Source organism: Micrococcales bacterium (assembly GCA_009784895.1).
In the GTDB taxonomy this organism is placed as follows: Bacteria; Actinomycetota; Actinomycetes; order Actinomycetales; family WQXJ01; genus WQXJ01.
In genome coordinates this window covers 1-57,671 of sequence record WQXJ01000002.1, presented here as the reverse complement: position 1 = coordinate 57,671, position 57,671 = coordinate 1, and the positions used below count along the sequence as shown (strand labels likewise).

The following is a 57,671-nucleotide window of genomic DNA, read 5'->3' as shown; positions in this document are numbered from 1 at the left end:
TTTGTGGCGGGAGAGTTTGCCCTGGTGGCAATCGACGAGGCGACGCTCGATGCCGGCGCTTCAGGCGGCGGGGAGCGGGCCTTTCGCAAGGCCTTGGGGCGGACCTCGCTCTATCTGTCCGCCGCCCAGGTTGGTATCACGTTGACAACAATCGGTTTGGGTTACCTGACCCAGCCGGCCCTGGCCAGATTGCTCCACGACTGGTGGCGGGATTCAGGCTGGGCTTCGGGGGCCTCGGCCGCGGCTTTGGCTGCGGCTTTGGCTTTGGTGCTGGTCAACGTCATGTCGATGGTGTTCGGGGAACTGGTGCCCAAGAACCTGGCTCTGGCAAAACCGCATATCACCGGGCGGCGATCGGCCCCGTTCTTGGTGGCTTTCACAGTGGTGTTCAAGCCGGTTATTTTCGTCTTACACGGCACCTCGACGGCCCTATTACGGCTGATGCGGGTGACCCCGGCTGACCAAATTGACGCCGCCCGTTCGCGGCGTGAACTCGACTTTTTGGTGCGGCATTCGGCCGATGCCGGCACCCTTGAGCCCGATCTAGCGGACCGGCTATCGCGCACCTTGGCGCTGGATGACTTACAGGCCGTTGACGCCATGACCGACCGGACCCAGTTAGTGGTTGTGCCGCGGGAGGCCACAGCCGCCCAGGTCATCGACACTTCGACCGAATCGGGCCACTCCCGCCTGCCGGTAATCGACGGTTCGAGGGACAACATTGTTGGCGTAGTGGCTCTGCGCCAGGCGGTGGCGGTGCCACCCGAGCGCCGTTCCCGGGCGGTTGTGACCGGTCTAATGAGCCCAATCGAGCAGGTCCCTGAGACGGCCTCCTTGGGGGATGTGCTAGTTGGCTTGCGCGCGGTTGGCGCCCAGATGGCGGTGGTGCTTGACGAATACGGCGGCACCGCCGGCGTCATCACCCTAGAAGACGTGGTTGAGGAGCTGGTTGGCGAGGTTCGGGACGAACATGACCCCTCCCGCAGCCCCTTCCGCCGCCTGGCGGATGGCTCGTGGCGTTTGCCCGGACAAACCCGACCTGACGAGCTCGAGGCCATGGCCGGCATCGGACTACCGGAAGACGCCGCCTACCAGACCATTGGCGGCCTGGTGATGGCGCGCCTAGGGACTGTGCCGGCGCCGCGCGACCAAGTCACTGTTGGTGGCGTCATTATCCGGGTCGAAGCCATGGACGGGCGAAGGGTGGCCTGGCTGCGCGTTTGGCCACCTGCCGAAGGGGAGACGCCATGATCTGGGTGGCTCTGCTGGCGCTGGCAGCCAACGCCTTCTTCGTTGGGGCCGAGTTCGCTTTGATGTCGGTGCGTCGCTCCCAAATGGCGCCCCTGGCCGAGGCCGGCTCGCGGCCAGCCCGGATGGTGATCTACGCCTTGGGGCATATGCCGTCGATGCTGGCCTGTTTGCAGCTTGGTGTGACAGTGGCTTCGACCGGTCTGGGCGCGGTGGCCGAGGCAACTATTGCCACCGCTTTGGTCAGCTGGTTTGGCAGCTGGGGCCTGGGTGTGGCGGCGGCCCATGCCGTCGCCGCGGTGATGGCGTTGGTTCTGGTGGTTTTCCTGCATGTCGTGCTGGGCGAGATGGTGCCGAAAAACCTAGCTTTGGCGGCACCAACAGGTGCGGCCCTGCTGCTTGGCCCGGTGCTGGTGGTGCTGGCCTGGGTGTTGACTCCGATCACGGCCTCACTGCGCTGGGTGGCCGATGGCACCTTGCGGCTATTCAAGGTCACGCCCAAGGCGGAGGTTCGTTCGACCTACACCGCCGGTGAGGTGGCGGCGATTGTCGAGCATTCGGCGGCCAAGGGCACGCTGGAGGATTCCCAAGGACTGCTGCGCGAGACGCTGGAGTTTTCCACCCAGCAGGCGCGTGAGCTGATGGTGGCCGATGCCGATCTGGTGGCGGTGAGCTTGGCTTCGACCCCTGTTGAGGTGGAGGCGTTAGTGGCGCAGACTGGGTTTTCTCGCTTCCCCGTGCGCCGGGCCGAGGGCCTTGATTTGGTCGGCTATGTCCACATCATGGATGTGGCGGCAGTGCGGACCGGACGTGACCAGCCCATCGAGGCGCGGTTGGTCCGGTCAATGGTGCACTTGGAGGGTTCGGATGAACTCGAAGAGGTGCTTGAGTCGATGCAGTTGGCCGGCTGTCACATGGTTCAAATCGATGGTGGCGTGGTTTTCATGGAAGACGTGCTCGAGGAACTAGTGGGCGAGATCCGTGACGCCCAACAGCGCCGGCCCGGCTGGCGCTAGGTGAGCGCCGTTGGGCACTCACCTAGCGGCGGGTTATTTCCCGTGGCCCCAATCGGTCTCCGGCCGGCCGGAGAGCAAATGCTCCTTAGAAAAGACCCGGTCGACGGTGGCTTCGTCCAGCAGGCCCTGCTCGAGCACCACTTCGCGTACGGTTTGACCGGTTTCCCTGGCAATCTGGCCAATCCGGTCACATTCGGCGTGACCCAGAATCGTGTTGAGGTAAGTCACTAGCCCAATCGAACCGTAGACGTAATCGGATTGGACCTCGGTGTTGCAGGTGATGCCATCAATACAGCGGGTCCTGAGCACGTCACAGCCGTTTTTGAGCAGTTTGATCGACTCGAAAATGGCCTGGCACATAACCGGTTCCATGGCGTTGAGCTGCAGCTGCCCGGCCTCTGAGGCGAAGGCCACGACTGTGTCGTTACCAATCACCTTGAAGGCGATTTGGTTGACAACCTCCGGAATGATCGGGTTGACCTTGGCCGGCATAATCGACGACCCGGCCGCCATTTGGGGCAGGTTGATTTCGCCTAGGCCGGCCCTGGGCCCGGAGGATAGCAACCGCAGGTCGTTGCAGATCTTTGACAGTTTGATGGCGATCCGTTTCAGCCCGGCGTGAACCGAAACATAGGCGCCCGTGTCCGAGGTCGCCTCAACTAGGTTTTCAGAAACGACAAATGGCAGGCCGGTGAACCGTCCCAAGTAAGACACCGCCAGGGAAGAGTAACCCTGGGGTGTGTTGACGCCGGTGCCAATGGCCGTTGCGCCCAGGTTGACCTCTAGCAGCAGTTTGGTCAGGCCCATGAGCCATTGGCGCTCTTCGCCAATCAGCGTGGCGAAGGCGTTGAATTCGGCACCCGCAGTCATGGGCACGGCGTCTTGTAGCTGTGTCCGGCCCATTTTGATGACATCGGCGAACTCTTGGCCCTTGGCCTCAAAGGATCGTTGCAGCTTGGCTAGGCGCTGCTCCAACTCCTCGGCATAGGTGTAAACGGCCAGGCGGAAGGCCGTGGGGTAGGCGTCGTTGGTCGACTGTGACATGTTGACATCGTCCAGCGGGCTGATGATGTCGTAGGCGCCTTTGGGTTTGCCCATGATCTCCAGGGCCAGGTTGGCGATGACCTCGTTGGCGTTCATATTGACCGAGGTGCCGGCGCCGCCCTGGTAGACGTCAATTGGGAACTGGTCCCGCATGGCGCGAGCGCTGAGAATCTGGTCACAGGCCGAGATGATGGCTACGGCCTTATCCGGTTCGAGTGCACCCAGGTCACGGTTGGCTGCGGCGGTCGCCTTCTTGATGCAGGCCATGGCCTTGATCATGAGGGGGTAATCGTTGATAGTGCGGCCAGAGATCGGGTAGTTCTCAATAGCGCGCAGGGTGTGAATGCCCCAGTAGACCTCGGCCGGGATTTCGCGTTCGCCCAGGAGGTCATGTTCGGTGCGGGTTGCTTTCGGGTTTTCGGGGGGTTTTGTGCCGTTATCCACAACCAGCACCATAGCCCGGAGCCGTGGCTCAATGCGCCAGACGCCCCGCAGTTTCCGCCCATCAGCAACCCCACCCCACCCCCCATTTCCGCGAGTCCAGGCTTTCGCACCACCACCCACTCCAGCGAGTCCAGGCTTTGACAGCATCCCTGAGTCCCGCCATCGGCCATACTGCCTCGTTGCGGCTGCCGGAACTGCCACGCCTCAGCGAGTCCGAGCCTTGACAGCATGTCGAAGTCATGCCAAACCTCGGACTCGCGAGAAGGGGGGAGGACGCGAGAAGGGGGAGGTCTGGGCCCTGCCGCGACAGCGAGTCCGGGTTGTGGCAGCATTGAAAGGCCCAGAACACCCCAGGCAGGGAGGCCAACTGTGGATCGGCAACAAGAAAACGTGCTGCGGGCTATGGAGGAGCGCGACATTCACTTCATCCGGCTGTGGTTTACCGATGTACTTGGCATCCTGAAATCGGTGGCGATAGCGCCGGCTGAACTGGAAAGCGCCTTTGATGAGGGGATCGGCTTTGACGGCAGTTCGATCGAGGGTTTCACCAGAGTCTACGAGGCCGATATGGTCGCAGTGCCGGATCCAACCACCTTCCAGATCCTGCCCTGGCATAAAGAACGCGGCGGCACCGCCCGGATGTTCTGCGACATTTTGATGCCAGACGGCAGCCCCAGCGCGGCCGACCCGCGCCAGGTGTTGAAACGGGTACTCAAGCAGGCAGCCGATCTAGGTTTCTCCTTCTACACCCACCCAGAGATCGAGTTTTACCTGTTCAAAGCCCGGGACGGTGCGGCCACCCTACCGCTAGAACCGATCGACCAGGGTGGCTATTTCGACCACACGCCACGCGGGTTGGTCAACGACTTCCGCCGGATCGCCATCGAAATGCTCGAATCAATGGGCATCTCAGTCGAGTTCTCGCACCACGAGGCCGGACCTGGCCAAAACGAGATCGACCTGCGCTATGCCGATGCGTTATCCATGGCGGACAACATCATGACCTTCCGCACAGTGGTCAAGCAGGCCGCCCTGGAACAAGGCGCCTACGCCTCGTTCATGCCGAAACCGCTGGAGGGCCAGCCCGGTAGCGGCATGCACACCCATTTTTCGCTTTTCGAAGGCGACAAGAACGCCTTTTTCGCCGCCGGGGGCGAATACGAACTCTCCCGTACGGCGCGCCAGTTCATGGCCGGTGTGCTGCGTCACGCACCAGAGATATGCCTGATCACGAACCAGTTTGTTAACTCCTACAAACGCCTATGTGACGGGGCGGAGGCGCCCAACTACGTCTGTTGGGGGCATAACAACCGCTCTGCCCTGCTGCGGGTGCCAATGTACAAAACCGGCAAACCGCAAAGTGCGCGGGTCGAGTTCAGGGGCATGGACTCGGCCGCGAACCCCTATTTGGCTTTCGCCGCGGTCTTGGGTGCCGGGCTGAAGGGTATCGAAGAGGGTTACGACCTGCCGGACGAGGCCGAAGACGACGTCTGGGCCTTGTCCGATGGCGAACGCCGCGCCCTGGGTATCAAACCGCTACCGGCCTCATTGGCCGAGGCGGCCGCCACAATGGAGGATTCAGAGTTGGCGGCTGAAATCCTGGGCGAGCACGTTTTCGACTTTGTGCTGCGGAACAAGGCCCGCGAATGGGCTGAATATCGCGCCCAGATAACCGATTACGAACTGTCCACCTACATGCCGATCCTCTGATACCAGATGGACGGTTCTCCTGATCACGGCGGCCGGCGCCGGTCGGTCGGGGCTGCCCTGGCCCGGGCCGGGGTGGGCGATCCGGCGCGGGCGGAGTCCTGGTTTGAAGAGCTGGCCGGCTACGGAATTGGCCTAGAGCCGGGCGACCTGGCGCCGCTGGCGGATCCCGACGCCGCCCTGCTGGCCATGGTTCGCCTGGCCAGCGCCAAATCCGGGCCAGGCCTTGAGCTGCTAAGCGAAGTCCTGGCAGATCCGGACCGGCGGCTGAGCTGCCTGGCCTTGTTTGGAGGGTCGGTCGCCTTAGGTGAGCACTTGATTCGCCACCCCGAGGCCCTGTCTGGGGTGCCCGCTGGGGCCGATGCCGAGTCCCCGGCCGGGCCAGGTGACCTGGGCGCAGGCGGAGGCGACGGTTTGGCGCCCAAGGCCGGTACGGCATCGGGCGAAACGGTGCCTGTCAACCAGGCCGAGGCGGCACTAGCCAACCCGGCCGAGGCGACCAATGGAAGGCAGACCGACCCAACCGAACCAACCGCAGCCCAATTGGCCATCCGAGCCCGGCTGTTGGAAGCGGTTGGAGCCGACCCAGCTTCCGCCCGGCCAGTGGCGGCAGGCCCTGAATGCGAGCCGCTGCGGCTGGCCTACCGCAACGAACTGCTGGCCATTGCCGCCGGCGACCTGGCTCATGCGCGGCCGGTCGAGGTTTTCGAAGAGGTTAGCCGGGCGCTGGCCGACCTGGCCACCGGCGTGCTCGAGGCGGCGCTGAGCCTAGCCCGGGTGGCGGTGTCAAACCACGAGCTGGCCGACTTGTCGGTTATCGCCATGGGCAAGACTGGCGGGCGGGAGTTGAACTACGTTTCCGACGTTGACGTCATCTACGTCTGCGAGCCATCCAGCGGCGATGTCAGCGAAGCCAGGGCCATGGAGATCGGCACCCAATTGGCTATTGCACTGCAACGGGCTTGCGCCGCGCCGGCCAAAGAACCGGTCATTTGGCAGGTCGATCCCAACCTGCGGCCTGAGGGCAAGAACGGCCCGCTGGTGCGCACACTGGCCTCACACCAGGCCTATTTGGAGAAATGGGCTCAGACCTGGGAGTTCCAAGCACTGCTAAAGGCCCGCCCGGCGGCCGGCGATGCGGCCTTGGGCCGTGCCTACATCGAAATGACCCGGCCGTTGGTGTGGCAGGCGGCCGGACGGGACAACTTTGTCTTAGACACCCAAGCCATGCGCCGGCGGGTCGAGCAGCATTTGCCGGCTGGCGAGGCGGCCCGCGAAATCAAGCTGGGACGTGGGGGTTTGCGTGACGTCGAGTTCACCGTCCAAATGCTGCAACTGGTTCACGGGCGAACCGATCCGGCCCTGCGCTCACCAACCACGCTGACGGCCCTGGCCCAGCTGTCTGAGAGCGGCTACGTTGGGCGGTCGGCTGCCAGCCAACTGGCCGAGTGCTACCGCTTGGAACGAACCTTGGAGCACCGGATACAGCTGCGCCGCCTGCGCCGCACCCACCTCCTGCCCGAGTCCGAGGTAGAGCAGCGGATCTTGGCCCGGGCTGCCAGGCTGTCGCCGGCCACCTCCCAGGAGCTGGCAGGAGTCTGGAAAGCCACGAGGCTGCAGGTCCGGTCGCTGCATGAGGAGCTTTACTACCGGCCGCTGTTGCCACAGACCGCCTCGCTAACCCCCGGCGAGGCCCAATTGGCGCCAGAGGCCGCTCGGGCCCGCTTGACGGCCTTGGGTTACCGCGACCCTGAAGGCGCAATGCGGCATATCGCCGCTTTGACCCAAGGTGTTAGCCGGCGGTCATCGATTATGCGGCAGCTGTTACCGGTCATCATGGGCTGGCTAGCCGAAGGGGCTGATCCCGACTCGGGGTTGTTGTCCTTCCGTCAACTGTCTGAGGCCCTGGGCGCGACACCCTGGTTCTTGCGGTTGCTGCGGGACAAATCCGGTGCCGCGGAGCGGTTGAGCCACGTCTTGGCGGCCTCGAAATGGGTGGCCGATTCTTTGACTCGGTCGCCAGAGGCGGCCGCTTGGTTTGGCCAGGACGCCGACCTGGCGCCACGGCCCCTGGCGGAGATGATGGTCGAGTCCGATGCCGTACTGCAGCGGCACCAAGAGGTCGCCCCGGCGACCGAGGCAGTCAGGGCGTTGCGGAGGCGCGAGCTCAGCCGCATTGGCGCCGGTCAGGTCGTTGGCCAGGTCAGCGACCTCGAGGCCTATCAGGCAACTTCCGATGCGGCCGAGGTTGCTTTGGTCAGCGCCCTGCGTCTGGCCAAGGCGGTAGTGGCAGAAAACCTGGGCGATTTGCCGGCGCGTGTGGCGGTTGTGGCGATGGGCTCGCTGGGAGGCCGCGAAATGGCCCTTGGTTCTGACGCCGATGTGCTGTTTGTGCACCAAGCCGTGCCCGGAGCGGATCCGGCGGCGGCCAGCGCGGCGGCAGTGGCCGTGGCCAAGCAGGTCAAGGAGTTGCTTGGTGGCCTGGGACCCGAACCGGCCTTGGTAGTTGATCCCGACCTGCGGCCAGAAGGCCGCTCTGGCCCGCTGACCAGGTCGGTTGAGGCCTACCGGGACTACTACCAGCGCTGGGCCCAGCCCTGGGAACGCCAGGCTTTGCTCCGGGCTCGCCTTTTGGCCGGGGACGATGACGTGGCGGGCGAGTTTATGAGCCTGGCGGACAGCGTGCGCTACCAGGCCGGTGGCTTGCCGCCGGCTGATTTACGCGAGTTGAGACTGGTCAAGGCCAGGGTTGAAGCCGAGCGCCTGCCCAGGGGGATCGAACCGGCCCGCCACTTGAAGCTGGGCCCAGGTGGGTTGTTGGATGTCCAATGGGTGGCTCAGCTCTACCAGCTGCGCTTTGCCCACGGCCATCCTGCGCTGCAGGTCACCGCCACTCTTGACGCCTTAGAGGCCTGCGCCGCCGAAGGGCTAATCGAGCTGGCCGATGTCGAAGTCCTGACCGCAGCCTGGCGCCAGGCCATGGCTATCCGCCAGGCCAATGCGCTTTGGACCGGCCGGGTCAACCCGGCTTGCGACCACGTGCCGTCAGACCAACGCCACCTGGCCGGCATCGCCGCCCTCCTTTCCCGCGAGTCCGGGCTTTCGCAGCAAATTGCCCAGGACTGGGCCCGAGCCGCCCGCCGGGCAAGGAAGGTATTCGAGCGGCTGTTCTTCGACTAGCCCCCACAACACCGAGTCCGGGGTTTGGCATCAAGGGCTCGGCGCCGAACCACTAGGGCATGGGCGAAAGGTGCCGTCCGGTTTCGTGCTGCCAAACCGCGGACTCGCGGTTGAAGGCGCCTGATCAGCCCAGAAACCGTGAGTCGGAGGGGTTGCCCGATTGGATCGGGGCCATGCGGGGCTACTTACTGGCCTGGATGATGGCCAAGTCTAATGATCCGGTTGTTGGTGTCGACATGGGCCACTTTGGGCAGGTGGGTCTGGGCCGTGGATTCATCCAACAGGCCGTAACCGAGCACAATAATCAGGTCGCCTGTGTGAACCAGGTGGGCGGCGGCTCCGTTGATTGCTACCGTGCCTGATCCAGCCTCTGCCCTGATCACGTAGGTCGTCAGGCGGGCACCGTTGGTGATGTCGAGAACGTCAACCTGCTGGCCTTCAAACAGGTCAACAGCCTGGAGCAGCTCATCGTCGAGGCTGATCGAGCCGACATAGTCTAAGTCCGCCGCGGTCACAGTGGCGCGGTGGATTTTGGACAGCAACATCGGACGCAGGACTGCCATTGGTTGAGCGCTCCTTTCCCGGTCAACGGCCCCAGTATAAGCCCGCGTCAAGCCCACTGTTGGTCGACCTGGAGGAGCAGAGTTGGGGGATCGATTGGCCCGGATGCGACTGTCAGCGGCGGCGGCGCGGGCGGCGTCGCTGGGATTGGTCCAGACGCTCAACCGGTTCAAGGTGCGTGTGGCGCTGCCACCAGGGAGCTTTGGGTAGCGGCGGCCCGCCTTTCTGGCCCGGCGCGGGGCCGGGTGGGCGGTCGGGGAACAGGAAATCCTGCAACAACCTAATGGTCCTGGCCTTGTCATACATGACCATCACCGCATCAAGCCGGAGCACGTCATAGCCGGATTGCCGCAGGCGCTGATCGCGCCTGCGATCTGCGGCTTTGTCCCGATGGTAGGCAGCCCCGTCGACTTCAACCACTTTCCGCGCCCCGGCCACCAGAACGTCGACTCGCAACCTGCCCCCATCATTGAGCCTGACCGGCGCGTTGGCTTGCCATTGGTCAGCGGGCAGGGCCAGAGACTGGCGCAAAATCTCGTGACAATCGAACTCGGGCAAAGAGGCAGCGTTCGACCAAACCATTGCCCTCATCCAGTGCAACCGGCGAGCTCCGCGGTAGCCCTTGCGCCGCTTCGCGATCTTTGTGAATTCGGCCGGATGGATCCGGCCCGCGTTAATAAGCCAAGCCAGCATTTCCATGGCATGAGACTGATCAAGGTGTCGCAGGGTGTCCACTATGGCCGCCTGCAGGCTTTGGACACGGATCGAACCGGCGACAACTGTCTGTTCGTCATCGGGCACCGGGATCTTCCGTGCCATCAACCCGGCTTGATGACTCCGCGAAACCGAGGCCGCCACGATCAGGCGGTCAGACGCGGGGACCGGCGCGTCCGGTAGATGCAGTGATAAGGCCGATGGGCCCCAGACCACCCCGTCTGGCCAGGTCAACATGGCGGCGTTGGCCCGTCGTGACGTTGTCAGCGTGCGGCCGGGAGACTGCAGGGCCTTGCCGGCGACGCGGACCAAACGGCCGGTCTTAACCTGGTAGGCGACCCAACCCCGTCCCAATCCTCGGCCGGTCAGCTGGCTGCGGGTAAACACACTGGAACCGACCAGCGCTTCGGGGCTGCTTCCGGATGAGGTTATTGGGGCGAAGGCCCGCGGCCCGGTCTTCAATTCTGTGATCACCAACGATGTCATGTCCCAATCATCCAACCCACCCCAGACATCGCTCCGACCAGGACGAACACCCACCGGCCAGCTCAATGCGCCGAGTCCGGGGATTGTCACCGAGGGTATTCGCCGACTCGGCCTGGCTGCTTTAACCCAAAGGTTTGGGCCACCTCGGGCTGAATCCTGGGTTCGTGCGAGGTGGCCGTGGGGAGGCGATCGGTTGCCATCGGGCAGCCAGTGGTGCAGAACCCCGGACTCGCGAGAAACGTCAGTGGTGCAAAACCTCGGACTCGCGTGAATGGGGTGGTGCCAAACCCCAAACTCGCGGGAGGGGACTCGCGGGAGAGGGTTACGACAGGTGACCCTCCGCCATCGGGCAGCCAGTGGTGCAAAACCTCGGACTCGCGAGAAACGCCAGTGGTGCAAAACCTCGGACTCGCGTGAATGGGGTGGTGCCAAACCCCGGACTCGCGGGATCAAATGTCGTAGTACAACTCGAACTCGTGCGGGTGGGGCCGCTGCCGCAGCGGATCGACCTCATTGGTGCGCTTGTAGTCAGACCAGGTAGCCAGCAGATCCGGCGTAAAGACATCGCCTTCGGTCAAGAAGTCCTGGTCAGCCTCGAGCGCGTCGAGCACCTCCGGCAGCGAGGCCGGTACCTGCTGAATCTGGTCGTGCTCGGCCGGGGGCAGCTCGTAGAGGTCTTTGTCGATTGGGTCCGGCGGCTCGATCCGGTTGCGAATGCCATCAATCCCGGCCATCAACTGGGCGGCGAAGGCCAGGTAGGGGTTGGACGACGGGTCGGGCACCCGGAACTCGATCCGCTTGGCCTTGGGGCTCGAACCGGTTACCGGGATGCGGATACAGGCCGAGCGGTTGCGCTGCGAATAGACCAGATTGACCGGCGCCTCGAAGCCCGGCACCAGTCGGTGGAACGAATTGACAGTCGGGTTGGTGAAGGCCAAAACCGCCGGGGCGTGCGCCAGCAGCCCGCCGATGTACCAGCGGGCCAGATCGCTCAGACCGCCGTAGCCGCGTTCGTCGTAGAACAGCGGTTCGCCGTCTTGCCAAAGGGACTGGTGGCAGTGCATACCGCTGCCGGCGTCGCCAAAGATCGGTTTGGGCATGAAGGTGACTGTTTTGCCGGCCGCCCAGGCGGTGTTCTTGATGACGTATTTGAACTTCATCAGGTCATCACCGGAGTGAAGCAGGGTATCGAAGCGGTAGTTGATCTCCTGTTGGCCGGCGGTGCCGCATTCCGGGTGGGCCCGTTCTACGGCCAGGGAGGCCTGAGCCAGTTTCGCCACCATTTCGTCACGTAGATCGGCCAATTGGTCGGTTGGCGGCACCACGAAATAGCCACCCTTCAGGCGGGTCTTGTAGCTCAAGTTGCCGCCGTCCTCTTTCCGGCCGGTGTTCCAGGCGGCCAGAGAGGATTCGATCCGGTGGAAAGACTCGTGGTCCGATGTCGCATAGCGCACGTCGTCAAAAATGTAGAACTCGGCCTCGGGGCCAAAAAAGGCGGTGTCGGCAATGCCGGTCGAAGCCAGGTAGGCCTCGGCTTTGGCGGCCACGTTGCGCGGGTCGCGCGAATAGGTTTCGCCGGTGAACGGGTCGACAATCGAGCAGTTGATCACCAAGGTCTTGTATTTGCGGAAGGGGTCAATGAAAGCGGTTTTGACGTCCGGCACCAGTTTCATATCCGACTCGTGGATGGCCTGGAAGCCGCGGATCGAGGAGCCGTCAAACATCAGGCCCTCGTTGCCTTCGGCGAAGGCGCTTTCGTCAAAGGTCTGGGCGGGCACTGTGAAGTGCTGCATCACCCCTGGCAGGTCGCAGAAACGAATGTCGACGTGCTCAACGCCTTGGGTCTGGGCGTAGGCGATGGCCTCTTGCGGAGTTTCAAACATTGGACCGATTTCTCCTTGGGGTGTCGGTGTCGGGCGACATTTCCGATCTGTCGAGTCGGCAAGACCTCTTAGCAGTCTCCAGGCTACAGGCGCGTAGCTGGTGGGCCGGGCGTTAATCCATTTGAGTTTGGCCTGGATGGGTGTTGATGGCCGATGCCGGCTGCCGGGCTTGAGCCGCCTCGTCGCCTAGGCGCTGGCTCACTTCAGCCAGTCCGGGGTTTCGCACCATGGCCATTTCAGCCAGTCCGGGGTTTGACAGCATGCTGCCAAACCCCGGACTCGGCGAATTGGCGGGGGTAGCAGGTACCAGGTGGGGTGGTGCAAACCCCGGACTCGGCGAATTGGCGGGGGTAGCAGGTACCAGGTGAGGTGGTGTCAAACCCCGGACTCGGCGAAAAAGGGGGAGGCAAACAGGTGTGCTGCCAAACCCCGGACTCGGCGAAAAAAGGGGGGTTAGCGGCCGCGCATGCCTTTGCGGTCGGGCCGGGCGCGCATCGGATCGATGCCCTTGGGCAATGGCAGCTTCATCCCGCCCATCGACCGCAGCCGTTGGTTGACATTGGCCACCTCTGCCTTCGACAGCTGCGGTTTGAGTCGCTGGAGCTTGCGTGACAGCTTCATTAGAGGCACTTGGCCTTTATTGTTACCCACGACCAGTTCGATCACCGGCACACCGGGCGCCAGCCGGCCCAGGCGCTGTCGTTCCTTTTTCATCATCCGGCCAAGCCGGTTGGGGTTGCCGTCGCCCACTAAGACCACGCCGGGCCGGCCCACCGCCCTGAAGACCATGTCTTGGGTTTTCGGGTCGGCTGCGATTGGCTCTTGGTCAATCGACCAGCCGCGTCTGATCTGGCTAAGGGCGGCAAAGGCCGCGCCGGGCCGGTCTTCAATCCGGGCGTAGGCTGCCCGTTCAGCCCGCCGGGCCAACAGGATGAGCGAACTCATCAGGCCCATCGGCAAGGTCACCAAGGTCATGTAGAGCCAATGCCCGCGCCACACGAACAACCCAATGGCCAGGCCAATCGCTACAGTTCCGACCACCACCGCCAGCATCCACAGCCAAATCAGCGGTTCGGCCTGGCGGGCCATCTGGAAGACTTGCCAGATTTGCTTGTACCAAGGGGTCTTTTTCTGGCCGGTCTTGGTCGCCTTCTTGGCGGCCCGCTTGGCCTTGCGACCCTTCGGTTCCTCAGCCCAAGGGTCACTTGGGGGTTTGCGCGATGCCATGATCCGTTAGTTTACCGACCCGCTCGGGGTACCGGAGGGGAAACCGGCGCCCCGAGCGGGTGTGGGACTATTGGCCGCTATAGCGCGATTTCGGCTTCGAAGCTGGTGGTCTCGAGCCGGTGTTTGATCGAGGCCAAGAACTTGGCCGCATCGGTGCCATCAATCAGGCGCGAGTCGTAGGACAGCGTCAAGTAGGCCATCGACCTGACCGCAATACCGTCACCGACCACGACCGGGCGTTTGGTCACCGCGCCGACCGACAAAATCGCCACCTGCGGCGCCTGGATCAGCGGGAAGCCCAGCATGATCTCCGGGCCACCGGGGTTGGTCAGGGTGATGGTGCCACCCAACAGGTCGTCCGGCAGCAAGGCGCCAGTCTGAGCCCTGGCTGTGGCCTGTGCAATCGCCCGGGCCAGGCCTACCAGGCCGAGCGCGCCGGCATCGGCCAAGACCGGTACTACCGGGCCGAGCGAGGTGTCGACCGTAATGCCGATGTTCTGCTGCTTATACTGGGTGACCTCGTCATCCAGGATCGAAGAGTTGAACTTCGGATGGATCTTGAGCGCCTCAGCGGCCGCCTTGACGAAGAAGGCGCTGACCGAAAGCTCAACGCCTTCGCGGGCCTCAAAGCGATCCGACAGCTTCTCAATGACCTGGACCACGCCGCTCATATCGACCTCCGCCACGGAGGTCAGCTGGGTCAAAGCCGGGGCAGCCGCGAATGACATGTCGGCCCCAACCGACCGCAGGCGGGCATCACCAGCGGCGGTGGCACCGGCAGCCGGGGCTGGACCCTGCTTGGCGGCGACCACGTCTTCGCGCCTGATCCGTCCGCCAACGCCAGTACCGACAACCGAGCCCAGGTCAACGCCCAGATCGTTGGCGATCTTCCGCACCAGCGGGCTGATGTAGCCAGCTGCCTCGGCCGATGCCGGCGCTTCAGCCGGTGCGGCAGGTGCCGGAGGTGCGGGTGCTGGCGCGGGCGGTGGGGGTGGTGGTGGCGGCGGGGGCGCAGCCGGTGCCGGCGGGGGCGGTGGCGGCGGGGCCTCGACCGGGGCTGGCGGCTCTTCAGCCGGGGCTTCTTCGGCCGGCGCCTCAGCGGCGGGTGCCTCTGCTGCCGGAGCCGGGGCCTCGCCATCGGCGCCCAGAATGGCCAGGATGTCGCCAACCTCAGCCTCTTCATCCTCTGGCACCTTTATCTCCAGGAGCACCCCGGCAAAGGGTGATGGTATTTCGGTGTCGACCTTGTCGGTTGAGATCTCAACCAGCGGTTCGTCGACCTCAACCTTGTCGCCAACCTTTTTGAGCCAGCGGGTAACTGTGCCTTCGGTAACCGATTCACCAAGGGCTGGCATTGGCACTGACTGGGACACTTTCTTCCTCGATTCTGTGGCAGTTGTGCAGGGATTGATCTAGGCGTGGGCGTGCAAGGGTTTGCCGGCCAGGTCCATAAAGGCTTCGCCCAGGGCCTCGTTTTGGGTGGGGTGAGCATGGACCAGCTCGGCCACGTCTTCGGGGTAGGCCTGCCAATTGACGATCAGTTGGGCTTCGCCAACCAGTTCGCCAACATGGCTGCCAATAATGTGAACGCCGATGACGGGTCCGGCCGCCAGGCGCACCAGCTTGACAAAGCCTTGGGTGTTGAGAACCTGGGAACGGCCGTTACCAGCCAGGTTGTATTCGACCGTTTCGATGGCCTCGGCGCCATGCAGTTCTTTGGCTTGGGCCTCGGTCAGGCCAACCGATGCGATTTCTGGGTCGCAATAGGTTACACGCGGGATGTCAGCCTCGGCCTGAGCTGGGGTCTTGATGCCAGAGATGCGCTCGGCTACGGCAATACCCTGCTGGAAGCCGCGGTGGGCCAGTTGCAGGCCAGGCACAATGTCGCCGGTGGCCCAGATGTTGGCTACGCCGGTGTGCAGCTGGTCGTCTGTCAGGACGAAGCCGCGGTCCATTTTGATGCCATGGTCTTCGTAGCCAAGGCCAGCGGTGTTGGGTCCACGGCCAACGGCCACTAGCACCACATCACCGGTCAGCGTTTCGTCGTTTTCTAGGGTCAAAGTGACCTGGTCATCGCTTTGGGTGACGTCTTTGACCATAACGCCGGTCTTGAAGTTGATGCCACGGCGCCTAAAGGTCCGCTCCAGCACCTTAGAGACCGCCACGTCCTCGTTGGGGGCCAGGTTGGGCAGTCCTTCAACAATGGTGACTTCGGCCCCGAATGAACGCCAAACAGAGGCGAACTCCAGGCCAATGACGCCGCCACCAAGCACAATGGCGTTGGTGGGCACCCAGTCCATCTCGAGGGCCTGGTCCGATGTCATGACCCGGCCTTCGATGGTCAGTCCTGGGATTGAGCGCGAATACGAGCCCGTTGCCAGGATCACGTTGTCGCCTTCCAGGCGCCGTCCGTCTACTTCGACGGCGTTGGTTGAGACCAGCTTGCCGTGGCCGGTGACCAAGTCGACGCCGCGCCCGGAGACCAGGCCGCTGAGGCCCTTGTAGAGCCGGTCAATGACGCCTTGTTTGAACTTGTTGACCTGTGCCATGTCGATGCCGCCAAACTGGGCTGAAACGCCAAGCTTGCCTGCCTCTTTGACCTGGTCAGCCACCTCGGCCGAATGCAGCATGGCCTTGGTTGGAATGCATCCGCGGTGGAGGCAAGTGCCGCCAACCTTGTCGGATTCAACCAGCGCCACTTTGAGTCCTAGCTGGGCGCCGCGCAGGGCTGCGGCATAACCGCCGCTGCCTGCCCCCAGAATTACCACGTCGTAATCGAACTGAGCCACTTCGCTTTGCACCTTCTTCAGTGTCAGGGCTATGAAAGCCACGGGGACAAAAGCTGTTTGGGTCGTCAAACGCCCTCAAGTATCTTTCCATGGTTTTGGGCTGATAGGGCAACTGCGCTTGATGCACTTGCCAGTAGGCTGGGCCGGTGAGTTGGTTCAAGCGCCGTAGGGGCGGCGAATCCGCCGGGCCGGCCAAGGAATCGGCCGGAGAAGCCAAGCGGCAAACCATGGCCCACCTGCAGGAGTTCTCGGCCTCGCGGGTTGGGGTCGAGGCCTATCTTGAGCCGCCGACCAAGGACTATCAGACCACGTTGTTGCTGATTGCCACGACCGGCGAGTGGACCCGGCGCAAGATCCCCAACGCCGCCGCTGGCCGCGAGATCGCCGCTCAGCTGGGTTTGCCGGTCTATGACGTCAACTTCACCGGCTATCCACAGCGAATGCGCGACTGGAACGCCGCCCAACGGGCTAAAACCAAACGCCCCAACCCCTAACGCCGCCCCGACAAACCGCGAGTCCAGGGTTTGTCACCACCCCCAACGCGAGTCCAGGGTTTGTCACCACTCCTTTCCAACCGAGTCCGAGGCTTGACACCACTGTCGGTGACGCGAGTCCGAGGCTTGACAGCACCTCTCCTACGCGAGTCCGAGGCTTGACACCACTGTCGGTGACGCGAGTCCGAGGCTTGACAGCACCTCTCCCACGCGATTCCGAGGCTTGACATCATGTCCCCCAGGCGAGTCCAGGGTTTGACACCGTGCTGCGAAACCTCGGACTGGCTGATATGGGGGCGGTGGCTGTGCTGCGAAACTCTGAACTCGGTGAAAGCGGTGGGCCGAGCCCTGGCGGTGGCACCATGCTGCGAAACCTCGGACTGGCTGAAATGGGGGCGGGGGTGAGCCCGCGGGAAGGCGAGGATATCGCTGGTAGCTGAGGGCCGGCATCGGGCAGGAATGCCTGGTGGCAACGGCACGTTCCCTCGATACAAGCCCATTTTCTACCCGCAAGGAAGGACAACGTGCCTTTTAAGACACGAACGGTAAAAGCAGTGGTGACGGCGGCCCTAACGGCCGCGGCCCTGGTCGTGCCCCTAGGTGCCTCCTACGCCAGCGCAAACCAGGGCGACCAAGGACCTGGCCAGGATCTAGGCCAACTGCTTGAGGACGCCACGCCCACGTTAGCGGCCGTCTACATTGACCTGGCCAACGCCGAGGCGCAGATGGAAGCTGCCCAAAAGGCGGTGGATGACGCAATGGCCCAGCACGCTGAGGCGATGCGAGAACACGCCGAGTTAAGCGACGCGCTGAAATCGGCTGAATCGGAACTTGACCGGCTGCGGCCCAAGATCGATTCGGCTGACGCTTCGATCGACGCCACGAAAAAGGCCCTTGGCTACATGGCCCGGGATGCCATGAGCGGGGCCGGGATGACCGATCCGGGACTAGCCGTGACTGTGGGCGGGCAACCGTTGGAAACCGCCTTGGCCAAACACATGGCTCGTGAGGCAGTGGCCGCATCGCGCGGCGCCACTCTCAAGCAGAGCCAGGCAGTCAGCGGCGCGGGCCGTTACGCCCAGGCCCGGCTGGAGGCTGTGGCCGCAGAGGCGGCCCGGCTGACCGAACAAGCCGAAGAGGCGCTAGACAAGGCGGCCGCAGCCCAAAAGGAGGCCGAAGCGGCCAAAGCGAAGCTAGAAGAGTTGGTTGAATCAATGACCGCCTTGAGCCAAAGGCTCGAAGCCGAAAAGACTGCTGACCTGGCTCGCCAACGCGAGCTTGAGGCCGAAGCCCAGGCCTTGCAGGCCGAACTGGCCCAGTTTTACGCCAACCAGAGCCTCCTGCCCGGTCACGTGCTGGGCGACAGATTCTTCCTGAATCCGCTGCCCGGAGCGCCGATGACGTCCCCCTTTGGGCCGCGTGTCCACCCGATCTACGGCGATGTGCGTTTCCACGCCGGGGTTGACTACGGGGCTGCCTGTGGCGTGCCGGTATTGGCTACGGCGGCCGGAACGGTGGTGCAGTCCAAATCAACTCAGGGTTACGGCAACCGAGTGGTGCTTAGCCACGGCTCGGTCAGTGGGACGGTCATGATGTCGACCTACAACCACCTCCAGGGCCTTGATGTCAAAGTTGGTGACAACCTGGCGCGCGGCGGCGTGGTGGGCCGTGTCGGTACCACCGGTGCCTCGACCGGCTGCCACCTGCATTTCGAAATCCAGCGTGGCGGTGATGTGGTCGATCCGATGACATACCTAACAGGCTCGAGGTAGTCCCGACCAGCTCACCTTCGGCGAGTTTGGGGTTTGGCAGCATCGTGTCAAACCCTGGACTCGCTTGGAGAGGAAGGTGACAGACCGTGGTGCGAAAGCCCGGACTCGCGTGGAGAGGAAGGTGGCAGACCGTGGTGCGAAACCCTGGACTCGCGTGGAGAGGAAGGTGGCAGAGCGTGGTGCGAAACCCTGGACTCGCGTGAGGAAGGGCGGCGGCAAGGGTGGTGCGAAAGCCTGGACTCGCGTGAAGGGGGAGGTCAGGAGGGTGGTGGGGGTAGCGGCTTGCTTCGGCCGATGGCGGCTTGGCCGGCCAGGTAGGCCAGTAGTGTTCTGACCCCAACACCGGTGCCGCCTGTCGGCACATAGTCGTAGGCCTCGGCCTGGTTGAACGCGGTAGAGGCGATATCCAAATGCGCCCATGGGGCCTGGCCAACAAAATGCTGCAAAAACAGCCCGGCGGTCAGGGCGCCACCGTTGGGTTTGGTCAGATTGGTGTTGAGCAGATCGGCGACATCGGACTTCAACAGTTCGCCTAGTTCCTCAGGTAGTGGCAACGGCCAAAAGGCCTCGCCGGCCAAGGCAGCGGCTTCGACCACAGCCTGACGCACCGCCGGTGTGCCCATTACCGCGCTGACCCGGTCGCCCAGGGCGACAGCTTGGGCGCCGGTCAAGGTCGCGATGTCGATAATCGAGTCAGGTTTGTCATCCAGGGCTGCGGTAATCGCGTCGGCCAGGATTAGCCTGCCTTCGGCGTCAGTGTTAGTGACCTCGACGGTGGTTCCGGATTTCATGGTGACGACATCGGAGGGGTGCTGGGCAGCGCCGGAAGGCATGTTCTCGGCCAATGCCAAGTAGCCCGTCACCTTGACCGGCAGCTTCAGCTGGGCGGCAGCACAAATGGTTTGTAGCACAGCGGCCGCCCCAGCCATGTCGGATTTCATCGTGTCCATAGACCTGGCCGGTTTGATTGACAATCCGCCCGAATCGAAGGTAATGCCCTTACCGACCAGCGCCACATGGGTCTTGGCCCGCAGCGGCGCGTAGCTAAGTTTGACCAGGTAGGGCGGGTGGATTGAACCCTGGCCAACGGCCACAATGCCGCCATAGCCGCCCTCCAATAGCCCCGGCAGGTCGACAGTCTTGGCTCTCACCCCGGCTGGCTTGGCCGCCGCTACGGCGGCTTCGGCAAAAACGGCCGGCGTCAGGTCATTGGCCGGGGTGTTGACCAGGTCGCGGGCACCGGCCACGGCCGCGGCGACGACACTAGCCCGCTCGACCGCCGCAGTGACCGCCTTTGGCACCTGTTTGGCCTCCACGGCCACCGCCACCATCACCGTGCTGGGCGGCGCTGGATCAGCCGCCCGGTACTGGCTGAAGGCGTAGCCGCCCATGGCCGCGCCTTCGGCTATGGCGCCGGCCTGTTCCGGGCTGTCATAGCCAAAGGCCAGGCCAACTGTGGCACGCCCGGCCAACGACCGCACGGCCGTGCCCGCCGCCCGGCGCAGTTGTTCATGCCCAGGCTCGGACTGGCTGACGGGGCCCAGGCCGGCCACAGCCACCACCGGCGCGGCCAATTCGACCGCGAAAGCCCGGGCCGGCACAACCACGACCTGGCCCGCCCGGCCGGAAAAACCAAGCCAACCCAGCACTTCAAGGGCGTCAGGCCCAAGCGCTGAAGGAGCCGAGCCTTCTGAGCACACCAGAGCGACGGCATCGGCCACAAGATTGGCGGGCTTGGCCCCAACCGCCTGTAATGACATCACCTCTGCATCTTAGGGCGGTAGCCTCGAAGTCGTGTACCGCACCTTGTTTGACCGTTTCCTAGTCCACACTGACCCCGAACAGGCGCACCACGGGGCGGCTGCGGCGATGCGTTTGGCCGCGGCCGTGCCCCCGGTCCGCGCAGCCGTCCACGCCGTCATGGCGCGCGGTGGCCTGGGCTCAGGCGCGGTGACGATCTTTGGCAAGACTATCGATGGGCCGTTGGGAGTGGCGGCCGGGTTCGACAAGGACGCCACCACCGCCCGGGCAGTGATGATGCTGGGATTCTCTTATGTCGAGGTCGGCACGGTGACGCCGGTGGCCCAGGGCGGCAACCCGCGCCCGCGGCTCTGGCGCCTGCCGGAGCAGCGAGCCTTGCGCAATGCCATGGGTTTCAACAACCAAGGGGCCCGGAAGGTGGCCGGTCGGCTGATGCGTTTGCGCCGCTCATCGACAGGGCGGCGATTGCTGGTAGGTGTCAACCTGGGCAAAAACAAGTCGACTTTGGCCGTCGACGCCCCTCAGGATTACCACACCACGGCCCGGTGGCTGGCGCCCTGGGCCGACTACCTGGTGGTCAATGTCTCCTCGCCTAACACACCTGGCCTGCGTGAACTGCAGGACAGCCAGTCGCTGGGCCCCATTTTGCGTGCTGCCAAGGCTGGCGCTGCCGAAGGCCGGGCCTTGGGGGGCCAAAGTGGCGAGGTGCCTTTGCTGGTCAAGGTGGCCCCAGATTTGTCCGATGCCGAGCTCGACCAGGTTGCGGCCCTAGCCTTGGAGCTGGGGTTGGCCGGGGTAGTGGCGGTCAACACAACCGTTGATCATGATCTTGGGCCGGGTGGTCTCTCTGGCCCGATGCTGAAAGCTCGCGGCGTTGAGGTGGTGCGGCGGCTGCGCCAGGCCTTAGGTGAGGAACCGGTCATCATTGGCGTTGGTGGGATCTTCGAAGCCCAAGACATTGTGGATTACATGCAGGCCGGGGCCAACTTGGTCCAGGCACTGACGGCCTTCATCTACGAAGGGCCGGCTTGGGCCGCCCGGGTCCAGCGCGGCGCCGCCGAGCTGATGCGGCAAGCCACCTAGCCCGTCCTGCAACCGCAACCGCGAGTCCAGGGTTTCGCACCACCCCGACAACCGCGAGTCCAGGGTTTGGCACCACCCCTTGTTGCGGCTTAGCTAGCCGGGGTCCTCGCCCACTTTGACCTGGGGTTTGGGTTGGCGCGAGCGGCGGAACTGGAACGAGCGGACCACACCGTAACGGACCGAACCCTTGGGCACATTGTCTTGGCCAAACTTGGCGTACAAGGCCTGGCGGAGCCTGCGGGCCTTGAAGTAGGCCTCGCCAATGACGATGAAGATGATCAGGTACATGCCCAGCAAACCCAGGCCGGCCAGGGCCGGGAATGAGGACTGCAACACCATCACGAAGACCAGCATGCCCAGGGTGATGAAAATCAGGTATTCGCTCATGGACCGTCTGGAATCGATGTAGTTCCTGGTCCAGCGTTTGATGGGCCCCCTGTCACGGGCCGGCAAGTAGCGCTCCTCGCCGGTCCTCATGGCGTGGGCGTAGCGTTCGCGGGCTTCCTGGCTGGCCTTGCGCCGCTGCTCCTTGGTCATGGAACTTGTTTTGGCTTTGGTTTTGCCCACAAAGGGTTGGGCCTTGGCTTTTTCGACTTCTTTGCGCGATGGCGTAGCCCGGCCTTTGGCGCGTTGGCCCGGCGGTCGGGTGTCGATGACCTCTTCGGCGGGCGGTTTGGCTGCCTGTTTGGCTTTGGCCTTGGAGCCGGCTTTGCCCGGTTTGTCCTTGGCTGTGGCCTTTTCCGGCTTGCCCCCTTTTACGCCGGACGCGGGTTTGGCTTTGGACCCCTTTGCTGACTTGTCGGTCGAATCACGCACGGCCAATAGCCTACTGGGCCTGGTCAGTGCGCCCGGCGATGGGCCGGGCCGCAGCCACCCAACCGCGTTCAGGGTTTGTCATCATGCCAGGCCTCGGACTCGCGGATGTGGTGCCAGGCCTCGGACTCGGCGCGTTGGTGTCAAACCTGCTGGTGTCAAAGCTCGGACTGGGGGAATTGGCGGTTGGCGCGGTGGGGGAGGCGGCGGGCTGTTTGGTGCTGGTGCCGGCAAAGCCAAGCCACAGGGCAGGGCGTACGGTTGCACCCATGACCAAAGCCGAAGTCGAAGCCCTCAGAGCGGCCGTGGCCGCCCAAATGCCTGATGTAGTGCACCAACTCAAAACCCTGGTCCGCATCGAGTCCTTCGCCTCGCCAGATGGGCCGGGCGAGCAGGTGGCGGCCTCGGCCGCTCAGGTCGCGGCCATGGCCAGAGCCACAGGCCTACCCGGTGTTGAGGTGGTTTGGGCCAAAGACGCCACCGGCCGCCCGGGCGCGCCGGCTGTGATTGGACGCAAGGCGGCGGCATCGGGCGCCCCAACCGTGCTGCTCTACGCCCACCACGACGTTCAGCCCGTGGCCGGCGACTGGTCAACCGACCCCTTCGAACCCGTCGTCAAGGATGGCCGGCTAATTGGCAGGGGCAGCGCCGATGACGGCGGCGGCGTGGTCGCCCACCTGGCGGCTTTGCGGGTCTTGGGCCAGGACACGGCCGTGGGGGTGGCGTTGCTGATAGAAGGCGAGGAAGAATCGGCTTCACCGACTTTGGCCCGGCTGATGGCGGAAAACGCCAAGGTGCTGGCGGCCGATGTCGCGGTGGTGGCGGACTCGGACAACTGGTCTTACCAGGTCCCCGCCTTGACAACGTCGTTGCGAGGCGTGGTTGAGGTTCACGTCACAGTGCGGGTGGCCAGCTTTCCCTCCCACTCCGGCTATGGCGGGCCTGTCATGGACGCCGGCGTCATTTTGGCTCGGCTGGTGGCGAGCCTGCACGACGAGCGGGGCGATGTCGCCGTGGCCGGCCTGGAGCAAACCGGCCAAAGCCAGCTCGACCTCCCTGAGGACCAGTACCGGGAAGTTACCGGTTTGCTCGATTCGGTGCCGCTGGTTGGGTCAGGCTCAATCGCCGACCAAACCTGGCACCAGGCGGCCATTGACCTGGTCGGTTTCGACGCGCCTCGCCGGGCAGAAGTGTCTAACGTGATCCTGCCCCAAGCCACGGCGGTGATTTCGTTGCGCGTGCCGCCCGGAAAACCGGTCGACACGGCGGCGGCCGCGCTGACACGCCACTTAGAAGCCCAGCCGCGTTTTGGGGCCGAACTGGAAATCGAGGTTGCGGCCACCGGTGACGGTTTCTTGGCTGATCTATCCGGACCGGGCGCCCAGGCGGCCGAGTGGGCGTTAGCCGAGGCCTTCGGCACGCCGCCGGTTCACCTGGGTGTGGGCGGTTCGATCCCACTGGCCAGCCTGCTGAGCCAAGCCATGGCGCCAATCGAGGTTTTGCTAACGGGCGTGCTGGATCCGGCTTCGCGGCCTCATTCCTCTGACGAATCGGTCAGCCTGGACCTGCTTGAAAAGGCAATTTTGGCCGAGGTACTACTGCTGCGCCGGCTGGGTGAGACCGCGTTAGGTGGCTGATGCCCGCCGGCCCCACTCACCGCTTCACGCGAGTCCGAGCTTTGGCATCATCCCAGCCACCTTGACGCGAGTCCGAGCTTGGGCGCCATGCCAAACCCTGAACTCGGTCGCGGGGGTGCTGCCAAACCCTGAACTCGCGATTGGAGAGGGGAGAACTGCGGGACTAGGCGGTGGCCGCCCCCAGGCGAGCTTCGACATCGGCCCAATTGACAATGTTCCAGAAAGCCGCCACCCACTCCGGTTTGACATTGACGTAATCGAGGTAGAAGGCGTGCTCCCACATGTCGAGCAGCAGCAGCGGCACCGTGCCCGGCGCCAAGTTGGCCTGGTGGTCGAAGACCTGGTTGATGATGAGCTGGCCGCCCAGCGGGTCATAGCCCAACATGGCCCAGCCAGAACCCTGAATGCCCAGGGCGGCGGCGGAGAATTGGGCCTTAAAGGCGTCGAAGGAACCAAAGCCGGCGTCTAGGGCGGCGGCGATAGCGCCAGTTGGCGTGGCCGAAGAATCCGGCGTCAGGTTCTGCCAGAAAACGCCGTGGTTGACGTGGCCGGCCACATTGAAGGCCAGGTCCTTTTCCAGTTTGTTCAGGGCGGCAAAGTTGGACTTGTCGCGGGCCTCGGCCAGCTGTTCGAGCGCGGTATTGGCCCCGGCCACGTAGGTGGCGTGGTGCTTGTCGTGATGCAACTCCATGATGCGGGCGGAGATATGCGGTTCGAGGGCTGAATAGTCGTATGGGAGGTCAGGCAGGGTGTAGACGCTCATTGGAGTCCTGTCTCTCGATTGGTGGGCCATTTGCCGTCACAATCTTATGTCGTTTTTGGGCGTTGGCTGGCCTGGCGATGTAGCCTTGAACCATGACGTCTACCGCTGATCTGGACCAAGCCACAGCCACCCCGACCTCCGGTGCCTCAACGGCCGGCACCGTCTCGATCATGCTGTACGGTGACAACGCCTTGGCCCGCCAAGAAATACGCCGTGGCGTGGGGGAGAAGATCGGCGCCCGCGGTCTGGCCGTCGAGTGGACCGAGGTGGCCACGCCGGCCGTGGCGGTGATGGAGTGCGAAGACAAGCAATTCGACCTGATCATTGGAGACAACGAGACCGGCAAACTTGGCGGCGTCGGCCTGACCCGGCAGTTGCGCCAGGAACTGGGTTGGCGACCCACCATCATGCTGGTGCTGGCACGTCAGCAAGACGCCTGGTTGGCCGCCTGGTCCGGGGCCGATGCAGCTGTCGCCCGGCCGCTTGATCCCTTTGAGCTGCGTGCCCGGGTGACCGATATTCTGCAGCTCGACGACGACTGACCTCGGTGCCAGCCCAACCAAGCTGGCCCGGGCTGATCACTCAACTGATCGAGGGCCAGGATTTGAGTGCTGCCCAGGCGGCCTGGGCAATGGACGAGGTCATGGCTGGCGAGGCCAATCCGGTTGCTTTGGGCGGTTTCTTGGTGGCCTTGCGGGCCAAAGGCGAAACGGTCGATGAGCTAGACGGCCTCAGCCGTTCGATGCTGGACCACGCCCACCGGATCGAGTTGCCTGGCCCGGCGGTTGACATTGTCGGCACCGGTGGGGATAGGGCCGGCACCCACAACATTTCGACCATGGCGGCGCTGGTGGCGGCCGGGACCGGCGCCCGGGTGGTCAAACACGGCAACCGGGCGGCCAGTTCCAGTTCTGGGAGCGCGGATTTGCTCGAGGCGTTAGGGGTCAGGCTGACGATGTCGCCTGGTGCCGTTAGCGCGGTTTACTCCCAGGTTGGAATCGCCTTCCTCTTCGCGCAAATGTTCCACCCGTCGATGCGTCACGCTGCCACCACCCGCTCGGCTTTGGGCGTGGCAACGGTCTTCAATTTCTTGGGCCCGATGACGAATCCGGCCCAACCGCGGGCCGCGGCCATTGGTTGCGCCAAGGCGACGATGGCCCCTTTGATGGCTGGTGTGCTGGCCAAACGGGGTATCAGCGCCTTGGTCTTTCGGGGCGACGATGGCCTGGACGAGTTAGCCGCTACCGGCCGGGCCACCATTTGGTGGGCGGCTGGTGGCGAGCTGACTGAACACCGGCTTGATCCGGCGGCTGACCTTGGCCTGGACCGGATCACGGTGGCGGACCTGCGCGGCGGCTCGCCTTCGGTTAATGCCGCCATGGCTAGGAATGTGCTGGCGGGCGGGGGAGGCGCCGTGCGCCAGACGGTTGAGCTCAACGCGGCTGCGGCTTTGGTGGCGTTGGAAGCGGCTGGGGATCAGGAGTCTCAGGCTTTGCCCGATGTCGGCGCCGACCCAGCTGGAGGCAGCCCGGTGGGTGCCACTGGCGGAGGTGACACTGGGGGAGTCGTTGGCCCAGGTGGAGGGGCCACCAGGACGACCGCCGGCCTGGTCGACCGCCTGGCGGCAGGCCTGGACCAGGCTCGCGCCGCCATCGACTCCGGCGCTGCCGCGAAGCTGCTGGGCAGCTGGGTCCACCACTCCCAATCCGCCGCCTAAGCCGCGAGGCCAGGGTTTGGCACCACCACCCCTCACATCACCGAGTCCAGGGTTTGGCAGCACGGCATGATGCCAAACCCCAACCTCGCTGCAGTGCGGGTGTCAGAGCTAGCCAGCTTCGCTGTTCCACCGAGTCCAGGGTTTGGCACCACCACCCCTCACATCACCGAGTCCAGGGTTTGGCAGCACGGCATCATGCCAAACCCCAACCTCGCTGCAGAGCGGGTGTCAGAGCTAGCCAGCTTCGCTGTTCCACCGAGTCCAGGGTTTGGCAGCACGGCATGATGCCAAACCCCAACCTCGCGGGCGACGGTCCGGCTGAGAGGGCGCCAAAGGTGCCGCAATGGTGCCGCAACCTGTCCGCGCATCGGCCAGACCCGCCGCCAGGAGCACGATTAGGGGCAGGTGATAGTCACCTTGCCGCTGCCTGCGGCCGGCCCAATCGCCTGTTTGGTCGCATTGACCAGCGAGTTAACGTAGAGGTTGATCTGGGCTGTGGACAGGCCCTTGGCACTAGTGCGTCCAAACTCGTTATAGACCCATGGCACTGACTGGGCCGAGAGCATCACAATCGGAATATCACCGAATGAACCAAGTCCGCGCGATGCCGGAAAGTTGTGACCGGCGGTCATGGTGACGGTGGCCTTCTGGTAGGCGCCGCGCACGCTCTGAAAGACCTTGGCGTAGCGCAACGAAGTGGCGGCGGTGGTCTTGTTGGTGAAGGTTTGACGGAACGACGAGCCGTTGTTTTGCCGGTATCCGCCCACCTTGTCGTAGTAAATCTGGCCGGCACCAACCGAGGCGTAGGAATCGGTGTGGATGGAAATGGCGATATCGGCCGGGCGGCCCAAGTTGGCGACCTCGGCGGCGTTGCCCTTCTGCCAAAGGGCCAATTTGGCCCGGTCTGGATTGGTGGTGCGGGACAGCACCACTTTGTAGCCGGCCTTTTCCAGCAGCGCCTTGGCCTGAGACGCCACGGCGAAGACCTCTATGTCCTCAACGCCGTTGGCCGATTCCCCGGAAATCACACCTTTGGAGCCGCCAGAAGTGGCCGCTCGCGGCGTGACATTGGCGCCGTGGCCCGGATCGAGGTAGACCACGGTCTGGTGGCCACTGACCTGGCAGGCCATAGCCTTTGCCGGACAGCTGTCTGATCCGTTCCAGCCGGTACCAATCTGTTTGCTCGCCGCCAGCCGACCGTTGCCTTTGCCCGGATAAAGCCAAAGCAAGCCGCTGGCGTTATCGCGGCCCACCAGGTCAGCCACGCCATCACCGGTCAGGTCCGCGCCCGCTGCCAGATAGTAGGGATTCCAGCCATGCCCAATTTGGACCGGTGAGGCGAGCGCGCCATTGCCCCGCCCGGCATACAGCATCAGGTTGCCGGCCGAGTCGAGTGCCAACAGGTCAGGCTTGCCGTCGCGGGTCAGGTCGCCGGCGCCATAAGCCTCAAGCTGGCCCCAGCCTGCCCCAATCCGCCTGGCTGAAGTCTTGAAACCGCCTGTGCCGTTGCCGGCGTAAACCAGCAGCTCACCCGCCGCGTTGATAGCCAGCAAATCAGGTTTGCCATCGCCGGTGACGTCGCCAGCGGCAATAACCCGCAGGGAGCCCCAACCGTGGCCAATCTGCTTGCGCGCACCAAGTTGGCCCCAGGCTTTTGACGGATAAAGCCACAGTAAGCCGGCATCGTCGACGGCCAGCAGGTCATTCAGGCCGTCACCATTCCAATCCCCGGGCGAGTGAATGGTGAAAGGGCCCCAACCGTGGCCAAGCCAGACCGCTCGGCTCAGCTTGCCTCCGGAGGAGGCGGGGTAGAGGTACAGGTCACCGTTGGACCGCTTGGCGATGATGTCGCCCAGCCCGTCACCGGTCATATCCGGGCTGACAATAATCTGTCCGATGCCGCAGGCCGGGCTTGGGTTGGCAGCTGCCACTGCCGCGGGCGGGGCCTGAGCCGCTGGTTCTGTCAGGGTATTAGCCGAGCCAGGGCCAGGCGGCGCCACCACCAATCCGACCGCCAGGGTTAGTGGCGCCAGGGCCACCGCGGGCTTGAACATGCTGCCCATGCTAGCGAGGTCAACTCGCCGGCGCCGGCAGGCGGCATCGGCCATGCCAAAGCCTGGACTGGCTGAACCCGGGCGGCAGGTTGTACCCGTCCGGCGGGCACTGGCCAAGCCGCCCTAGTCGTCTAGGCCCAACGAAAAGGCCTGGTCCAAGGCCTGACTGGAGTAAGTCTGGAAGGCGATATAGGTCTGGGTGTGAACCACACCGTTCACCTTTGAAACACGGTCGGCAATAACAGTGGCCAGATCCTCGTGGCGACGCACTTTGGCAACCGCAATCAGGTCGACCTCACCGGTGACCGAATAGACCTCGGCAATGCCGTCAATTTCCGCGATGGCTTTGGCCGCCTCAGGGATAAGCGCGGCCTCGGTCGAAATCATGACGACCGCAGTGATCACTGATCTTCCTCCGGGCTGGGGCTGGGGCTGGCGTCTTCGGTGTCTTTGGCGTCTTCGCCCTCATTGTCGGTGGGCTCTTCGGTCTTGAGAACCTGCCACTTGAACTCCTGATAGCGCTTTTCAAGCCCGGCGTGCATCAACTTGCGGTCCCCTAGCGGTTCGCTCAGTTTGACCGAGCCGTATTTGAAGACCCCGGCAGGGTTGGTTGGGCAGGGCTTTTCGGCGTCCTTGCCCTCGCGCTCGACCTCAATGGTGTAGACGCCAATGGTGACCTCATCCTTTGACTCTTTCAGGGTGAAGCCGGCCGGTCCGGTGCATGCGGTGTCTCCGGCCACGTAGATGATGGGAATCTTGGTCGACTTGGCGTCGATTTTGGCCCCCACACCCCAAGGCGCGGACAACCAACCCTTGCCTGGTTTGCCCTGGGTCTCAACCACCTCGTCGAAGAAATCGTCTTCGATGGTGAATGGCGTGATCATGCCAGTGTTTTCGGTTGGCGGGCCCACATCGTTGGAGCAAGCCGTCAGGGCGCCTGCGGCCAATGTGGCGCATAGGGCAAGGGCAATCGCGGCGCTGTTGCGCTTGTGGGACATGTGTGGCCTTCCGTTGGTCTGTCGAGCTTCAAGGTTAGGTCGTGGCCACTTGGCCGGACCGACTAGTTTTGGGTAGTTTTGCCTATCCTACACCGATGGGTTAGCCCTCTGGAACCTGATGGGCTGGTCCGGCACCAGTGTAAAGCTCGTCAATACTATGGGCAAAATCCTTGATGACTAGGGCTCGTTTCACTTTTAGCGAAGGTGTCAGGTAGCCGTTTAGCACGGTGAAATCGTCATCCAGCAGCACGAACTTTTTGATTGACTCGGCCCGGGAAACTACTTCGTTGGTGCGGCGAACGGCCCGTTCAAGCGAAGCCAAAACCGCCGGGTGGCTCCTGGCCTCGTCTGGGCTCATGGCGGAAAGCGAGTGGTTGGCCAGCCAGCCGGGCAGCATTTCCTCATCAAGAGTGATCAACGCCCCGACAAACGGCCGGTCATCTCCCACCACCACAACTTGGCTGACCAGTGGGTGGCCGCGCAGGCGATCTTCTAGCAGGGCCGGCTGGACGTTTTTGCCACCGGCGGTGACAATCAGTTCTTTTTTCCTGCCGGTGATGAAGAGGTAGCCGTCGTCGTCGATGTAACCGACGTCACCAGTGTGGAACCAGCCGTCTTGCAGTGCTTCTGCGCCGGCGGCAGGGTTGTTGTGGTAGCGGTAAAAGACGTTGATGCCCTTGACCCAGACTTCCCCGCCTGGCCCAATTTGGCAGGCGCAGCCCGGGAAAGGCAGTCCAACCGAGCCGATCTTCTGCTTGTTTATCCGGTTGCAGGTGATCGGTGCGGTGGTTTCGGTCAGTCCGTAGCCTTCCAGCACAATCAGGCCAATGCCGCGGTAGAAGTGGCCTAGGCGGTTACCCAAGGGCGCGCCTCCGGAGACGGCGTATTTGGTGTTACCGCCGATGGCGGCCCTCAAGCTGCCATAAACCAGGCGGTCGGCCAGGCGGTGCTGCAGGCGAAGCTTGATGCCGGGTCCGCGTTTGGTGTCAAGCGCCCGGGAGTAGACAATGGCCACTTTGGCCGCCCAACGGAAGATCTTGAGCTTGATACCTTTGCCGGCCTTTTGTTCAGCCGAGTTGTAGACCTTCTCCAGCACTCTGGGCACCGCCAGCAAGAAGGTCGGTCTAAACGAGCCCAGGGCTGGCACCAGGTTGGAGATATCGGGGCAGTGGCCCAGGACGGTGTGGGAGCTAACGGCCAACACCTGGATGAACCTGGCGAAAACGTGGGCTAGAGGCAGGAACAGCAAGGTCCTACAGCCTTCGTCCGCCACTACTGGGCTGAGGGAAATGTCGGTCTCGTCCTCCATCGTGTTGACGGCCAGGCGAACGAATTGGCAATGGTCGAGCTCGGTGCCTTTGGGCCGGCCGGTGGTGCCCGAGGTGTAGATGATTGTGGCCAGATCCTCAGATCGAGTTTGGTCGCGCCTTTGCTCAATTTCGCTGATGGGGACCGAGCGGCCAACCTCTTTCAGGGCGACCAAGGCGTCGCGTTCGAGGTTCCAGACCTGCTCGACCTCAGTGACCTTGGCCCTGGCCGCCTCGACCTTGAGGGCCATGGCTTCAGCCTCGACAAAGACCGCTGTCAGGCCTGAGTCAGCCATGATCCATTGGACCTGGTTGACCGAGCTGGTCTCGTAGATTGGCACCGAGACCGCGCCGGCGGCCCAAATAGCGTAATCGATCAGCGTCCATTCATACGAGGTGCGGGCCATTATGCCAACCCGGTCGCCAACGCCAATACCAAGCGCAACCATGCCCCTAGCCACGGCGATGACCTCGTCGTTGAACTGCTTGGTGGAGACGGGCGACCAGCTGCCATCCGGCTGAATTCGTTCTACCAAGGTGCCGTCCGGGTCGCGCTCTAGTCGGTGCAACAGCATGGTCGAAACGCTCCAAGCCGGGTCTGGATCCTGGGTTGGGGGAATGGAAATAGTGTCCATGAGTGTCGCGGTACTCCAGATCTGCCGTCAGTGTTCGAAGCTTGGCCAGGGCGCAGGTGGACAATCCCCGTCGACTGCGGCTGACGGGCATGACTACCGGCCCCCAGTCTACCAATTTCACCTACGCCACCGTAGGTAGAGCCAGTCTTCCTGGCCGGCCACCACCAGACACGTTTTCGCGCGAGTCCAGGGTTTGACACCACCCGTGCAACACGCGAGTCCAGGGTTTGACACCACCCGTGCAACACGCGAGTCCAGGGTTTGACACCACCTGTGCAACACGCGAGTCCAGGGTTTGGCACCAGGTTCCTGGAACGTCGCTGCCACAATGGTCGGGTGGTGACTTACCGAGACACGGCCGTGGTGTTGCGAACCCACAATCTCGGTGAAGCCGACCGCATCATTTCGCTGTTGACCAGGCATCACGGCAAGGTCCGGGCGGTCGCCAAGGGGGTCAGGCGGACCGGTTCTCGCTTCGGTGGTCGCCTGGAGCCGTTCATGTACGTTGATCTACAACTCCACCGCGGCCGAAACCTCGACACCGTTACACAAGCTCAGACCGTGACGGCCTACGCCGGGCCGATCTGCCGCGACTATCCTGCCTTCACGGCGGCCTCTGCCATCGCCGAAACGGCCGAAAAGCTAACGCCCATTGAGCGCGACCCGGCCACGCCGCTGTTCTGGCTCACTACCGGGGCTTTTGGGGCCCTCGCTCGCGGTCAGTACCGGTCCGCCCTGGTGCTTGATTCCTTCCTGCTCAGGTCTCTGGCCTTGGCTGGCTACGCCCCATCCTTTGACCAATGCGCGACCTGTTCGGCGCCAGGTCCGCACAAGTTCTTTTCTCCTTCGGCCGGCGGCATGGTTTGCGACAACTGTCGCCCAGCTGGCTCCACGGCGCCGGTCGCCGAGACAGTCGAACTGCTTGGGGCGCTGCTGAGCGGTGACTGGCCCCTGGTCGAGACGGCCAGCTCTACCGCGCTGGCTCAAGCCCCCGGCATGGTGGCGGCCTTTGTGCAGTGGCATATCGAACGCGCCATCAAGGCTCTGCGCCTAGTCGAACGCCCCTGACCAGGCCTAACACAGCGAGTCCGAGCCTTGTCATGACAACCAATTCAGCGAGTTCAGGCTTTGGCATGGCGCCATGCTGCGAAACCTCGGACTCGCGAACAGGGGGGGCTGGCCAGGCCTAACACAGCGAGTCCGAGCCTTGGCAGCACCTAGCTTGACCTCCCGAGGCGAGAGGCGGCATCGGCCGTGCGCTACGGTGAACCATGCCCGTCTCACCTCCAGCCCACGCTTCTGGAGCGGCCGCCCCGCAGCTGCCGCCGGAGTTGGTGCCGCGGCATGTGGCGGTGGTCATGGACGGCAATGGCCGTTGGGCCGCCGAGCGGGGTTTGCCACGCACCGAGGGCCACCGCGCTGGCGAAGAAGCCCTGGTCGAGGTGGTGGCCGGGGCGATCGAGGCCGGCGTCAGGTGCCTGTCGGTCTACGCCTTTTCGACCGAAAACTGGCGGCGCTCGCCGGACGAGGTCCGCTTTCTCATGGGGTATTCGCGCCAGGTGCTGCGCCGGCGCCGTGACCTGTTCCATTCGTGGGGGGTAAGAGTGCTCTGGGCGGGCTCAGAGCGGCGGCTGTGGCGCTCGGTCATCCGCGAACTGACCGCGGCTGAGGAGTTGACCAGGCGCAACAAGGGCCTGACCTTGACCTTATGCGTCAACTACGGCGGGCGGGCCGAGTTGGTGGAGGCTGCCCAGGCCTTGGCGACCCAGGTGGCCGATGCCGGTAGCTCACCTCAGCGCATCACCGAGGCTTCTTTTGCCAGACACTTGAATCAGCCGGAGTTGCCGGATGTCGATTTGTTTTGGCGCACCAGTGGCGAACAGCGCTTGTCCAACTTCTTGCTTTGGCAGGCGGCTTATGCCGAATTGGTTTTCAGCGATGTCTTGTGGCCGGCGGTCGACCGGCGCGACCTTTGGCAGGCAATCGAGACCTACGCCGGCCGGAGCCGGCGCTACGGCAAAGCCTGAGGCTGCTGCAAAAGCCTGGACTCGCGTGAAGGGGCTGGTCACTGGCCCAGATCCGCGAGTTGGGGTTTGGCATGATGGCCTAGCGCGCAGTCGAAGCCCAGCAGTTTGTTGAGTGCTGCGAAAGCCTGAACTGGCGGTAAAGACTGGTGCTGCGAAAGCCTGAACTGGCGGTAAAGAGTGGTGCTGCGAAAGCCTGGACTGGTGTGAAGGGGCGGGTCATGGGCAGGTGGGGCACAGCCCGGTGATCTCGACGGTGTGTTCGACTTGGCGGTATCCGGCCTGAACGGCGACGCGCTCGGCCCAAGCTTCTACGTCATCGGCCAAAACCTCCACCGCCGTACCGCAAGAACGGCAAACCACGTGATGGTGGTGTTCTTGACGGTCACAGGCGCGGTAGGCGGCTTCACCGGAATCGGTGTTGACCTGGTCGAGCTGGCCGGTGGCGACTAAGTCTTGGAGGTTACGGTAGATCGTGGCCAGCGAAATGGTCCGGCCCTGGGCCGCCAACTGGGCGTGCAGGCCTTGGGCGCTGACAAAGCTCTCACTGGCGGCGAGGGCGTCGAGTATGGCTTGGCGCTGCCAGGTGCGCCGGCGGGTGGTCATGGGTTGGCCGCCTTTCGCCTGGTCAGCGGGCGCAGCGCGGCTGCCAGGGCAAATAGCGCAATCGCCAGGACCACGATGGTGGCGCCGGGCGGCAGGTCATACCAGTAACTGAGAACCAAACCGCCAACAGCCACGGTGACCCCCACTGCGGCCGCCGCTGTCATGGTCCGGGCGAAGGAGGCCGTGCCAAGCTGGGCTACCGCGACTGGCACAATCATCAGGGCGCTGACCAGCAGCAGGCCCACCACCCGCATGGCGGTGGTGACCGTCAAGGCGGCCAGAACCGCCAGGGCAATGTTGTACAGCGAGGTTGGCACGCCGCTGGCCTGAGCCGTGGGGCGGTCAGTTGAGACCGCCAGCAGGACCCAGCGCAGGCCCAGCCCAACCACCAGCACCAGCCCAGAAAGCGCGGCCGTCACAACTACGTCGCTGGGGGAGACGGTGGCCAAGGATCCAAACAGATAGGCCACCAGGTTGGCCGAGGTGCCGCCGGCCAGCTTGATCAAAACGGCACCACCGGCAATGCCGCCGTAGAACATTAGCGCCAACGCCAGGTCACCCGATGTCCTGCCAGTCCGGCGCACCAATTCGATGGCGACCGACCCGACTACTGCCGCCACGACAGCGCCGGGCACCGCCAGCGCACCAGGAGTGAGGTCGAGGCCGGCGCCAATCAGCCAGCCCAGGGCCACACCGGTTAGGGCGACGTGGCCAATACCGTCTCCTAGAAGGGCCAGGCGTCGCTGCACCAAGTAGGTGCCAACCACCGGAGCGCTGGCCCCAACCAAAACGGCCACTATCAACGCCCTGATCATTAGCGGCTGGGACATCATTTGGGTCAGGTACCCCCAGAACTGGCTCATTGGCCAAGCTCCAGCCTGGGCACTGTTCGTGGCTTGGTCAGGCGTTCAGGGTGAAGGTGGCCGTCGTCTGGCGGCTGGGGCGGGCAGCTGGCAGTTGATTCAGGCAGCGGTGTCAGTGATTGGTCTGACGCGATGCGACCTTGGTCCAAGGTCACCGCCCTGGTCAGCAGGTGAACGAAGGCGTCGAGCTCATGCAGCACCACCAGCAGGGTCAAATCTTCGGTGGTGGCTAGCAGATCGACCAGCTGGTGCTGACTGTCGTGGTCCAGCCCGGCCAATGGTTCATCCATCACTAGCAGCTTGGCTTGGCGGGCCAGCGCCCGGGCGATCAGAACCCGTTGACGCTGGCCACCCGAAAGCTCGCTGACCGGCCGGTTGGCTTGGTCATCCAGGCCAACTTGGGCCAGCGCGTTGATCGCCCTGTCTTTGGCCCGGCGGGGCGGGAAGGGCCTGCGGCCGGTGATTAGCCCGGCCCGGACCACCTCGGCGGCGCTGGTAGGCACACCGGAACCGGCTTGCGAGGCCTGCGGCACATAGGCCACGTGCTCCCAGGGGACCTTCGGTCCCGGAGCTTGTCCCCACAACGAGACCTGGCCCTTGGCCGGTGGGATCAGGCCCAAAATGGCCTTGACCAGGGTCGACTTACCAGAACCGTTTGAACCAAGCAGGGCCACCGCCTCGCCGGAAACAAGCTCGAAGCTGATGTCGGTCAAAACGGGGGAGCGGTCGATTTGCACCGTGAGGCCGGTTGTGGCAATGACTGATTGGTTCACTTGTTCAGACCCTTCTTCAGGGCCGCAAGGTTGTCCCGCATGGCCACAATGTAGGAGCCACTGGCCGGTTCGACCTCGAGCGGGTCGAGCACGGCGGTGTCCACATCCAACTCGCTGGCCAGGGCTTGTGCGGTTTTGGGCGACGCGGCTGACTCGAAGTAGACGGTCTTGATGCCAAGGGGTTCGACCTGTTGGCGGACTTCGGCTAGGCGAGCTGGGCTGGGCTCTTGGTCTGGGTCAATCCCGCTAACGGAGACTTGTTTGAGGTCGTAGCGTTTGGCCAGGTAGGAGAAGGCTTCGTGGGATGTAACCAGGGTTTGGCCGGCGTATGGGGATAGCCCGATGGCGATGTCTTGGTCGAGCTGGTCCAGTTGCTCCACCAGTGTGGCGGCTCGGGTGCGGTAAGCGGTGGCGCGGTCCGGGTCAATCTCAGCTAGTTGCTGGGCAATGGGCTCGGCCAACTGGGCCAAGCGGCTCGGGTCGGTCCAAAAATGCGGGTCTTGGCCTTCGAGGCCCACTGCTTGGGCGGCATCGATCAGGGTCTTGGGCGGATTGGCTTTGACCGCTTGGTCAACGGCGGCTTGGAAGCCGGTCAGGGTGACTAGCAAATCGGCTTGACCAATCCGCGCGACTTGGGCTGGGGACAATTCGGCGTCGTGCGGTTCGGCTCCCGGCGGGGTCAATTGCTCGACTTTGACCTCGGGCCCGGCGACCTGTTGCGCCACCCAGGCCAGGGGGTAGAAGCTGGCCAGAACGACCGGGCCGTCATCGGCTGTCGTGTCAAAACCGGCCGGCGCGCCGCATCCGGTTAGTACGAGCGTCAGGGAGGTGGCGAGCGCCGCCCCGCAAATGCGAACCATTCGCAATAAGCCCATGAGAACCATTCTCAACAACGGGCAGCCCGGTTGTCAAGCCGGCCGACGTCAAAAGCGACGTACGGTCCGCCTGGCGTAGATCCTGCAAGCGGTACAGCGCACAGCCAGTCAGGGTACGCGCCGGCCGCCGAAGCGCGAGTTCAGGGTTTGACAGCACGCCCAAGTGACTGAAGTCCAGGGCCTAGCAGCACGCCGATGTGACTCGAGTTCAGGGTTTGACAGCAGGCCCCGACTTGCGTGAGTCCGAGTTACGGCAGGACGGGATTGATGCCAAGCCCTGAACTCGCGAGTATCCGGGATCATGCGAAACCCTGAACTCTCGGTGGATGGACTGGTCGAGGCCAGCATTGGGCTGCCCCTGGGGCCGCGCCCTCGTCAACAACTCCTTGGCCTCGCCAATGCAAGCGAGTTTGCTTTCGACTCGACCTTCGTTCGATGTAAGCTCGCCGGTTGGATGGCAGCCAGCCACCCGAAACCTAGCGAAGGCGAGCAGAAAGTGGCCCAGCCATCAACCCTTGACTCAGTCATCTCCCTAGCCAAGCGCCGGGGCTTTGTCTTTCCCTGCGGCGAAATCTACGGCGGCACGAGATCCGCCTGGGACTATGGCCCGCTGGGGGCGGAGCTGAAAGAGAACATCAAGCGCCAGTGGTGGCAGTCGATGGTCACAGCCCGAGAAGACGTTGTTGGCCTTGATTCCTCGATCATTCTGCCGCGCCAGGTCTGGCAGGCCTCTGGTCACGTCGATGTCTTTACCGACCCGCTGGTCGAATGCACCGAATGCCACAAGCGATTCAGGGCAGACACACTTGAAGAGGAATTCGAAGAGCGCAAGGGCCGCCCACCGGAGGGCGGCCTGGCCGGTGTGCCCTGCCCCAATTGCGGTAGCCGGGGCAAGTGGACCGAACCAAAACAGTTTTCCGGACTGCTGCGCACCCATTTGGGGCCGGTCGAAGATGACACCGGATTGCACTATCTCAGGCCTGAGACAGCCCAAGGCATTTTCGTCAATTTCGCCAACGTCTTGCAGACTTCGCGCAAGAAGCCGCCTTTCGGCATCGGCCAAGTGGGCAAGGCCTTCCGCAACGAGATCACGCCAGGCAACTTCATCTTCCGCACGCGGGAGTTTGAGCAGATGGAAATTGAGTTCTTCGTTGAGCCGGGCACGGACGAGGAATGGCACCAGCACTGGATCGACGCCTGCACCGACTGGTACGTCGACCTGGGCATCAAGCGCGACAACCTGCGCCACTACGAGCACCCGCAGGAAAAGCTGTCGCATTACTCCAAGCGCACTGTCGACATTGAGTACCGCTTTGGTTTTGCCGGCTCTCAATGGGGCGAGTTGGAGGGTATCGCTAACCGGACTGACTTCGACCTGACCACCCACGCCCAGCATTCGGGCCAAGACTTGTCAGTGTTTGTGCAGGCCACAGGCGAGCGCTACGTCCCGTTTGTGATTGAGCCTTCGGCCGGGCTGTCGCGTTCGGTGATGGCGTTTTTGGTCGAGGCCTACACCCAGGACGAGGCGCCTAATACCAAGGGCGGCACCGATACGCGCACCTTGCTGCGGCTTGACCCGCGCCTGGCCCCGGTCAAGGCCGCCGTGTTGCCGCTGTCTCGCCACGCCGATTTGTCGCCCAAGGCCCGCGACCTGGCGGCCGGGTTGCGCCGGCACTGGAACGTTGAGTTCGACGATGCCGGTGCGATTGGCCGGCGGTATAGGCGCCAAGACGAGATTGGTACCCCGCTTTGTATCACCGTCGACTTTGACTCCCTGGAGGACCAAGCAGTCACTATCAGGGACCGCGACACTATGGCTCAAGAGCGAATCGGGTTCGACCAAGTGCCAGAGCGCCTGGCGGCTCGGTTGTTGGCCTAGCCAGGTGCCCGGAGACAGCGATCCTGACAGCGTGGCCCAAGGCCGGATCGGGTTCGACCAAGTGCGGCAGCGCCCGGCGGCTCCGCGGTTTGGCTCGACAGGCGTCAGAAGGGTGTTTGGTGCCGGCCCCGGTCTCTGTCTGCCGCGTTTTGCCGGATCAACCGGCCAGACGCGTTATGTACATGTGGCCTAGGCGTGTTGTACAACACCGATTTGGGGCTCCGGCCGGCGGAGATAGCCGTGGTCCCTGAGCTGCGCATTGGGCCCCTGGTGGCGCCGGCGCCGGTAATGCTGGCGCCAATGGCTGGTGTGACCAACTTGCCCTTCAGGCTGTTATGCCGCTCATTTGGGCCGGGGTTGTTTGTCTCCGAAATGGTCACCTCCCGGGCTTTGGTCGAAGGCCGGGAGGCGTCGTGGCGCATGCTCCAACACGACCCTTTAGAGGTGCCGCGGTCGGTTCAGCTGTACGGGGTGGACCCGGCCACCGTGGCGGCGGCCATCAGTTTGATACGGCAGCGAGACGCGGCCGACCACATTGACCTCAACTTTGGTTGTCCGGTGCCCAAGGTGACCAGGCGGGGCGGGGGAGCGGCCCTGCCTTGGAAACTGGGATTGTTCAGGCTGATTGTGGCCCGGGCGGTCGAGGCAGCCGGGCCCCTGCCGGTAACGGTCAAGCTACGGCTGGGAATCGACGCCGAGCACTTGACCTATCTCGATGCGGCGGAAGCAGCCGTCGAGGCGGGCGCTGCTGCCATTACCCTGCATGCTCGCACCGCGGCCGAACACTACTCGGGCCAAGCCCACTGGGACGCCATCAGGGAGCTGAAACGGGTGGTCAGCGCGGTTCCTATCTTGGGCAACGGCGACATTTTCGAGGCCGATGACGCGCTGTCCCTGTTTGCGGCGACCGGTTGCGATGGCGTGGTGATTGGTCGCGGCTGCCAGGGGCGGCCGTGGATCTTTGCCGACATCAACTCTGCCCTAGCCGGTCAGCACACGAGGGTCAGGCCAAACCTGGGGCAAGTCGCCGGCATCGTACAACGCCATGCCGACCTGCTAGTTGACTATCTGGGCGACGAGGCCCGGGCTATGCGAGAACTGCGTGGCCACATGAGCTGGTATCTCAAGGGCTATCCGGTGGGTGGACCGGCCCGGTCGAAGGCCCATGCCATCGCCACACTGGCTGACCTGCGGGCGCTCTTCGATTCACTTGACCTGGACGCGCCATATCCGGGGGCTGCGGCCGAAGGCCCGCGCGGCCGGCGCGGCGGGGTCAAGACTCCTGCCCTGCCGGAGGGTTGGCTCGATTCACGCGACCTAACGGAGGAGTGGACGGCGCGGCTGCGCCGGGCCGAGTTGTCAGTCTCCGGCGGCTAGGACGGGATCAACGACCGTCGGCCGTGCTGCCAAACCCCAACCTCGCGCGTAGGAGCTGGTCAGGGGCCCCTTTTCGCGAGTACGAGGTTTGACAGCATCTATTCGTGCCAAACCCTGGACTCGGTGAAGTTGGCCGTGCTGCCAAACCCCGACCTCGCGCGTAGGAGCTGGTCAGGGGCCCCTTTTCGCGACTCCGAGGTTTGACAGCATCCACCGTGCCAAGCCCCGGAATCGGTGGAGTCGGCCGTGCTGCCAAACCCCGACCTCGCGCGTAGGAGCTGGTCAGGGGCCCCTTTTCGCGAGTACGAGGTTTGACAGCATCTATTCGTGCCAAACCCTGGACTCGGTGAAGTTGGCCGTGCTGCCAAACCCCGGACTCGGTGGATCAGAGGGTGTGGCTAGGGTTGGACCATGGCCGAGTCGTCGAGCAATTGGCCGCCAAGCTTTAGGCCCGAGCCGGGCGCGATTCCCACCGCCCCAGGGGTCTATCGCTTTTTCGACCGTGACGGCCGGGTCATTTATGTGGGCAAGGCCAAGAACCTCAGGGCCAGGCTGGCCAACTACTTCCAACCCCTGGGATCGCTTCATCCCAGAACCAGGACCATGGTGACCAGCGCCGCGGGCCTGGAATGGACCACTGTTCGCACCGAGCTTGAAGCCCTGACCTTGGAGTACACCTGGATCAAGGAGTTTGTGCCGCGCTTCAACGTCAAATACCGCGACGACAAGTCCTACCCTTACCTGGCCATCACCATCAGCGAGGAATTCCCCCGGGCCCAGGTCATGCGGGGAACCAAGCGAAAGGGTGTGAAGTACTTTGGGCCTTATGGGCAGGCCTGGGCCATCAGAGAAACGCTCGACCTGCTGACCAGGGTGTTTCCTGTCAGGACCTGCTCGAAAACCGTCTTCAACCGGTATCAAGTCCAAGGCCGGCCCTGTTTGTTGAGCTACATTGGCAAATGCTCGGCCCCTTGTGTTGGCCGAGTCAGTCCTGAAAACCACCGGCAACTCGTCGAGGACTTCATCGACTTTCTGTCCGGTCAAACCGGTCGCTACCTGGCCAGCGTCAATCAGGCCATGGCGCAGGCCGCCCAAGACCAGGACTACGAACGCGCCGCCAAGCTGCGCGATGACGCCGCAGCCCTGGCCAAAGTGGCCGAACAGAACGCCCTGGTCTTACCGGACAACACCGAAGCCGACATCTACGCCATGGCCAGTGACGAGTTGGAGGCCGCGGTCCAGGTCTTTTACATCCGGCGCGGCCGCGTCACCGGCCAACGCGGCTGGATAGTCGAGCTGGTTGAGGATATTGGCCCGGGGGAGCTTGTCAGCCACCTGCTCCAGGCGGCCTACCTTGATGGTGGAGGCCGGGACCTGCCCAAGGAGATCCTGGTGCCACACCTGCCGACCGATGCAGGTAGCTTAGGTCGCTGGTTGGCTGAAAAGCGTGGCTCGGCCGTTGCCATCCGGGTTCCCAAGCGCGGTGACAAGGCCAAACTGGCCACCACCCTGCAGCAAAACGCCGAACAGGCCCTGAGCCTGCACCGCGCCCGCCGCGCCAGCGATTTGACGACTCGATCCCAGGCGCTGAAAGACCTGGCCCAGGCGCTGGACCTCGACCAGGCCCCACTGCGGATCGAGTGCTACGACATTTCCCACACCCAGAGCACCAACCAGGTCGGCTCGATGGTGGTGTTCGAAGATGGCCTGGCCCGCAAGGCTGCCTATCGCCACTTCACAATCAAGGGGCCTGAGGGCGCCGGCGCCCGCGATGACACCGCTGCCATGGCAGAGGTGTTGACCAGGCGGTTTTCGCATGCGCCAGAATCTGGGGCCGATGACGGACCCTCGCCTGGGGAAAACCCGTCGCCTGCTGCCAAACCCCAACCTCGCGAGAAAGAGGCGGTTGATGCCAAACCCCAACCTCGCGGAAAACGGGTGGCTGAAGCACCGGCATCGGCCGAAGCGCGGCGGCCGCCTGATGCCAAACCCCAACCTCGCGGGAAAGAGGCGGTTGATGCCAAACCCCAACCTCGCGGAAAAGAGGCGGCTGAGGCGGCTGGGGCGCCTGAACAGGCGGCCACCACTGCGACCACCAAACCGACCCGGGCCGCCTTTGCCTACCCGCCCAACTTGGTGGTGGTCGACGGCGGCGTGCCCCAAGTCAACGCCGCCCGGCGGGCCATGGACCAAACTGGGGCCGCCCATGTGGCCGTGATTGGCCTGGCCAAGCGACTAGAAGAGGTCTTCCTGCCAGGCCAGCCTTTCCCCGTCATCCTGCCGCGCAGCTCAGAGGGGCTTTTCCTACTACAGCGGCTGCGCGACGAGGCCCACCGCTTTGCCATCACCGCTCACCGAGCCAAGCGGTCCAAGTCGATGACCCGATCGGCACTAAGTGAAATCCCCGGCTTGGGCCCGGCCAAACAGCAGGCGCTGTTGAGGCATTTTGGCTCACTGAAGCAGATCAGGGCGGCCCAAGCGGCCGATCTGACCCAGGTGCCGGGCATAGGCCCCAAGCTGGCGGCCACGATTTGTCACCACCTACGTGGCAAGATTGAAGGGTGAGCGATCCGATCCCAACTTTTCCGGCTGGCCTGCCGGTGTTGGACGCTCTGAAACCGCCCGCCCAAAAACCGGAAGTCTTCATCATCACCGGCATGTCTGGTGCCGGCCGGACCCAGGCCGCTGGCGTGCTCGAAGACCTGGGCTGGTATGTGGTTGACAATCTGCCGCCGCAGATGATTGGGCCTTTGGCCGGCATGATGATGCGCTCCGGCCGCGGCGGGGTCAGGCGGCTAGCGGCAGTGGTTGACGTCCGCTCGGGTGAGTTTTTCCAGTCCCTGATCGAAGCCTTAGAGCAGCTCAGGGAAGCCGGCACGGAGCATCGCATAGTCTTCCTCGACGCTGAGGATGCCGAGCTGGTCAGGCGCTACGAATTTGTCCGCCGGCCGCATCCGCTCCAAGGCGAGGGCACCATTTTGTCCGGGATTGCCCAAGAACGTGAGGTCCTGGCGGCGCTGCGTCAGCAAGCCGACGACTACCTCGACACCACTCATTTCTCAGTCCACGAGCTGACCGACGCCGTTAGCCGCCTGGTCGACCCGGACCGCCAACAGGAACTGACCGTGGCTTTGACCTCGTTCGGTTTCAAACACGGCCTGCCGGTAGACGCCAATTACGTGGTTGACGTGCGCTTTTTGGCCAACCCCTACTGGGTTGATGAGCTGCGCCACCTGACCGGCTTGGACGCGCCGGTGCGGGATTTCGTCATGGGCGAGCCAATGGCCCAGCTTTTTGTTGAGCGCTACGTTGAAGCGTTGGCCGGCACCTTCGAGGGCTATTTGTCCCAGCGCAAAATGTTCCTCTCAATTGCCGTGGGCTGCACCGGCGGGCGGCACCGCTCGGTTGCTATCTCTGAAGCGATTGGCCAAAGCCTGCGCGCCGGCGGCAGGCGAGTGCGCGTTGTCCACCGGGATATGGGGCGAGCATGAGCCGCTCGCCCCGCGTAGTTGCCCTAGGTGGCGGCCATGGCTTGGCCGCATCGCTGCGGGCACTTCGGCATGTCACTAGGGATTTGACGGCCGTGGTGACAGTGGCCGATGACGGCGGCTCATCTGGGCGTCTACGCGGCCAGTTTGGCGCGCTGCCGCCTGGTGATCTGCGTATGGCGCTGGCGGCGCTATCCGGCCACGACCAGTGGGGTGGTACCTGGAGCCAGGTGTTGCAGCACCGTTTTGGCGGCGAAGGCGACTTGTCCGGTCACGCCGTTGGCAACCTGCTGATCGTGGCACTGTGGGAGATTTGCGGCGACCCGGTGGCGGGTTTGGACTACGTTGGCCGCCTGGTCGGGGCCGAAGGCCGGGTCTTGCCAATGTCAGCTGTGCCTTTGGACGTGGGTGCGGAAATCACCCGGATCGTTGACGGAGAGGAGTGGCGCACCACCATTCGCGGCCAAGCTCATGTGGCGGCGGCGGCCGGTCATGTCAACAAGATTTGGTTGAGCCCGCCTGACGCGCCGGCCTGTGCCGAGGCCGTAGCCGCTGTCCGGGAGGCTGATTGGGTGGTGCTTGGTCCAGGGTCTTGGTACACCTCGGTTATCCCGCATTTGCTGATTGACGAGCTGGCGGCAGCCGTAACCAGTCCGTCGGTGCGGCGCCTAGTCACTTTGAACCTAACCGACCAAGGCGGGGAGACCTCCGGTTTCACCGCCTGCGACCACATCAGGGCCTTGGCGGAGTATCTGGGCGGAGCTTCGCTCGATGTCGTTATTGCCGACCCAGACCGGGTCGACAACGAAGCCAACCTGCGCCGATTGGTCTCTGGACTTGGAGCTGAGCTTCTAATCAGACCGGTTAGAAAGAAGGATTCCACCGCTGTGCATGATTCGGTGCTGCTGGCGGCGGCGTATCGTGAAGCCTTTACCAGAGTGAGGTGAGTCGATGGCATTGACCACGGCGGTCAAAGACGAGTTGGCCCGGATCAAGGTGGAGCAAACCTGCTGCCGCCGGGCCGAGGTGGCGGTGGTGCTGCGTTTCGCTGGTGGTCTGCACATCATCTCTGGCCGGATCGTGGTTGAGGCTGAACTGGATACGGCTATTGCGGCGCGGCGACTACGCCAAGCCGTCTCTGAGCTGTACGGCAACACTTCCGAGATCGTTGTGGTCTCCGGCGGCGCGTTGCGCCGTGGCAACCGCTACCACGTTCGTTTCGCCCGCCAGGGCGAGGCGCTGGCCCGCCAAACCGGGCTACTGGACCCGCGCGGCCGCCCTGTTTTGGGCCTGCCTCCCGCCATTGTGGCCGGGGCGTCTTGTGACGCCATCGCTGCCTGGCGCGGGGCTTTTATTGCCCACGGTTCGCTGACCGAGCCGGGGCGGTCTTGCGCCCTTGAAGTCACCGCCCCTGGCCCTGAGGCGGCTTTGGCCCTGGTCGGGGCGGCGCGGCGGCTGGGTGTGGCCTCGAAATCACGCGAAGTGCGTGGCGGTGACAGGGTTGTCATCCGCGACGGTGACGCTATCCACCGCATCTTGACTTTGATGGGGGCCCACGAATCGGTGCTGACCTGGGAGGAACGCCGGATTCGACGCGAAGTGCGCGGCACCGCCAACCGGCTGGCCAATTTTGACGACGCCAATCTGCGCCGCTCTGCCAGAGCCGCGGTAGCGGCGGCCGCCCGGGTGGACCGGGCCTTTGAGATCTTGGGCGACGACGTACCAGATCACCTGCGCGAAGCGGCTGAACTGCGTCTAACAAATCGCCAAGCTTCGCTCGAAGAGCTGGGCGCCATGGCTGACCCGCCACTAACAAAAGACGCTGTCGCCGGGCGGATCCGCCGCCTTTTGGCAATGGCGGACAAACGCGCCATCGAACTAGGCATTGACGGCACCGAAGCCTCGCTGCCCCCCGACGACTTCGACCTCTAGCGGGTTGGTGAGCGACTCTCGCCAGCCGCTCTACGCCATCGGCCCTCGCCTTCCACCGGCCAGCTTGCCGCCAAACATAGGCCGGGCAGCAGGCCAAACAGATGGGCGTCTTGCCCTCGGTGAGTTGAGCCCGCACACCCGCCGAGTCGGCCTTCCGGTGATAGGGTCTTACGTGGCGCCCTGGGGACGCCCCCAGGCCCATTTGTCCAGGGCACGGCGCATGCCGTCTGCCACTTAGCTCGTCTCGTTCGTACCGGTTGGCCCGGTGCGATGCAAGGGGGAACAAACGTGACCATTCGTGTCGGCATCAACGGCTTTGGCCGCATTGGCCGCAACTTTTACCGGTCGATCTTGAACCGGGGTAACGACATCCAGATTGTCGGTGTGAACGATCTGACCGACAACAAGACCCTGGCCCATCTGTTGAAGTATGACTCAGTACTTGGCCGCGCCGATGCGGCTGTCAGCTACAGCGAGGACAGCATCACTGTTGGCGGCAACACCTTCAAGGCCTGCGCTGAAAGAGACCCATCGAAACTGCCATGGGCCGAACTAGGCGCAGATATTGTCATTGAGTCGACCGGCTTCTTCACCGACGCCACCAAGGCCAAGGCCCATATCGACGCTGGGGCCAAGAAGGTCATCATCTCGGCTCCGGCCTCAAACGAGGACGGCACCTTCGTTGTTGGTGTCAACCACACCAACTATGACCCGGCCATCCACCACGTCATCTCCAACGCCAGCTGCACCACCAACTGCCTGGCCCCAGTGGCCAAGGTGCTCAACGACACCTTCGGCATTGTGCGCGGCCTGATGACCACGATTCACGCCTACACCGGCGACCAGAACCTGCAAGACGGACCGCATAAGGATCTGCGCCGGGCGCGGGCCGCGGCTGTCAACATTGTGCCCACCTCGACCGGTGCGGCCAAGGCCGTGGCGCTGGTGCTGCCAGAACTCAAGGGCCTGCTGGACGGCTACGCCCTGCGTGTGCCGACCATTACTGGCTCGGCCACCGACCTGACCTTCACCGCAGCCAAGCCGGTTTCGGTTGAGTCAGTCAACGCGGCGGTTAAGGCCGCGGCCGAGGGCCCAATGAAGGGCGTCCTGGGCTACAGCGAAGAGCCACTGGTCTCCACTGATATCATCACCGATTCGCGCTCGTCGATCTTCGATTCGGGCCTGACCAAGGTGATTGGCGATCAAGTCAAGATCGTGTCCTGGTACGACAACGAGTGGGGCTACTCCTGCCGCCTGGTTGAACTGACCGAATACGTTGGCGCTCGCCTCTAGTCAAATCAAACAACCATGATCCGCCGTGTCCCACCTATGGGCTCGGCGGATCGTGGTTCTAACCCCTGACAGGCACCGGAAGGAAGGCTTACAGCCATGTCAATGAAGACAATCGACCAGCTTGGTGAACTCAACGCTAAGCGCGTCCTAGTGCGGGCAGACCTCAACGTCCCGCTTGACGGCAGTCGCATCACCGATGACGGAAGGGTGCGCGCTTCCCTGCCAACCATCGAACGCTTGACCAAGGCTGGAGCCAAGGTCATCGTCATGGCCCACCTGGGGCGGCCCAAGGGCGCTCCTGAGGCCAAATACTCGTTGGCTCCGGTGGCCGCCCGGTTCAGCGAACTGCTTGGCGCCGAGGTCAAACTGGCCGGTGACACAGTCGGCCCGCTGGCCCAGCAGGCCGTGGCCGAGCTGGCGCCTGGAGGCGTGGTCCTGCTTGAGAACCTGCGCTTCAACGCCGGCGAGACTTCTAAGGACGATGCCGAACGGCTGGCTTTCGCCCAGGAACTGGCGGCTTTGGCTGACGCTTACGTTTCGGACGGTTTTGGGGTGGTTCACCGCAAGCAGGCCTCGGTCTACGACATTGCCAAGTTGTTGCCGGCGGCCGCCGGCGGTCTGGTTCTAACCGAAGTCCAGGCCCTAAGCCGGGCCACGGCCAGTCCCGAGCGTCCCTATGTGGTGGTCTTGGGCGGCTCGAAGGTGTCCGACAAGCTCGGTGTGATTGGCAACTTGCTGGACAAGGCCGACGCCTTGTTGATTGGCGGCGGCATGGTCTACACCTTCCTGGCCGCTAAGGGTTTCAGTGTTGGAGCTTCGCTACTTGAAGCCGACCAGATCGACACGGTCAAGGGTTACCTCGACAAGGCTGCCGCCAAGGGTGTTGACATTGTTTTGCCAACCGACATTGTGGTGGCAGATAAGTTTGCCGCAGACGCCAAGAACTGGGTGGTGGGCGCCGAGGCGATGCCGGACGGCGCCATGGGCCTAGACATTGGCCCGGTCTCCCAGGTGGCATTCGCTGACGCGGTCAAGGGAGCCAGGACCATTGTCTGGAACGGCCCCATGGGTGTCTTCGAATTCGAGGCCTTTGCTGCCGGCACCCGGGCTGTGGCTCAGGCCATGGTTGACGGGGACGGTTTCTCTGTCGTTGGTGGCGGCGATTCGGCCGCGGCGGTCCGGCTACTTGGCCTGCCCGAGGACGGCTTTGGTCACATTTCCACCGGCGGCGGCGCCTCGCTGGAGCTGCTCGAGGGCAAGGTCCTTCCTGGGCTTGAGGTTTTGGAGGGCTGATCATGGCAGATCGCAAGCCGTTTATGGCCGGCAACTGGAAGATGAACTTGGATCACTTCCAGGCCATGGATACTCTCCAGAAGCTGCATTGGGCCCTGAAGGACGCCAGGTTTGACCACGACAAGGTCGAGGTGGCGGTGATTACGCCGTTCACCGACTTGCGCACGGTCCAGACCCTGACCGACGCGGAAAACATGGAAGTGCTTTACGGCGCCCAGGACGTTTCGGTTCACGAAGAAGGCGCCTACACCGGTGAGGTGTCCGGGCAAATGCTGGCCAAGCTGGGCTGCAGCTATGTAGTTGTGGGGCACAGCGAACGGCGCCAGTATCACGGCGAAACCGACCAAGAGGTGGGCGAAAAGGCCGCGGCCGCTTTCCGTCACGACATGGTGCCGATCATCTGTGTCGGTGAGGCTCTGGAGATCCGCAAGGCCGGTGACCAGGTGGCTTACACTCTGGCTCAGATCGACGGGGCTTTCGGTGAACTGACTCCAGACCAGGCGGCCAAGGCTGTCGTGGCCTACGAGCCAGTTTGGGCCATTGGTACCGGCGAAGTCGCTACCCCTGAGGACGCCCAAGAGGTTTGCGGCGCGATTCGCGGACGGCTGAGTGAGCTCTACGGGCAACAAACCGGTGACGGCATCAGGGTCTTGTACGGTGGTTCGGTCAAGTCATCCAACGTGGCCGCCATTATGGAGCAACCCGACGTTGACGGCGCGTTAGTGGGTGGCGCTTCGCTTGATCCGGACGAATTCGCTAAGATCGCTCGGTTCGAAGAACACTAGCCAACCAAGTAAGATAGGCCGCCGTGACCGCATTGACCATTTCGCTCCAGGTAGTCCTGGTGCTTACTAGCGCCTTCCTTGTCCTGCTGATTCTGATGCACAAGGGCAAGGGCGGGGGCTTGAGCGATATGTTTGGCGGCGGCTTTTCTTCCAACCTGGGCTCATCCGGTGTGGCGGAGAAGAATCTCAACCGGATCACAGTCTGGGTGGGAATTGCTTGGATTGCAGCTGTGTTACTCCTAGCGTGGCTACACAAGGTCAACATCAGCTGACCTGTGGCCCCAACCGGACTGGGGCCTGGTGAACGACCAGGCCCCACCAGTCGGGTTTATGCTGTCCAAGGCTTGGCGTTGGACGGTGCCCGGATACTTGGCTTGCCTAGTGGACCTGGCACTGGCGTCCGGTTGACCTGATCCAATCAAGGCCCAAGAAGTGGAAGTGGAAGAACAATAATGGCTGGCGGTAGCGCAATTAGGGGCTCGCGTGTGGGCGCAGGGCCAATGGGCGAAGAAGAACGCGGTGAGGTGGCACCACGGATCACCATCAGTTACTGGTGTGCCAATCTCCATGAGACTAGGCCCAGTTTCGTCGATGACCCGGCTACCACCGTGCCCGCCTTGTGGGACTGCCCCAGGTGTGGTTTTCCGGCGGGGACCGACCCGCTCAGGCCGCCGGCGCCGCCCAAGAATGAGCCCTACAAGACTCATTTGGCCTACGTCAAGGAGCGCCGCAGCGACGATGACGGCGCCCAACTGCTCGACGAGGCGCTTCAGGCCTTGCGCCAGCGCCGCGGCGAAGCCTCAGCCGAATCCTAGGCACCGGCCAAAGACCTGCCGATCATCAATTGTCCGGCAGCCAAGCCGAGCCACAGGCGGCGGCCGGCGAACCGGCTGCTGCTATGGGTGGCGGATCGGCTTGTCTGGGACCAGATCAAGGCGGCTAGTAGAGGTGAGTCGAATGGTACGAATAGTCCCAGACGAAGAGCCAAATCATGAAGGCGATGCCAAATGCAAGTGACACGTAGCTGACAATCGTGCCGGCCAGGGCCATGCCGCGGTTATTCGCTCTACCCCGCCGGCAGGCACTGAGGCCCAAATGGCCTGTGATGACCCCAGCCAAAGCGGCCAGCACCGGCAGGAAAAAGAAACCGGCAACGCCGCAGGCCAGTGACGCCACCCCAAGACCGTTTCGCGAACGGGCGTCCTCAAACGCCCGGTAAACGGCATAGGGGTCAAAGTAGGGGCCCGGCGCCATGTGGTCTGGGAGAAAGGCGCCAGGCTGAGGCGGCGACCAACCCGACACGCCGTACGGCGGGAGAGCCATGTGCCCCGGAGGCGTGACACCGGAATCAGGCGGATAACTGGCGCTGGGCGGGTAATCGACAGCCGGATTCTCAGGTGGTGGCCAGGCAGGTGGATAACCGTATGGTTTCCACTTGGAGGGCCCGGCTGGTTCAACGGCGCTTCAGTTGGCGGGCCCGTTGGCACGCCGGGTGATCCCGAGCCGCTCATTCATCCAGGCTAGCGAGCCTGGTGCCACAAGGGCCGCCCAGAGGTTGGTCTGCGATGAACTGTGACCCACTCGTTACCGGCGATCACACAGAACAAAATGACTTGGGGCCAAATGGCGCGGCCCACACGGCCGCGACGTGCTGGCTTCAGACAATCCTCAAGACCCGCTGGCCGCAACGGCCCGGGGCTGGACGGCGTAAGCTACGCTTTCCCGATGCGCCCGCTCGCAGCCATCGTCAAGGCCAATGACCTGCGCGGCCCTGTGCCCCAGGCTTGGGGCCGGGACGAGGCGTGCGCCATCGGCGCGGCTTTACCCCAGTTGCTGGACGGAGCCAAGGCCATCTACCTGGGACGCGACTGCCGCCTAAGCGGGCCAGGTCTGGCCGCCGCCCTGACGGACGGCCTAACCTCCCAAGGCGTCGACGTGATTGACCTAGGAATGGTCTCAACTGACGCCGTCTACTACGCCAGCGGCGCCCACTCATTGCCGGGCGTCGTGCTGACGGCCAGCCACAACCCGCCCGGCGAAAACGGCCTCAAGCTGATGCAGCCCGGAGCCAAACCGATTGGCCGCGACAACGGTCTTAGCCGTCTGGTCGAGCTGGCAGAGCAAAACCCCACGCCACCCCCGGCTGGCCAACCCGGGTGGGTCCGTCAGCTAGACATTTGGCCCGCCTTTGCCAGCTATTTGCGTTCGGTGGTCGACTTGGCCACGATCCGCCCGTTGAAGGTCGTGGCCGATGCCGGCAACGGCCTAGGTGGGATCGTCACCCAGGCGGTCCTGGGCCAAGGCGCCGGTCTTGAGCCCCTGCCGGTCGAGTTGGTGCCACTGTTCGGTGAGCCAGACGGCCGTTTCCCCAATCATCCGGCCAACCCAATCGACCCGGCCAATCTGGTTGATCTACAGCGGGCCGTGGTCGCCAACGGGGCAGATCTGGGACTGGCCTTCGATGGCGACGCCGACCGTTGCTTTGTGGTTGATGAGGCCGGTCAGGCTGTGACGGCCTCGGCCATCGGCACCATGATCGCGGTCAGCCTGGTGGCTCAGGAAAAGGCCGCCGGGCGTGAGGCAGTGATTGTGCACAACGCCATCACCTCGCGCGCCTTGCCGGAAATGGTTGAAGCGGCCGGCGGCCATCTGGTGCGCACACCTGTCGGACACGCGCTCATAAAACCGGTCATGGCCAGCCAAGACGCCGTTTTCGGGGCCGAACATTCCGGCCACTACTACTTCCGTGACTTTTTCTACGCTGATACGGGAATCTTGACGGCCATGCATGTCCTGGCTCTGCTGGGCCGCAGCCAAGAGCCGATGTCCCAACTGGCGGCCAGATTCGATCCCTACGCCGCGTCGGGAGAAATCAACTTCAAAGTGGCTGATCCGGCTGGCGCCATTGAGCGGGTCTTGAACCACTTCGCAACCACGATTGCCAGCGGCGAAATCGCAGTTGACCGGCTTGACGGCGTGACTTTGGACCACTGGCACGGCCCCGAGAAGTGGTGGGCCAACATCCGTCCGTCGAACACGGAAACCATTTTGCGGCTGAACGTTGAGGCGAAAAAACCAGAAATGATGGCACAATTGCGTGTCGAGTTGTCAAAATTGCTGGAGGAGTGAAATTGACCAATCAGAGGTGGCTGTGGCTGATCATCCGATGCCCCAATTGTCAAGGTGAACTGAGCGACGCCGGTCCCCAGGTGATCTGCTCGTCTTGTCGTCTGGCCTACCCGGTCGAAGACGGCGTACCTGGACTTTTGGCTCACCGGGCGGTACCCCACGCCATGTCGCCGCTGTGACAAACACTCCCAAGCTGGCTCGCCAGCCCGGCCGCTTTGCCGTCAGGTCACTGGATCTGGCGCCAGCCGGGCGTCACCAGATCTGCCTTGCCGAACAGCAAATGCCAGGGTTGATGGCTCTGCGGTCCGAGCTTGGCCCGTCCAAACCGCTCAGCGGCGCCAGGATCACCGGCTCGCTGCACATGACCGTGCAAACCGCGGTCTTGATCGAAACGCTGATCGAGCTGGGCGCCCAGGTTCGCTGGGCCAGCTGCAACATCTTTTCGACTCAGGACGAGGCGGCGGCAGCGGTGGTGGTTGGCCCGACCGGCAGCACCAACAGCCTGGCCATCAGCACTGACAGCCCGACCAACAGCGGCAACAGCCCGACCATCAGCACTGACAGCCCGACCAACAGCGGCAACAGCCCGGTCAACAGCCCCGACAGCCCGGTCAAGAGCGGCAACAGCCCGGTCAACAGTCCCGACAGCCCGGCCGGCCCGCCGGTCTTCGCCTGGAAGGGTGAGTCGCTGGCCGAATACTGGTGGGCCACCGCCCAGGCTCTCAACTGGGGTCAGGCGCAGCCCAACTTGATCTTGGACGATGGAGGCGACGCCACCTTGGCGGTTCACGTGGGCCGGGACTTTGAAGCGGACGGCCAGGACGCGGCATCGTACGCGGCGCTGGGGGAAAGCCTCGAAGGCCGCGAGATCCAGGCCATGGTTAGGGCCGAGGCGGCCAGACGGTCCGGCTACTGGACCGGCTTGGCCGGCGCGATTGTGGGGGTGAGCGAAGAGACCACCACCGGGGTGCTGCGGCTCTACCAGCTGGCCGAGGCCGGCAAGCTGGCCTTTCCCGCCATCAACGTCAACGACTCGGTGACCAAGTCAAAGTTCGACAACATCTACGGTATTCGCCACTCCTTGCCAGACGGGCTGAACCGCGCCACCGACATGTTGATTGGCGGCAAAACGGCGGTGGTCTGCGGTTATGGCGACGTGGGCAAAGGCGCGGCGGCGGCTTTGCGCGGTCAGGGCGCGCGCGTGGTCGTGACGGAGATAGACCCGATTTGCGCGCTACAGGCGGCCATGGACGGCTACCAGGTGGCGCAGCTTGACGCCGTCATCGCTGTTGCTGACTTCGTAGTCACGGCAACCGGCAATCGCGATGTGGTTACAGCCGCGCAGATGGCGGCGATGAAGGACAAATGCGTGGTTGGCAACGTCGGTCATTTCGACAATGAAATTGACATGGCCGGTTTGGCTGGCTGGCCGGGTGTGCGGCGTTTGCCTGTCAAAGACCAGGTCGATGAGTGGGTCTTCGAAGATGGGCATTCGATCCTGGTGCTAAGTGAGGGTCGGCTGCTGAACCTGGGAAATGCCACCGGGCACCCGTCGTTTGTGATGTCCTGCTCGTTCGCCAACCAAGTGTTAGCCCAGATCGAGCTGTTCCGCGGTGGCCTGGAACTGGGCGTGCACCGACTGCCCAAGGAGCTGGATGAAAAGGTGGCCGGGCTGCATCTGGCGGCCCTGGGAGTCGACCTAACCCGGCTGACGGCCGCCCAGGCGGCCTACATCGGCGTGGATTTGGACGGCCCCTACAAACCCGACCACTACCGCTACTAGCCCCGGTACCACCGCCCCCAAACCCCGCCCCAACCCACCCTGACCAGCCCCTTCACGCGAGTCCAGGGTTTCGCATCACCTCTCTACGACCGCACCCTTCAGCGAGTCCAGGGTTTCGCACCACCCCGTTTTCAGCGAGTCCAGGGTTTGTCAGCACCTCACCCTGGCCACCTTTTTCACGCGAGTCCAGGGTCCGGCAGCAGGCAGTCGTGCCAAACCCTGAACTCGGTGAAATGTGGGGATACTAGGCGGACATGTCCAGGACGATGCGACCGTCGATGTGGCCAGCCAGCATCTCGTCGAAAATGTCATTGATGCTTGACAGGGGTCTGGTGGTGAAGGTCGGTTTGATCTGGCCGTTGGCAAAGAAACCCAGACACTCTTCCATGTCAGCCCGGCCACCCACGATCGAGCCGCGAACAGTCAGGCCGAACAGCACGGTGGTGAAGATGTCCAGCGGGAAGGCCTCAGGTGGCAGGCCGACCAGCGAGACCGTGCCGCCGCGCCGAAGCGCGCCAACGGCCTGAGGGAAGGCCTCGCTGCCCACAGCTGTCACCAGCGCACCATGGACACCGCCGCCACCAACCTGGTCCTTGATTTCCGTCACCGGGTCGGCCGAGGTGGCCGCGTTGACGCAGACCTCTGCGCCGTGCTGACGGGCCAGAGCCAGCTTGTCCTCGGCCACGTCGATGGCGGCCACGCGCATGCCCATGGCTCGGGCGTATTGCACGGCGATGTGGCCCAGTCCGCCAATGCCGCTGATCAGCATCCATTCGCCCGGATGAGTGTCGGCGACCTTAAGCCCCTTGTAGACCGTTACGCCAGCGCACAAGATAGGCGCCACGGCTGCCGGGTCAGCGCCATCGGGAATGATGGGGCAGTAACGCGAGTCGACCAGCATGTACTGGGCGAACGAGCCGTCCACGCCGTAACCGGAATTGGACTGGTTTTCGCACAGGGTCTCCCAGCCGCGCTGGCAGTACTGGCAGGCGCCACAAGCGCTGGCCAGCCAGGCGTTGCCGACCCGCTGACCGGCTTTGACGCGGGTGGCTTCGGGACCGAGCTCAACCACCACGCCGGAGCCCTCATGTCCGGGGACAAACGGCGGACTGGGCTTGACCGGCCAGTCGCCCTGAGCGGCATGCAGGTCGGTGTGACAAACGCCGGAATAGTCCACTTTGACCAGAGCCTGGTAGGGGCCGGGCTGCGGGATCGGCACATCGGTCAAGGCCAGCGGTTGGCCCAGCTCCGTCACAACGGCAGCCTTCATCGTATTTGTGGTCATGTCGCATCCCCTCATGAAAGGTTCCAGTTTTGAGACAAACTACCACCCCGGGGACCGGGTCGATTACCGGGCACCGGCCGCGTCCAGGCCGGCAGCAATGGGGCAATAGTCAGGGGAAACACGGCGGGTCTAGCGGCTGGGTCCATGGGCGGCGACCGCCGGCCCTACGCCTCTACCTGCCAGGCAGCGCCTCCGGGGCCTGGCGGCTACCCAGTTGGCAGACTCGCCAGAACCGAATACTGCTCGCCCGCCGCGAGAAGTGGCTCGCCGGCGCGGGGGACAGGTCGTAGGCTAGTCCGGTGGCGCGGCACCGCCACTAGTAATCGTGGCCGTTAGGAGGGGCGGATGCCTGGTACCGGCTCCCACCTTCCCCAGGACTCCGCCGCCGTTTACCCCGGCCGATGGCGCGCCTTGGCCGTGATTGCGCCCGTCCAGTTTGTCCTGCTGCTGAACATTTCTGTGGTCAATGTGGCGCTGCCCTCGATCAGGCACCACTTCAATCTCAGTGATGTGACTTTGACTTGGGTGGTCACCGCCTACATGATCGCCGCCGGGTCGTTGCTGCTGTTGGGCGGTCGCATTGGCGACGTCATCGGGCTCAAACGGGCCTTCATCGTAGGGATCGGCCTCTACGGCCTGGCCTCGCTCAGCGCGGCCCTGGCACCCACGGCTTGGGTGCTTATCGCCTCGACCGCCGGCCAAGGCGTGGGCGAGGCGCTGGCCGGGGCGACTGGGCTAGCCATGTTGTCTATGCTGTTCCCCTCCGGCCCGGAGCGGGCCAAGGCCTTCACGCTCTGGGCGGCGATTGCCGGGATTGGCTCGACCGTTGGCGTGGTGGTTTCGGGGCTCTTGACCGACTACTTCTCCTGGCGCTGGGTCTTCGGCATTAATGTGCCGTTGATTGGGGGACTGGCAGTAGCCTGCATATTGCTGGTGCCGCCTATGCCGGCCGGCCGGCGGGTGCGCCTCGACATCTCTCTGGCAGTTGCGACGGTGACGGCCATGGCGGGGTTGGTCTGGGGTCTGGCCGGCACGTCTTTGGAAGGCCTTTGGCTGGTCCGAGTGCTGTTGGTGGCGGCGGGCGCTGCGGGCATGGCGGCAGTGTTGTGGGCCTCGCGCCGCGGGCAGGATCGTATTGTGCCGGCTCGGTTGTTGCAGCGTTCACCGAGGTTGGTCGGATACGCCATCATCGGCGTCCAGGGGGCGGTCAACGGGGCGGTCTTCTTCCTGGGGGCATTGCTAATGCAGGACCTGCTTGGTTTCAGCCCGACTCAAGCTGGCTTCGCCTGGTTGCCCTGCTGCCTGGGCTTTTTCCCTGGATTGTGGTTGTCGCGGGTGATTCAGCGGCGCTGGAGCCCGCGGGCGGCGGCGACAGTGGGTTTGGCCATGAACGGCGCCGCCATGGCGGTGTTTGCCTTGGGCACTTATTCCGACCTTTTTGTGGTCGTGTCGCTGCCGGTTAGCGCGGTGATGACAGCGGGCCTGGGCTGTGTCTCGCCGGTGTCGCAGTCTTGGGCCACGCTTGGTCTGAAGGGTGGCGATGCCGGGGCTGGCGGCGCCCTGCCCATGACGGTTCAGCAGCTGGCCAACGCAGCTGGGATTGCGCTTTTCGCTTCGGTGGCCGCGGCTCTGACGATTGGCCCTCAGGCGGCGGCGTTTGACCGGCCTGGTTTCGCCGGTGCTTTTTGGGTGGGTTCAGCGGTGATGGTGGGTATCGCCATTGTCGCCTGGCGCCTGGCACCGCGCGGCCGGTAATGCCTGGCACCAATCCGGATGCGCAACATGCCCAGTGGCTAGCGCATTAACGGCGTCTTTGCGCATGGCGGAGGTAATGCCAGTGGCAGGCCTCTAATGGGCAGAGCCGATCCCCGGCGCGCCGCACCGGAGATCGGCTCTGCCGCGAAACCTGCCCCTAGCGGAAATTGCTTATGATTTTTGCTTTCATGTCATGATCCAGCTTCATCAGTTTCGTAAGAAGCCCAATCATTTCGTCATAATTCTGGGCGTTCCTGTTGAGGTTCTCCAGCCGTTGTATGTCACTTGCCTCCGAGCGAGTAGTTGGCATTTGCCAGAGTTGGTCAAACAGCTTCACAATGCAGGTCGCTACGGTCCCAACGGTCGTCGACTGCGAACAACCCTGTGGTGCTGCCGGTACGGAGGCAACCTGTACCCAGGCCGATGAGCCGCCTGAGTTCACAGCACGCACCCGATAAATGTTGGTTCCCGCAGCTGTCAGATTCTTGGAGACAAACGATACGGCAGTCTTTGTCGTATAGCCCGAGTCGGTTGTCCAGTTCCAACTGGTTTTGGCTGACTGGTATTCAACCTGGTACGAGGCGGCGCCCGACGAGGCCTTCCAGGAGACCGTGACAGCCGAGGCGGTGCGGTCCGTAACCTTTAGGCCAATGGGAGCAGGCGGGGGGTTCACGGTGGTGGGGTACTTAACCTCGACCCAGGCCGACGAGCCGCCCGAGTTCACGGCGCGTACCCGATAGAAGTAGGTTCCTGAGGCCGCCAGATTAGTGGAAACGAACGACACGGCTGTCTTGGTTTTGTAGTCAGTTTCCGTCTTCCAAGCCCAGGATGTGTTGGCGGACTGGTATTCAACCTCGTACGAGGCGGCGCCGGCCGAAGCGTTCCAGGAGACCGTGGCGGATGTGTTGTCACGCTTTACCGCCTTTAGTCCAGTGGGAGCAGGCGGGCGGGCTACGGTACCGGGGTAGTTCACCTCGACCCAGGCTGACGCGCCACCCGAGTTCAGGGCGCGCACCCGGTACTTGTAGTTTGGCGGGTTGGCCAGATTGGTGGAGACAAACGATGTGGCTGTATTTGTCTTGTAGTCCGTCTCCGTCTTCCAGGTCCAGCTGGTGTTGGCTGACTGGTATTCAACCTGGTACGAGGCGGCGCCCGACGAGGCCTTCCAGGAGACCGTGACAGCCGAGGCGGTGCGGTC

Annotated in this window: 50 protein-coding genes (1 of these 50 running past the window's edge); 28 read left to right on the top strand and 22 right to left on the bottom strand. The window is 63.7% G+C overall.

Annotation, left to right across the window (positions count from 1 at the left end; all coding sequences use genetic code 11):
- Positions 1 to 1,251, top strand: the 3' portion of a protein-coding gene (locus FWD29_00750; GenBank protein ID MCL2802475.1) for a hemolysin family protein. The gene continues 60 nt to the left of window position 1, outside the view; only the last 1,251 of its 1,311 coding nucleotides appear in the window; the start codon falls outside the window, past its left edge; its stop codon occupies positions 1,249 to 1,251.
- Positions 1,248 to 2,264 (top strand): CNNM domain-containing protein, encoded by a 1,017-nt coding sequence (locus FWD29_00745; protein ID MCL2802474.1) that lies wholly within the window; start codon positions 1,248 to 1,250, stop codon positions 2,262 to 2,264. The genes FWD29_00750 and FWD29_00745 overlap by 4 nt, the downstream gene beginning before the upstream one ends.
- 33 nt (positions 2,265 to 2,297) lie before the next feature.
- Here the strand turns inward: FWD29_00745 and aspA are convergent, their stop codons facing one another.
- A complete protein-coding gene (aspA, locus tag FWD29_00740; protein MCL2802473.1) occupies positions 2,298 to 3,752 on the bottom strand; it encodes an aspartate ammonia-lyase in 1,455 nt (484 codons plus the stop codon).
- Between the two features lie 369 nt (positions 3,753 to 4,121).
- Here aspA and glnA (FWD29_00735) point away from each other — a divergent pair, with 369 nt between their 5' ends.
- Positions 4,122 to 5,462, top strand: a complete 1,341-nt coding sequence (glnA, locus tag FWD29_00735) for a type I glutamate--ammonia ligase (GenBank protein ID MCL2802472.1) — start codon at positions 4,122 to 4,124, stop codon at positions 5,460 to 5,462.
- Positions 5,463 to 5,468: 6 nt separating this feature from the next.
- Positions 5,469 to 8,639 carry a bifunctional [glutamine synthetase] adenylyltransferase/[glutamine synthetase]-adenylyl-L-tyrosine phosphorylase gene (locus tag FWD29_00730; GenBank protein MCL2802471.1) on the top strand — a complete coding sequence of 1,057 codons (3,171 nt, stop codon included), beginning with the start codon at positions 5,469 to 5,471 and terminating at the stop codon, positions 8,637 to 8,639.
- A 185-nt stretch (positions 8,640 to 8,824) separates the two neighbouring features.
- Here the strand turns inward: FWD29_00730 and FWD29_00725 are convergent, their stop codons facing one another.
- The 7 genes from FWD29_00725 to lpdA form a co-directional block, all read right to left on the bottom strand.
- Entirely contained in the window at positions 8,825 to 9,202 is a 378-nt protein-coding gene (locus FWD29_00725) for an aspartate 1-decarboxylase (protein ID MCL2802470.1), read from the bottom strand.
- A 112-nt stretch (positions 9,203 to 9,314) separates the two neighbouring features.
- Positions 9,315 to 10,400 carry a DUF559 domain-containing protein gene (locus FWD29_00720; protein MCL2802469.1) on the bottom strand — a complete coding sequence of 362 codons (1,086 nt, stop codon included), beginning with the start codon at positions 10,398 to 10,400 and terminating at the stop codon, positions 9,315 to 9,317.
- A 449-nt stretch (positions 10,401 to 10,849) separates the two neighbouring features.
- Positions 10,850 to 12,283 carry a type I glutamate--ammonia ligase gene (glnA, locus tag FWD29_00715; protein ID MCL2802468.1) on the bottom strand — a complete coding sequence of 478 codons (1,434 nt, stop codon included), beginning with the start codon at positions 12,281 to 12,283 and terminating at the stop codon, positions 10,850 to 10,852.
- Between the two features lie 112 nt (positions 12,284 to 12,395).
- A complete protein-coding gene (locus FWD29_00710; GenBank protein MCL2802467.1) occupies positions 12,396 to 12,545 on the bottom strand; it encodes a hypothetical protein in 150 nt (49 codons plus the stop codon).
- 191 nt (positions 12,546 to 12,736) lie between these two features.
- The gene (locus FWD29_00705) at positions 12,737 to 13,510 is read right to left on the bottom strand and encodes a DUF4191 domain-containing protein (protein MCL2802466.1); all 774 of its coding nucleotides are present in this window, start codon (positions 13,508 to 13,510) and stop codon (positions 12,737 to 12,739) included.
- A gap of 77 nt (positions 13,511 to 13,587) precedes the next feature.
- Positions 13,588 to 14,883 carry a 2-oxo acid dehydrogenase subunit E2 gene (locus FWD29_00700; protein MCL2802465.1) on the bottom strand — a complete coding sequence of 432 codons (1,296 nt, stop codon included), beginning with the start codon at positions 14,881 to 14,883 and terminating at the stop codon, positions 13,588 to 13,590.
- Positions 14,884 to 14,922: 39 nt separating this feature from the next.
- On the bottom strand, positions 14,923 to 16,341 hold the full coding sequence (lpdA, locus tag FWD29_00695) for a dihydrolipoyl dehydrogenase (protein ID MCL2802464.1): 1,419 nt from the start codon (positions 16,339 to 16,341) through the stop codon (positions 14,923 to 14,925).
- Between the two features lie 104 nt (positions 16,342 to 16,445).
- Here lpdA and FWD29_00690 point away from each other — a divergent pair, with 104 nt between their 5' ends.
- The 3 genes from FWD29_00690 to FWD29_00680 all read left to right on the top strand — a co-directional run bounded on the left by FWD29_00690 (position 16,446) and on the right by FWD29_00680 (position 18,565).
- The gene (locus FWD29_00690) at positions 16,446 to 16,793 is read left to right on the top strand and encodes an oxidoreductase (GenBank protein MCL2802463.1); all 348 of its coding nucleotides are present in this window, start codon (positions 16,446 to 16,448) and stop codon (positions 16,791 to 16,793) included.
- Between the two features lie 263 nt (positions 16,794 to 17,056).
- The gene (locus FWD29_00685) at positions 17,057 to 17,233 is read left to right on the top strand and encodes a hypothetical protein (GenBank protein MCL2802462.1); all 177 of its coding nucleotides are present in this window, start codon (positions 17,057 to 17,059) and stop codon (positions 17,231 to 17,233) included.
- An 84-nt stretch (positions 17,234 to 17,317) separates the two neighbouring features.
- Entirely contained in the window at positions 17,318 to 18,565 is a 1,248-nt protein-coding gene (locus FWD29_00680) for a peptidoglycan DD-metalloendopeptidase family protein (protein MCL2802461.1), read from the top strand.
- Between the two features lie 257 nt (positions 18,566 to 18,822).
- On the opposite strand, the gene FWD29_00675 is transcribed toward FWD29_00680, so the two are convergent.
- Complete coding sequence (locus FWD29_00675) at positions 18,823 to 20,325, bottom strand: leucyl aminopeptidase (GenBank protein MCL2802460.1); 1,503 nt, start codon at positions 20,323 to 20,325, stop codon at positions 18,823 to 18,825.
- Positions 20,326 to 20,359: 34 nt separating this feature from the next.
- On the opposite strand from FWD29_00675, the gene FWD29_00670 reads away from it, so the two are divergent.
- Positions 20,360 to 21,409 carry a quinone-dependent dihydroorotate dehydrogenase gene (locus FWD29_00670; protein MCL2802459.1) on the top strand — a complete coding sequence of 350 codons (1,050 nt, stop codon included), beginning with the start codon at positions 20,360 to 20,362 and terminating at the stop codon, positions 21,407 to 21,409.
- A gap of 93 nt (positions 21,410 to 21,502) precedes the next feature.
- Here FWD29_00670 and FWD29_00665 read toward each other — a convergent pair whose 3' ends face one another.
- Positions 21,503 to 22,225, bottom strand: a complete 723-nt coding sequence (locus FWD29_00665) for a DUF3043 domain-containing protein (GenBank protein ID MCL2802458.1) — start codon at positions 22,223 to 22,225, stop codon at positions 21,503 to 21,505.
- A 266-nt stretch (positions 22,226 to 22,491) separates the two neighbouring features.
- Between FWD29_00665 and FWD29_00660 the strand changes: the two genes are divergently transcribed.
- Positions 22,492 to 23,859 (top strand): M20/M25/M40 family metallo-hydrolase, encoded by a 1,368-nt coding sequence (locus FWD29_00660; protein ID MCL2802457.1) that lies wholly within the window; start codon positions 22,492 to 22,494, stop codon positions 23,857 to 23,859.
- Positions 23,860 to 24,022: 163 nt separating this feature from the next.
- On the opposite strand, the gene FWD29_00655 is transcribed toward FWD29_00660, so the two are convergent.
- Positions 24,023 to 24,622 (bottom strand): superoxide dismutase, encoded by a 600-nt coding sequence (locus tag FWD29_00655; GenBank protein ID MCL2802456.1) that lies wholly within the window; start codon positions 24,620 to 24,622, stop codon positions 24,023 to 24,025.
- 92 nt (positions 24,623 to 24,714) lie between these two features.
- On the opposite strand from FWD29_00655, the gene FWD29_00650 reads away from it, so the two are divergent.
- Together FWD29_00650 and trpD are read left to right on the top strand one after the other, a co-directional pair.
- Positions 24,715 to 25,164 carry a hypothetical protein gene (locus FWD29_00650; GenBank protein ID MCL2802455.1) on the top strand — a complete coding sequence of 150 codons (450 nt, stop codon included), beginning with the start codon at positions 24,715 to 24,717 and terminating at the stop codon, positions 25,162 to 25,164.
- Positions 25,165 to 25,169: 5 nt separating this feature from the next.
- Entirely contained in the window at positions 25,170 to 26,339 is a 1,170-nt protein-coding gene (trpD, locus tag FWD29_00645) for an anthranilate phosphoribosyltransferase (protein ID MCL2802454.1), read from the top strand.
- A 395-nt stretch (positions 26,340 to 26,734) separates the two neighbouring features.
- Here the strand turns inward: trpD and FWD29_00640 are convergent, their stop codons facing one another.
- The 4 genes from FWD29_00640 to FWD29_00625 all read right to left on the bottom strand — a co-directional run bounded on the left by FWD29_00640 (position 26,735) and on the right by FWD29_00625 (position 31,333).
- A complete protein-coding gene (locus FWD29_00640; GenBank protein MCL2802453.1) occupies positions 26,735 to 28,393 on the bottom strand; it encodes an FG-GAP-like repeat-containing protein in 1,659 nt (552 codons plus the stop codon).
- A 123-nt stretch (positions 28,394 to 28,516) separates the two neighbouring features.
- On the bottom strand, positions 28,517 to 28,798 hold the full coding sequence (locus FWD29_00635) for an Lrp/AsnC ligand binding domain-containing protein (GenBank protein MCL2802452.1): 282 nt from the start codon (positions 28,796 to 28,798) through the stop codon (positions 28,517 to 28,519).
- Positions 28,795 to 29,391, bottom strand: coding sequence for a hypothetical protein (locus FWD29_00630; GenBank protein MCL2802451.1), 597 nt, complete (start codon positions 29,389 to 29,391; stop codon positions 28,795 to 28,797). Before FWD29_00630 ends, FWD29_00635 begins: the two co-directional genes overlap by 4 nt.
- A 100-nt stretch (positions 29,392 to 29,491) precedes the next feature.
- Complete coding sequence (locus FWD29_00625) at positions 29,492 to 31,333, bottom strand: AMP-dependent synthetase/ligase (protein MCL2802450.1); 1,842 nt, start codon at positions 31,331 to 31,333, stop codon at positions 29,492 to 29,494.
- Between the two features lie 336 nt (positions 31,334 to 31,669).
- Between FWD29_00625 and recO the strand changes: the two genes are divergently transcribed.
- Positions 31,670 to 32,401 carry a DNA repair protein RecO gene (gene recO / locus FWD29_00620; protein MCL2802449.1) on the top strand — a complete coding sequence of 244 codons (732 nt, stop codon included), beginning with the start codon at positions 31,670 to 31,672 and terminating at the stop codon, positions 32,399 to 32,401.
- 203 nt (positions 32,402 to 32,604) lie between these two features.
- Positions 32,605 to 33,360: an isoprenyl transferase gene (locus FWD29_00615; GenBank protein ID MCL2802448.1), complete on the top strand. Its 756-nt coding sequence runs from the start codon at positions 32,605 to 32,607 to the stop codon at positions 33,358 to 33,360.
- A gap of 216 nt (positions 33,361 to 33,576) precedes the next feature.
- On the opposite strand, the gene FWD29_00610 is transcribed toward FWD29_00615, so the two are convergent.
- Genes FWD29_00610 through FWD29_00595 form a run of 4 tightly spaced genes read right to left on the bottom strand, consistent with a single transcriptional unit; the run spans position 33,577 to position 36,474 of the window.
- Positions 33,577 to 33,963: a transcriptional repressor gene (locus tag FWD29_00610; GenBank protein ID MCL2802447.1), complete on the bottom strand. Its 387-nt coding sequence runs from the start codon at positions 33,961 to 33,963 to the stop codon at positions 33,577 to 33,579.
- The gene (locus FWD29_00605; protein ID MCL2802446.1) at positions 33,960 to 34,826 is read right to left on the bottom strand and encodes a metal ABC transporter permease; all 867 of its coding nucleotides are present in this window, start codon (positions 34,824 to 34,826) and stop codon (positions 33,960 to 33,962) included. The genes FWD29_00610 and FWD29_00605 overlap by 4 nt, the downstream gene beginning before the upstream one ends.
- A complete protein-coding gene (locus FWD29_00600) occupies positions 34,823 to 35,599 on the bottom strand; it encodes an ATP-binding cassette domain-containing protein (protein ID MCL2802445.1) in 777 nt (258 codons plus the stop codon). The genes FWD29_00605 and FWD29_00600 overlap by 4 nt, the downstream gene beginning before the upstream one ends.
- The gene (locus tag FWD29_00595) at positions 35,596 to 36,474 is read right to left on the bottom strand and encodes a metal ABC transporter substrate-binding protein (GenBank protein ID MCL2802444.1); all 879 of its coding nucleotides are present in this window, start codon (positions 36,472 to 36,474) and stop codon (positions 35,596 to 35,598) included. Before FWD29_00595 ends, FWD29_00600 begins: the two co-directional genes overlap by 4 nt.
- A 496-nt stretch (positions 36,475 to 36,970) precedes the next feature.
- On the opposite strand from FWD29_00595, the gene FWD29_00590 reads away from it, so the two are divergent.
- The 11 genes from FWD29_00590 (at position 36,971) to FWD29_00540 (ending at position 49,336) form a co-directional block, all read left to right on the top strand.
- Positions 36,971 to 38,353 carry a glycine--tRNA ligase gene (locus FWD29_00590; protein ID MCL2802443.1) on the top strand — a complete coding sequence of 461 codons (1,383 nt, stop codon included), beginning with the start codon at positions 36,971 to 36,973 and terminating at the stop codon, positions 38,351 to 38,353.
- 288 nt (positions 38,354 to 38,641) lie between these two features.
- Positions 38,642 to 39,730, top strand: a complete 1,089-nt coding sequence (dusB, locus tag FWD29_00585; GenBank protein MCL2802442.1) for a tRNA dihydrouridine synthase DusB — start codon at positions 38,642 to 38,644, stop codon at positions 39,728 to 39,730.
- A gap of 411 nt (positions 39,731 to 40,141) precedes the next feature.
- Entirely contained in the window at positions 40,142 to 42,295 is a 2,154-nt protein-coding gene (gene uvrC / locus FWD29_00580; GenBank protein MCL2802441.1) for an excinuclease ABC subunit UvrC, read from the top strand.
- A complete protein-coding gene (rapZ, locus tag FWD29_00575) occupies positions 42,292 to 43,221 on the top strand; it encodes an RNase adapter RapZ (protein MCL2802440.1) in 930 nt (309 codons plus the stop codon). The genes uvrC and rapZ overlap by 4 nt, the downstream gene beginning before the upstream one ends.
- Positions 43,218 to 44,165 carry a uridine diphosphate-N-acetylglucosamine-binding protein YvcK gene (gene yvcK, locus FWD29_00570; GenBank protein MCL2802439.1) on the top strand — a complete coding sequence of 316 codons (948 nt, stop codon included), beginning with the start codon at positions 43,218 to 43,220 and terminating at the stop codon, positions 44,163 to 44,165. The genes rapZ and yvcK overlap by 4 nt, the downstream gene beginning before the upstream one ends.
- Before the next feature lie 4 nt (positions 44,166 to 44,169).
- A complete protein-coding gene (gene whiA, locus FWD29_00565) occupies positions 44,170 to 45,150 on the top strand; it encodes a DNA-binding protein WhiA (GenBank protein MCL2802438.1) in 981 nt (326 codons plus the stop codon).
- 288 nt (positions 45,151 to 45,438) lie between these two features.
- Entirely contained in the window at positions 45,439 to 46,443 is a 1,005-nt protein-coding gene (gene gap, locus FWD29_00560; GenBank protein ID MCL2802437.1) for a type I glyceraldehyde-3-phosphate dehydrogenase, read from the top strand.
- A 96-nt stretch (positions 46,444 to 46,539) separates the two neighbouring features.
- Positions 46,540 to 47,736 (top strand): phosphoglycerate kinase, encoded by a 1,197-nt coding sequence (locus FWD29_00555; GenBank protein MCL2802436.1) that lies wholly within the window; start codon positions 46,540 to 46,542, stop codon positions 47,734 to 47,736.
- Between the two features lie 2 nt (positions 47,737 to 47,738).
- Positions 47,739 to 48,521, top strand: a complete 783-nt coding sequence (tpiA, locus tag FWD29_00550) for a triose-phosphate isomerase (protein MCL2802435.1) — start codon at positions 47,739 to 47,741, stop codon at positions 48,519 to 48,521.
- 23 nt (positions 48,522 to 48,544) lie between these two features.
- Positions 48,545 to 48,793 carry a preprotein translocase subunit SecG gene (secG, locus tag FWD29_00545; GenBank protein ID MCL2802434.1) on the top strand — a complete coding sequence of 83 codons (249 nt, stop codon included), beginning with the start codon at positions 48,545 to 48,547 and terminating at the stop codon, positions 48,791 to 48,793.
- Positions 48,794 to 48,973: 180 nt separating this feature from the next.
- On the top strand, positions 48,974 to 49,336 hold the full coding sequence (locus FWD29_00540; GenBank protein MCL2802433.1) for an RNA polymerase-binding protein RbpA: 363 nt from the start codon (positions 48,974 to 48,976) through the stop codon (positions 49,334 to 49,336).
- Between the two features lie 124 nt (positions 49,337 to 49,460).
- Here the strand turns inward: FWD29_00540 and FWD29_00535 are convergent, their stop codons facing one another.
- A complete protein-coding gene (locus FWD29_00535; protein MCL2802432.1) occupies positions 49,461 to 49,775 on the bottom strand; it encodes a DUF4190 domain-containing protein in 315 nt (104 codons plus the stop codon).
- 471 nt (positions 49,776 to 50,246) lie between these two features.
- On the opposite strand from FWD29_00535, the gene manB reads away from it, so the two are divergent.
- From manB to FWD29_00520, 3 genes are read left to right on the top strand one after another with little or no spacing between them, the layout of a single operon-like run.
- Entirely contained in the window at positions 50,247 to 51,650 is a 1,404-nt protein-coding gene (gene manB / locus FWD29_00530) for a phosphomannomutase/phosphoglucomutase (GenBank protein MCL2802431.1), read from the top strand.
- 2 nt (positions 51,651 to 51,652) lie between these two features.
- The gene (locus FWD29_00525; GenBank protein MCL2802430.1) at positions 51,653 to 51,829 is read left to right on the top strand and encodes a hypothetical protein; all 177 of its coding nucleotides are present in this window, start codon (positions 51,653 to 51,655) and stop codon (positions 51,827 to 51,829) included.
- Complete coding sequence (locus tag FWD29_00520) at positions 51,826 to 53,433, top strand: adenosylhomocysteinase (protein ID MCL2802429.1); 1,608 nt, start codon at positions 51,826 to 51,828, stop codon at positions 53,431 to 53,433. Before FWD29_00525 ends, FWD29_00520 begins: the two co-directional genes overlap by 4 nt.
- A 244-nt stretch (positions 53,434 to 53,677) precedes the next feature.
- On the opposite strand, the gene adhP is transcribed toward FWD29_00520, so the two are convergent.
- On the bottom strand, positions 53,678 to 54,718 hold the full coding sequence (gene adhP, locus FWD29_00515; GenBank protein ID MCL2802428.1) for an alcohol dehydrogenase AdhP: 1,041 nt from the start codon (positions 54,716 to 54,718) through the stop codon (positions 53,678 to 53,680).
- 345 nt (positions 54,719 to 55,063) lie between these two features.
- Between adhP and FWD29_00510 the strand changes: the two genes are divergently transcribed.
- Positions 55,064 to 56,473 (top strand): MFS transporter, encoded by a 1,410-nt coding sequence (locus FWD29_00510; protein ID MCL2802427.1) that lies wholly within the window; start codon positions 55,064 to 55,066, stop codon positions 56,471 to 56,473.
- A gap of 157 nt (positions 56,474 to 56,630) precedes the next feature.
- Here the strand turns inward: FWD29_00510 and FWD29_00505 are convergent.
- On the bottom strand, positions 56,631 to 57,671 hold a 1,041-nt coding region (locus FWD29_00505; protein ID MCL2802426.1), incomplete at its 5' end, for a fibronectin type III domain-containing protein.

What these genes read in the sequence shown, in the direction of transcription:
- uvrC (MCL2802441.1), top strand. Translation starts at nt 40,142, where the DNA reads ATGGCCGAGTCGTCGAGCAATTGGCCGCCAAGCTTTAGGCCCGAGCCG.
- FWD29_00720 (MCL2802469.1), bottom strand. Translation starts at nt 10,400, where the DNA reads ATGACATCGTTGGTGATCACAGAATTGAAGACCGGGCCGCGGGCCTTC.
- dusB (MCL2802442.1), top strand. Translation starts at nt 38,642, where the DNA reads ATGCTGGCGCCAATGGCTGGTGTGACCAACTTGCCCTTCAGGCTGTTA.
- FWD29_00660 (MCL2802457.1), top strand. Translation starts at nt 22,492, where the DNA reads ATGACCAAAGCCGAAGTCGAAGCCCTCAGAGCGGCCGTGGCCGCCCAA.
- FWD29_00725 (MCL2802470.1), bottom strand. Translation starts at nt 9,202, where the DNA reads ATGGCAGTCCTGCGTCCGATGTTGCTGTCCAAAATCCACCGCGCCACT.
- FWD29_00745 (MCL2802474.1), top strand. Translation starts at nt 1,248, where the DNA reads ATGATCTGGGTGGCTCTGCTGGCGCTGGCAGCCAACGCCTTCTTCGTT.
- FWD29_00625 (MCL2802450.1), bottom strand. Translation starts at nt 31,333, where the DNA reads ATGGACACTATTTCCATTCCCCCAACCCAGGATCCAGACCCGGCTTGG.
- FWD29_00555 (MCL2802436.1), top strand. Translation starts at nt 46,540, where the DNA reads ATGTCAATGAAGACAATCGACCAGCTTGGTGAACTCAACGCTAAGCGC.
- yvcK (MCL2802439.1), top strand. Translation starts at nt 43,218, where the DNA reads ATGAGCCGCTCGCCCCGCGTAGTTGCCCTAGGTGGCGGCCATGGCTTG.
- FWD29_00730 (MCL2802471.1), top strand. Translation starts at nt 5,469, where the DNA reads ATGGACGGTTCTCCTGATCACGGCGGCCGGCGCCGGTCGGTCGGGGCT.
- FWD29_00640 (MCL2802453.1), bottom strand. Translation starts at nt 28,393, where the DNA reads ATGTTCAAGCCCGCGGTGGCCCTGGCGCCACTAACCCTGGCGGTCGGA.
- FWD29_00630 (MCL2802451.1), bottom strand. Translation starts at nt 29,391, where the DNA reads ATGTCCCACAAGCGCAACAGCGCCGCGATTGCCCTTGCCCTATGCGCC.
- FWD29_00510 (MCL2802427.1), top strand. Translation starts at nt 55,064, where the DNA reads ATGCCTGGTACCGGCTCCCACCTTCCCCAGGACTCCGCCGCCGTTTAC.
- manB (MCL2802431.1), top strand. Translation starts at nt 50,247, where the DNA reads ATGCGCCCGCTCGCAGCCATCGTCAAGGCCAATGACCTGCGCGGCCCT.
- FWD29_00605 (MCL2802446.1), bottom strand. Translation starts at nt 34,826, where the DNA reads ATGAGCCAGTTCTGGGGGTACCTGACCCAAATGATGTCCCAGCCGCTA.
- tpiA (MCL2802435.1), top strand. Translation starts at nt 47,739, where the DNA reads ATGGCAGATCGCAAGCCGTTTATGGCCGGCAACTGGAAGATGAACTTG.
- FWD29_00675 (MCL2802460.1), bottom strand. Translation starts at nt 20,325, where the DNA reads ATGTCATTACAGGCGGTTGGGGCCAAGCCCGCCAATCTTGTGGCCGAT.
- FWD29_00610 (MCL2802447.1), bottom strand. Translation starts at nt 33,963, where the DNA reads ATGACCACCCGCCGGCGCACCTGGCAGCGCCAAGCCATACTCGACGCC.
- FWD29_00535 (MCL2802432.1), bottom strand. Translation starts at nt 49,775, where the DNA reads ATGGCGCCGGGCCCCTACTTTGACCCCTATGCCGTTTACCGGGCGTTT.
- FWD29_00595 (MCL2802444.1), bottom strand. Translation starts at nt 36,474, where the DNA reads ATGGGCTTATTGCGAATGGTTCGCATTTGCGGGGCGGCGCTCGCCACC.
- FWD29_00710 (MCL2802467.1), bottom strand. Translation starts at nt 12,545, where the DNA reads ATGCTGTCAAACCCCGGACTGGCTGAAATGGCCATGGTGCGAAACCCC.
- FWD29_00650 (MCL2802455.1), top strand. Translation starts at nt 24,715, where the DNA reads ATGACGTCTACCGCTGATCTGGACCAAGCCACAGCCACCCCGACCTCC.
- glnA (MCL2802468.1), bottom strand. Translation starts at nt 12,283, where the DNA reads ATGTTTGAAACTCCGCAAGAGGCCATCGCCTACGCCCAGACCCAAGGC.
- FWD29_00540 (MCL2802433.1), top strand. Translation starts at nt 48,974, where the DNA reads ATGGCTGGCGGTAGCGCAATTAGGGGCTCGCGTGTGGGCGCAGGGCCA.
- FWD29_00655 (MCL2802456.1), bottom strand. Translation starts at nt 24,622, where the DNA reads ATGAGCGTCTACACCCTGCCTGACCTCCCATACGACTATTCAGCCCTC.
- FWD29_00705 (MCL2802466.1), bottom strand. Translation starts at nt 13,510, where the DNA reads ATGGCATCGCGCAAACCCCCAAGTGACCCTTGGGCTGAGGAACCGAAG.
- adhP (MCL2802428.1), bottom strand. Translation starts at nt 54,718, where the DNA reads ATGACCACAAATACGATGAAGGCTGCCGTTGTGACGGAGCTGGGCCAA.
- whiA (MCL2802438.1), top strand. Translation starts at nt 44,170, where the DNA reads ATGGCATTGACCACGGCGGTCAAAGACGAGTTGGCCCGGATCAAGGTG.
- FWD29_00615 (MCL2802448.1), top strand. Translation starts at nt 32,605, where the DNA reads ATGCCCGTCTCACCTCCAGCCCACGCTTCTGGAGCGGCCGCCCCGCAG.